Below are 57,671 nucleotides of genomic sequence, written 5' to 3' on the forward strand. Positions count from 1 at the left end.
CCCACACGGCGTGCGGCAACCAACCGCCCTTCTCACGATTGATCAACGTCCCCGGTCAGTACAACTAGCTGTTGCGGGTCATGACGTTGTGGTCTCTGGGATGGAACTTCACGCATGTGAATATCGCAAACGAAAATTATCCAGACCGGGTATCAGCTCTTCCGTGCACGACGGTCGGTCATCCCGGACACGGCTGGGAGACTCCGGGTATGAGTCGTCATGAAACCCTCACGTGCCTGGCCGAACACCTGGGGGCTGCCGCACGAACAGGTGACAGTTGGGGTGTCAGGCCGCGAGGCTCACGGCCGGGTTCATGATGGTCTCGTATTCGATAGGGGTCAATCGACCGAGGCGGGCCTGTCGGCGACGGCGGTGGTAGGTCCGCTCGATCCAGGTGATGATCGCGATTCGGAGCTCTTCTCGGGTCCGCCAGCTCTTGCGATCCAGGACGTTCTTCTGCAGCAGCGAGAAGAAGGACTCCATCGCGGCGTTGTCGCCGGCAGCGCCGACTTTCCCCATCGAGCCCACGAGGTGATGACGGTTCAGAGCGTGCACGAACTTCCGCGACTTGAACTGGGACCCTGTGTCCGAGTGGACGATGCAGCCAGCGGCGCCGCGACGTCGGGATATCGCGTTGTCCAGGGCGTTCACCGCGAGGTGGGCTTCATCCTGTCGCTGATCGAGTAGCCGACGATCCGGCCGGAGAACACGTCCTTGATGGCGCAGAGGTAGAGCTTGCCATCTTTTGTCCAGTGCTCGGTGATATCGGTCAGCCAGAGTTCGTTGGTGTCGTCAGCGGAGAAGTCACGCTTCACGAGGTCATCGTGGACCGGCGGCCCGGGGCGCTTTCCGTTCTTGCCGCGCTTCTTGCCGAACACGGACCACCACTGATTGTCCCGGCAGATCCGCCACGCGGTCCGCTCGCACATGAGCTGGCCAGCGGCCTCCGCTTCGCCGACCAGGAACCGATACCCGAACTCGGGATCATCGCGGTGGGCGTCGAACAACGCGTTCGCCCGGTAGGCCTCGACCAGCTCAGACTCCGTGACCTGTTGTTTCCGCCATCGGTAGTAGGGCTGGCGGGAGAGCTTCAGGACCCGCAGGGACACCGCGACGGGGATACCGTCGGCAGCGAGCTCGTTCACGAGCGGTGGGGGCACCTCCCGCTTGCGGGGGAAGAGGATTTTCCGGGCAGGTTCGCCTGCGAGAGATACGCAGCGGCGCGGCGCAAGACCTCGTCCTCCTGCTCCAGCAGCCGGATCCGCTTACGCGCATCACGCAGCTCGGAGGACTCCTCGCGCGACTTGCCGGGACGGTTGCCGTCGTCGATGTCGGCTTGGCGGATCCATTTATGCAGCGTCATCTCGTGGACGCCGAAGTCCTTCGCGATCTGCGCGATCGTGACGCCATCCTCACGGTTCCTCGCGACGCGCACGACATCGTCGCGGAACTCCTGAGGGCAGGGAGCAGGCATAGTGCACATCCGTCCAGGCCGCCCTACGGGCAAGCTAGATCAGATGTCACCTATCCGTACAGCAGCCCCCTTCTCGCACCAACAAGCGAGCAAGGATCACTAACGCTCAACGCGAGGCGATGCTCCGTGATCTACGCGCTGGCCATAGCGTCTCCGAGGTCGCTCGCACACATGGCGTGAGCAGGCCCGTGGTTTCTAAAATCAATACCGCACGTAAGGCCACTGGCGATCAGTAAGGTTTTCTCAGTTCGGGTCAAAACGATCGACAAGCCATTTGGCAACCTCTAAAGCGGTTTGAGACCACTGAAGAGCATTACGTGAGGTTACTTGGTCGCCGTCACCGTGCGCGATCTTTTTCCTCGAATTTACAAGCGCTCCTAAATCATCGGATCGTCTGCTATCATCTTCACTCAAGAATTGTTCGAGCTCGCTGCGCCAATCCAGGTCGAAGGTAGCCAAGTAGTCGACCAACTGCCTTGGCCTCACACCTTGACCGGATCGCAGGCCGGATGATACCCGTCGGTAAAGACGGGGGGATCCTACTCGTTGGCAATGTAGGTCGGTTGCGTCATCTCTTACCGCTTCTACTAGCCCTGCGGATCGGACAACCAAGTACCTTGTTAAAGCCCTCTCAACCGCATCGGGCATTTCGGCATTCAATGTTCGAACCATATCTTCCAGCTCTTGATGATTGTTTATGCGTTGGCGAATTGACGCTGGAGGCCACCCAGGAGTGCCGGATTTACCCATGGTCGATCAGATATTCCTTGGCCTTGGCAAGGCGCTGCTGAACAGCGTCATTGTCCGCCGTAGACTTCGTAGTGGAGGCGATAAATTCTTGATCAGACTGCAAGGCAGTAATCTTTCCTAAGAGGTCCGAAGGGACTAGTCCCTTAGACGCAGCTTCCATTACCGCGACCATGACTGCCTCAGCCTGAGCGGCGTTCACCTGCGCGCCGCCCTTGCGACGAAACGCACCGCTTCCTACCTGGGTTTCAATTTGCAGGGCGGCATCTATGAAGTAGTGGCCCGCCCTTAAAGTATCCACATTTTGCTTACGATGGGATTTCGCATATCCGTTAAGAAACTGCTTTAGCGGCCTTTTATATTTTGCGCTCTCCTCGTACAGCGCCAGAATCCGCATTACCAGCTCGTGATCTCGGATTCGCTTCGACTTTCTGCCGTACAGAGAGCGCCAATTATCATCTTCGTTTAAACGTTCAATTGCAGACATTAAATTACCCGCGTAAAGCGCTACTCTAATTTCATGGGGCGTGAGCTGGGTCCCCCCAGAGTTGAGCCGCTCAAAAATTTGATATATAGCATCATCGACCTCATCTGAACCATCGGCCGAAACAATTGTTGCCTGCATGTATGAATCATCGAGCTTGATTTTGAAACTCTCATCTAAACTATTGTATGTCAGTCCCTCAAATTGCTCACCCACATTGGAGAGGGAAAAAACACGACCCTCATGCACCCCGGCATAGAAGCGCCTTAGTGTTTCAAGCCGTTGCTGGCCATCGAGAATGAGTAGCCTATTATCTTCATGCTGCTTAATGAGGAAAATTCCAGGTATGGGGTATCCGAGCAGCAGAGATTCAATAAACTTGTCCATCTGGCCTTTAGACCATACAAACCCGCGCTGAAAGCCGGCAGTCTTGACGCGATCATCGTTTCCCCGAAACTGGGGAATCAACATGGAGCCTTTCTCAAGTCGCTTTACAAGACCATCAATGGGGTAATCCTGCGTGGCAAACGTCACGGATATTGGGGATTCGTTCTTTTGCTCGAGGTCTTCACGCTCTTCACGGGATAGCGACCTAGTGAGCAGCTCGTCTTCGTCGGAAGACTCAATTTGTTCTGTTGTCATGGCGTCATGCTATCTGAATCGGCCCGGGCTTGATGCCGCTGCTGTTTGAGTCCTGAAGGATGGACAGCATGCCCAAGAAGATCGATCCCCAGCTGCGCGCGAGGTGCGTGCGGCTCGTCAGGGAGCACGCCCAGGAGTACCCCACCCTCACTGCCGCAGTTACCGCGGTCGCCCGGCGGGAGGGCGTTTCGCGGGAGTCCGTTCGGCGCTGGCTGGCCCAGGCCGAGGTCGATGATGGGACCCGTCCCGGCGTCACCAGCGAGGAGTCTGCCGAGGTCAAACGGTTGAAGACCGAGAACAAGCGGCTGCGGGAGGACAATGAGATCCTGCGCCGGGCCTCGATTTTCTTCGCGGGGGAGCTCGACCCCCGAAACCGCTGATCTGCGCGTTCATCGACGAGATGCGCGCCGAGGGCTATGCAGTCGAATCGATCCTCCGCGTCCTGTCTCAGCAGGGTCTGAGCATCGCTGCACGCACCTACCGGTCCTTGAAGCACCCGGCCCGCGTCACCGATCGGACCGTCACAGACGCTCTGGTTGAGGACAAGATCCGTGAGCTGGCCTGGACGTTCAACGCCACCACCCAGCGGTGGCAGATGACCCCTGAAGGGCTCTACGGGCGGCGGAAGTGGGTCGCGTTGCTCCGCCGTCAGGAAGGCCTGGCCGGCACCTCCCGTGGGGCGGTGGACCGGGCGATGCGCACCCTCGGCCTCGAAGGTATCCGGCGGGCGAAGAAGCTGCGCACCACCATCCCGAACCCTGATGGGAAACGGGCGGGTGACCTGCTCAATCGCGACTTCACGGCCCCGGCTCCGAACCTGGTCTGGGTCACCGATTTCACTTGCGTCCGCACCTGGGCCGGGTTCGTGTACGTCGCGTTCGTCGTCGACGTGTTCGCTCAGCGGATCGTGGGCTGGCTCGCGTCCTCGAGCATGCGCACCGATCTCGTCATGACGCCACTGCGGATCGCGCTGTGGCAGTGGGAATGCGAAGGAAACCAGGTCTCACCAGGCTCTTTGGTGGCGCACAGCGATGCCGAATCGCAGTACACGTCGATCCGGTACACCGAGCACCTCGACCTCGCGGGCATCGCTCGCTCGATCGGGACCGTCGGCGATGCGTTCGATAACGCGCTCATGGAGACGGTCAATGGGCTGTTCAAGACCAAGTGCATCCGCACCACCGTCTTCCACCACGGCCCGTTCCGGACGCTCTCAGACGTCGAGTTCGCGACTGCCGGCTGGGTCGACTGGTACAACAACCGGCGCCTCCACGGCTCCCTGGGGATGCTGACCCCGGTAGAGTCCGAGACGCTCCACTACGAGCCCCTCACCCGAGAGCCCGCACCCACAAAGTAGCGGCAGAGAACCCGGGCCGATTCAGGTGAACGAGGTGTGGTTGGCCGACGTCGCTGAACACCGCACCCGGGAAGGCAAGGTGTAGTTGTGCGCCGTGAAAGACGTCTACTCGGGCAGGATCGCCGGGTACGCGATCGGCGACCGTATGAAAGCTCGATTGGCGGTCGCGGCCCTGGATTCTGCCCTCGCGCGGGGTCGAGGTGAGGGCCATGACGTGAGCGAGTGCATCGTGCATTCGGATCGAGGATTGCAGTTTCGGAGCCGAACGTTCGTGTCCGCGCTCAAGCGCCACGGGTTGCGCGGATCCATGGGGCGCGTGGCGGCCTGTGGTGACAACGCGGCGATGGAAAGCTTCTTCGCGCTGTTGCAGAAGAACGTCCTTGACCGCCAGTCGTGGGCGAACCGTGACACGCTCAGGGTCGAGATTGTGTCCTGGATCGAGCGGACGTATCACCTCCGCCGGCGTCAGGACCGACTCGGGCGATTGACTCCGATCGAGGTCGAAACCATCATGACCACAGCACTCGATGTGGCTGCCTAACACCTGTCACCTATCCGTGCAGCAGTCCCTGGTGCTGGTAGACGGGATTTTTCTGCATCGCCCTGATCTGCGCGATGAGTGGGATGGTTCCGTGTGGGTTGATGTTCCGTTCAGCGTCTCGGTGCCGAGAGGAAACGCGCGTTTTCCCGGCGAACACGACCCAGATCCGGAGGCCGAAGAACATTATCGCTACGTGAGTGGCCAGCGGGTCTATTTGGCGGAGGTTTCTCCCCGGGAGGTCGCGACGTGGGTTCTCGACAATGCGAGCCTTGACCGCCCCAGACTTTCCTGGGGAACCATGGGCTGACGTTGATGCCCTGCTGAAAATTGGAGTGCTGGAGAGGTTCTGGGTGCAATAATTCGCCCATGAACCTTGACGCTCAACTCGATCGGATCGTTGCGGCGCGCGACCGCAGCAACATGCAACCCACCATCGACGCGCTGGAGCCCCTCTACCGAGCGCATCCGGAGAACCCGCGTGTGCTGTACGAGATCGGGGGTGCCTACGACACGGACGGCCAGGAAGAAAAGGCGGCCAACTTCTACGAGCGGGCTCTCGCCCACGGACTCAGTGGTGACCTCTTACGCCGTTGCTACCTGCAGTACGGTTCGACCTTGCGAAACATCGGCCGCGTGGAGGAGTCACTGGCCGTGTTCAGAACGGCCCGGCAGACCTTCCCTGATTCGCCTTCGCTGGCGACCTTCCAAGCCGTGACGATGCATGCGGCAGGCCGCCCCAACGATGCCATCGCGACCCTTCTCCAAGTGATCGCCGAGCACGTCACCACGGCGGACATTGACAGGTACAAACCAGCGATTCTCGGGAACGCAGCCTATATACGCGATCTCCAGTAGAAGCTCACGCTTCGGCACTTGCGCACCTTTGGCTGGCAGTGACTGCGACCGTGATAGCACTGCACGCGACACAGTTCCTATGAGCGCCAACTGTCGCTGCAGAAGCTCGCGGTCCCCTGAGACAGTAGTAACCGAGGGATGCCAGAAGACGGAGCTCGTGATGAGCCCAACCTATCTACCTACCCCCCCGATGGGGGCGGTGGCTTGTCCACGCCCTCTCGTACCCCGCTATGGGAAGAACTCCAGAGCGCTTCAGGACGGCGCGGCACTAATATCGACGCATGGACTCGATGACGAATGTGCTCAGCGATTCGGTTATGCAGATGCGGTCGCTTCTGGGCGCCGTTGCAGACATATCATGGGCGGCACCCGCCGGCGACGTGGAGTGGTCCTGCCGTGACACGGCGGCGCACGTGGCAGACGATCTGTTCTCCTACGCGTCCCAGATGATCGCCGAACCCCAGGACAACTATCTGCCCATTGACGCCGTGATCGATCCGAACGCAACTAACCGCCAGATTCTTGACGCAATCGCCATGTGCGGCCGAATGCTTGAGCTGGCCGTCGAGAACGCCCGGCCCGAGGCCACGGGCTGGCACCCCTATGGAGTGTCGGACGGCTCCGGGTTCGCTGCAATGGGTGCCGTCGAGGTCCTTGTCCACACCTATGACATGGCCTGTGGCCTGCGTCTGGAATGGAAGCCACCCGCGACCTTGTGCACGCCACTACTGGATCGGCTCTTCCCCAACTCACCCACCGGTGATCCCACTGCCGTGCTTCTCTACAGCTGCGGTCGAGCACCCCTGGGCGAATGCCCTCGGTTAGACGCGTGGTCGTGGGACGCCACTGTCCCTATCACGCACTGACTTCTTGCGTTCGTTGAGTGCTGCGGCTTCTTTCAGTTGTCACCGGCCGTGGAACACGGGCGGGCGTGAGCCCACCGCGCCAGTCCCACCCGTCCCACGACATGCTGGCGCGAAGACAGTGTGGCTCGGGTGGTGCGCCGCGTACGCACAGCATCAAGAGGTTGGCTCAGGCGTCCGTTTTCACGGTGAGCTGCTCTGGGCGGTGCAGCGCGTCCACCACGTCCGCGTACCGCCGCCGCTTGTTCGTGGCCAGGACGGAGCCGCGGAGCGGGCTCAGCTCACCGGCCCGGCGCACGGCGTGGGCCAGCAGATCCGCGCCGGGAACGGCGTCGTCGACAATTCCTGCCGCGGCGGCCGCGGGGGCGTCGTAGCGCTGGGACAGGATCATCGCACGGTGGACCTCGCGCGGCGCGAGGCGTGCGGAGACCAGGGCGGTTAGCCCGGAGGTGAACGGGACCCCGATGGAGGTCTCCGGGAGGCACAGGAACCCGCGCTCCGACCGGGCGCAGCGCTCGTCGCACGCCAGGGCCAGCAGCAGCCCACCGCCGTAGCAGTGGCCGTTGGCCGCGCAGACGGTGGGGACCTCCAGGACCAGGAGACGGGCGAGGAGTCCCTGGAACGCCTTGCCGTATCCGGGCTCGACGAACAGATCCGGCACGAGACCGTTCGAGAAGAACTTGCCCTGCGCCGTGATCACCAGCGCGAGGTCCCCGGGCGTGGACTCCACCTGCGTGAGGGCGGCGTCGATGGCCTGCATCCGCTCGTACGTGAAGCGGTGGTCGCCCTTGGGCGAGTCACTGATGTCGAGGACGAAGACATTTTCCTGGCGGGTCAGCTGAGTCATCTCGTCAGCCTCGCACACGCCCGCGCATGGACGCGGCTGGGCAACCAGCGCCGGGGCCGCACCGGGAACAGCGGTGCGCACCATCCATCTAGACTCGCCCCACACCCACGACGAACGGAGCCCTCATGACCACCGCGAACCAGAGCACCCCGAAAACCGGCACGAGCGCGGAGGACGTCGCGGACGTCGTCGTGATCGGCGGCGGTCCCGTGGGGGAGAACGTGGCGCAGTACGCGCACGAGGGCGGGCTGTCCGCCGTGATCGTGGAGGAGTCGCTGCTGGGCGGGGACTGCTCGTACTACGCGTGCATGCCCAGCAAGGCCCTGCTGCGCCCCGTGGAGGTGGCGCGCACCGCCGCGCACCTGGACGGCGTGGACTCCCCGGCCGTCCGGGTGCGGGAGCTGCTCGCGCGCCGGGACGCGTGGGTCTCCCACTACGACGACGCCGGGCAGGTCCGCTGGGCGGAGGGCGCCGGTCTGCGCGTGGTGCGCGGGCACGGCGAGATCACGGGGCCCCGCACCGTCCGGGTCACCGGTCCGGACGGCGAGCGGACGCTGGCCGCCCGGCGAGCGGTGGTGGTCGCCACCGGCTCCGTCGAGGTGGTCCCGCCCGCACTGGAGGGTCTGCACGCGTGGAGCTCCAAGGACGCCACCGGGGTCGTGGAGGTCCCGCCGCGCCTGGCGATCGTGGGCGGCGGCGTGGTGGCCGTGGAGGCCGCCACCTGGCTGGCCGCGCTCGGCTCCTCCGTCACGCTGCTCGTGCGCGGCGACGCGCTGCTCGCGAAGAACGAACCGTTCGTGGGGGAGCTCGTCCGCGCGGGCCTGGAGGACGCCGGGGTGGACGTGCGGCTGAACACGACTGTGGAGACCGCCCACCGCGAGGATGCACGGGACACCGGTCTCGGCCGGATTCACGGCGGCACGGTCCGGCTGCGCACCACGGGCGGTCCGCTGGAGGTGGACGAGGTGCTCGTGGCCACCGGCCGCACACCGCGCCTCACCGACCTGGGGCTGGCGTCCGTGGGGGTCACCCCGGAGGACGCTCGCGCCGGGCGGCTGCCGCACTGGCTGAATCTGATCGGGGACGCCGCCGGCACCGCCCTGCTCACCCACATGGGCAAGTACGAGGCCCGCGTGCTCGGCTCCCGACTCGCCGGACGGCACGAGACCGCCCCGGACGGTCCCGTTCCCGTGCCGCAGGCCGTGTTCACCGATCCCCCGGTGGGAGCCGTGGGCATGACCGAGGCCGAGGCGCGGGAGGCGGGGCACGGCGTCGTCGTGGCGGAGGCCCCGATCACCGGTGCCGCCGGTGCCGCCCTGACGCGGGACGACGCCGCCGGGCACGCCAAACTCGTGGTGGACGAGAACTCGGGGTGTCTCCTGGGCGCCACGTTCGTGGGACCGGAGGCCACCGAACTGGTCCACGGGGCGACCATCGCGATCGTGGGGAGGGTGCCCGTGAAGTTGCTGCGCCACGCCGTGCCCAGCTACCCCACGGTCTCCGAGATCTGGCTGCGGCTGCTCGAGAGCCTCCCCGTGGCGCTGCGCTGAGCACCCTGCCTCACGGACCTGCCGGAGCGGGCGCGCGGCCGCGCCTGCACCGGAGTCACCGCAACGACGCCGCCACGCCGCCCGGGCGCGCCCACTAGCCTGGACGCATGACGACAACCGACCGGCGGCCCATCTCCGCCCACTCGAGACTTGCCGCCGCGGTGGTGATCGGGGTGGCCGCCGGGGCCGCCTCGGCACTGTTCCTGGACGGGCTGCTGGCGGTGCTGGTGGGGGCGTGCGCGGTGTCCCTGGCCTACGTGGTGATGGCGGTGTCCGTGCTGTGGCCCATGTCCGCCGAGCGCACCGGGGAGAACTCCGTGCGGGAGGACATCCAGCCCATCGTGCAGGAGGCGCTCGTGGTGGCGCTGTCCCTGGTGAACCTGCTGACCATCATGGTGATCCTGGTGCGCGGAGGCGCCGAGACCCGCACCACCGGAGCCGTGCTGGGGCTGCTGGGCATCCTGCTCACGTGGGCCATGCTGCACCTGATGTACGGGGCGCGCTACGCCCACGAGTACTACAAAAAGCCCACGGGCGGAATCGACTTCAACACCCAGGACGCGCCGCGCTACGTGGACTTCCTGTACTTCTCCTTCAACCTGGGCATGACGTTCCAGGTCTCGGACAACAACGTGGTGACCACGGGCCTGCGCGCTATCATCCTGCGCCACTGCCTGCTGTCCTACATCTTCAGCACGGTCATCCTGGCGGCCACCGTGAACCTCGTCATGGGTGTCCTGCCAGGATGACCGCGCCGGCTCCCTCTCCCCGCGTGTGCAGCCCCGTCTGCAGCCGTGGTGGGGGCGTCAGCCGCCCACCCGGATGGACTTGAGGATCGCGTCCACGGTGCCCGCGTCCTCCGTCTGGTTGATCTGGTTGACCAGCTCCACCCCTTCACGCTGGGGCAGGGGCCGGTGGCCCTCGTTCACGGGGGAGTAGTAGAACTCCGCCCACAGCTCGTTGCGCTTGCCGCCCCCGGGGATCGAGACGATGCCCCGTTTGTCCCCCTCCGTGAGGCCCCACAGCACGGAGTCGGCCTTGTCGCTGCGCGGCGGTGCGGGCACGTAGGTGGAGTACGTGGACACCTTCTCGCGCAGCTGCTTGGACAGCTCCGTCTCGTCACCGATCAAGGGATGGATGGGCCTGGTGAACCACTCGCCGCGCGGCGCGCGCGTGGCGGTGGAGGCCACGTTGCCCTTGACCTTGCCGTCTGGGTTGCTCAGCTCCAGATAGCCGCGGTTCTCCTGAGCCTTCCAGCTCTCGGGGTACTTGACCGTGAACAGGCCGTCCGGGTCCGTGTAGGTCTTGGTGAGCTCGTAGGTGGCTTCACTGCTGTCCGGGCTCGCGGTGGTGCCCGTCTGCGTCGCCCCGGGCTGGGCTGCTTCGGTCGAGGTCGCCTCGGACGAGGCCGCGCCGGACGGGTTCGACGACGCCGCGGCGTCCCCGCCGGAGCCGCTCGGGCTTGCTCCCTGCGCGTCCCCGGAGACACTGGGGGGGTCCCCGGCCGAGGGTGCTGCACCACCGCAGCCGGTCACCGCGAAGGCCCCGATCAGGGCACACCCGGCCACCCACGTCTTCACTGAAGTCCTGTTCGCCATAGCAAACAGGGTGACAAGAAGACCCGGGCGAGGCAACGCACAAACGGCGATGTAACCGTCTCGTGATTTTGCGTCTGCATGCAGCCCGGTCTCGACGCACGTCAAACCTGTGTTGACGTGCGGAAACGTTCACGCAAGACGGTTTTCCCTCTTCTGGGGACAGGCGGCTCCGAACGGCCGACAAACGGGGAATGTGGCGCGATTGTTACGCACCGGGCAGTCCTCCTCGTCCGCTGCCAGCGCCTCGGCGAGGCGGGCCCACCCCGGCCCGCGCGGGTCCATTCCCCCGGGGACGGAAACGCCCGGTCCGGCGGGTGCCGGGCCGGGCATGAGAGATCACGCGAGCGTTCAGCCGGTGGGGTTCTCGTCCGTGGGCGTCAGGTAGCGCTCGCCGTCCTCAGTTGTCTGGAGGTCGTAGTCGCGCGCCTGCGCCTCTACGCGCTCCTCGACCGGGACCGAGTGGCGCACAGGCTCCACCACGGGGATGTCCTCGGCGCGCTCGTAGCCCGCGGCGTCGCCTTTCGAAGCGGCCGGGTTGACGTCCTCCCGGTTCGCCGGGTTGGCCGATACGTTGGGGTTGTCCGCTCCGGCCGGCGGCTGGAACTTGCGGGTGCCAGCGAGCGCCTCGGAATCGACCTGGCGGGCGCCCTGGGCGTCCACGGTTCCCTCGGGCACCACGGGGAGGCCCGTCTCTTGCACGGCCTTGGGCGGCTTGCCTCCGGTCGTGCGGTCCGCGGGGCGCGCATCACGGGCGCTCGCGTCTCCGTGCACCGGGGTGAAGCGGGGTTGTTCGGGGTCCCCGTCCGCCGCGTCATCAGGCTGGGTGTCCCGCCCGGCGCGGGAGTCGTCCTGGCCAGCCACAGTGGTGGGCTGGTCCGGATCGTCGATCTGGCCGGCGGACTGGATGGGGTCCGGGGTCTCGGGCTGCTGGGTCATGATCGTGCCTCCTGCGTCTGCATCGTCGCTGTCGGACTTTCATCTTGGCACTGCGCACGGGAAACCGTAAGTACCCGTCCGGGAGTCTCAGGCCGCCGGACCGGGCTCCGGGGAGGTCTCCACAGGACGGTCCGTGTGCGAGTACTGGGACCAGCTGCCGGGGAAGAGCCGGCCCATCCCGAGACCCGCGTGCTCCGCCACGAGCAGGTTGTGGCACGCCGTCACGCCGGAGCCGCAGTAGGAGATCATCTGGTCCGCGTCCGTCACGCCCGCACGCTCGAAGGCATCGCGCAGCTCGGCGGTGGGGCGCAGCGTCCTGTCCTGGGTCAGGTGGCTGCGGCACGGGATGTTGACCGCGCCCGGGATGTGGCCCGAGCGGGGGTCCACGGGGTCCGGCGCGTTGCCCGCGTACCGGGTGGCGTCCCGGGCATCCACCACCGCGGCACCGTGCGCGGCCTCGTCGATGGTCGCCAGGGCCTCTCGCGGCCACGGAACCGGGGCGAAGTCTGCGGCGGGCAGCACGGCCCGCTTCTTCTCGAGCTCGACGGCGGTGTCCAGGCCGCCGTCGAGCAGCGCGGCGCGGTGGCCGGTGGTGCGCAGCAGCCACACGAGACGCGCGGCCATCACGCCGCCGACGTCGTCGTAGGCGACCACCACGGCGTCGTCCCCGATGCCCGCGCGGGACATGGCCGCCGCGAAGTCCTCCGGCGACGGCAAGGGGTGTCGCCCGCCCTCCGGCGAGGCCGGTGCGGCGAGGTCCGCGCCCACGTCCACGAACACCGCGCCCGGCAGGTGCCCCTGCAGGTACTCGGCCTCCGCGCTGCGCCCGTCCAGGTACATGCGCGCGTCCGCGAGCACCACCTCGTCACGGTGCTCGGCCAGCCACTCGGGGGTGACAAAGGGGTCCATGAGCGTCTCCTCGTTCGGGTTCGTCCGCCGCGTCCGGCGACGCCGCGTGGGCCGGTCCCAGGGTAGGTCGCGGGAGTGTCACGGACCAGGGTGGGCGGTCGTTGGGCCGTCCCTGGCCACGGCGGAGGTGCCGGGCCCCGGCACCGGGCTGCCCACGGCACATCGGCGGGGCGGTGGACGGCGGGATCCTGCGGCTCACGGGCGAGCAGCTCGTCGCAGCGGACGACTACGAGGTCGCGGACCATGCGTGCCGCCGCGTGCACCTCACGGACGGGGCGATGGCGTGGGCGTACCTGGCCGCTGATCCGCTCGTGGCCGTGGAGCGCAAGGCTGCGCTGCTGCACTGGGCGGCCGCCACGAACCGGGACCTCCTCGACCCGTGGAACGCGCTCGCCGGGCGCTCCGACCTGCTGGCGGACGGCGTGCATCCCACGGCAGAGGGGGACGAGGTGGTGTGGGAGTGGCTGAATCCCCACGAGGTCTGACGGCCCGGGCGCCGGGGAGGACAGGAGCGGCGCCGTCGCCCCGTCGGCTACTGCTGGGTACGGTGAGGGCATGGGAAAGAAACTGATGACTGCCCGCCGCAGGGCCCACCGCTCCGCCGTGTTCTCCGGCCTGGCCCTGACCGGGATGGGCGTGCTGCACTTCGTCCGGCCCGAGGGCTTCGACGCTCTGGTCCCCGAGCAGCTGCCCGGCACCCCCCGGCAGTGGACCCTCGGGTCCGGCTGCGCGGAACTCGCCACCGGCGCGCTGCTGCTCGTCCCCGCCACACGACGGATCGGTGGCGCGGCGGCAGCGGCCCTGTTCGTGGGCGTGTGGCCCGGCAACATCAAGATGGCGTGGGACTGGCGCCACGAGCCCGCCTCCAAGCAGGTGATCTCGCTGGGGCGGCTGCCGCTGCAGATCCCCATGATCGCCAGCGCGGTGAAGATCGTCCGCAACGCCTGACACGCGGCGCTCGCTGCCCTTCTCCGAGGGGACCTCTGTCCCTGGTCCTGCCGCGTGTCTGCGGACGCGGCCCGCCCTTTCGGCGCCGGTATGCCCCGTCTAGGGTGACTGGCATGCGTATCGCACTCGGACAGCTGCTCAGCACCTACGACCCGCCGCAGAACTTGGAACGCGTCGCGGACCTCACGCGGCGCGCGGGCGAGGACAGCGCGGATCTCCTGGTGCTGCCCGAGGCCACCATGTTCGCCTTCGGACGCGCTCTCAAGGACGTGGCCGAACCGCTGGACGGCCCCTGGGGCACCGCCGTCTCGGATCTCGCGCGCAAGCACGGCGTGGCGATCGTCGCGGGCATGTTCACCCCGGGCAACGGCGAGCGCGTCCGCAACACCACCGTGATCGCCCTGCCGGACGGCACGGTGCACGGCTACTCCAAGATCCACCTCTTCGACGCGTTCGGCTTCCTCGAGTCGGACACCGTGGACCCCGGCGAGGATCCGGTCACCTTCGTGGTGGGCGGCACCACTGTGGGCGTGGCCACCTGCTACGACATCCGCTTCCCCCGCCTCTTCACCCGTCTGGCGCACGACGGCGCCCTGGTCACCGTGGTCGGCGCGTCCTGGGGTGACGGCCCGGGCAAGGCCGAGCAGTGGGAGCTGCTGGCACGCGCCCGAGCCCTCGACACGACGTCGTACGTGGTGGCCGTGGGCCAGGCGAACCCGCTCGCAGTGGGGGAAGAGAACCCCGAGAACGCGCCGCGCGGCGTTGGGCACAGCCTGGTGGCGGCCCCTGACGGCACCGTGGTGGCGTCCCTCGGGGAGGCACCGGACTACACGGTGGTGGACCTGGACCTGGACCTCGTGGAGCGCACCCGCAAGTCCATCCCGGTGCTGAAGAACGCGCAGGAGCTGTGAGGAGCAGGATCCTCGCTCCAGTGCCGGCAGCCCAGCTGCAGGCACACCACCCCATGCGTGCCTAAGATCAGTCAACTCGGCACGGGCCAGGTGGGCGCACGGGCGGTCGGCGGGTCGATGTGGTGACCGGTGCCGGCCGTCGACGAACGGGGTGTGCGGACAGCGACTGCAGTGTCGATTCTCGTGCGGGCGGTATCAGCCGTCGTGATCGTGGTTCTCCTGGCGGTCGCTGGCCTCTGCGCGGTGGGTGAACGCGCCCTGACAAGCCCCGGGAGCCGGTCCTAGAGTGAAAGACGAACACGTCAGAAGCCCTCGGAAGCCCTCGGAGGTCATAACCATGGTTGCCACCGTCCCGAACGACCGTCCCGTCCGTTTCGCCGTCGTGGGCGTGGGACAGATCTCCCAGCAGGCGTTCATCCCGGGCCTGTCCCGGATTGACGACGCCGAGCTGGCGGCTCTCGTGACCTCGAGCGCCGAGAAGGCCGAGGAACTGGGAAAGGAGTACGGCGTGGCCGTCTACTCCTACGAGGACTACCCGGCGCTGCTGGATTCCGGCGACATCGATGCCGTCTACGTGTCCACCCCCGTCTTCCGGCACCGCGAGTTCGCGGAACCGGCGTTGCGCAAGGGAATCCACGCACTCGTCGAGAAGCCCCTTGAGACCTCCGAGGAGGACTGCCAGGCAATGATCGACGCCGCGCAGGAGAGCGGGGCGACCTTCATGGTGGCCTACCGCCTGCACCAGGAGCCCGGGACCGTGGAGATGATCGAGAAGGTCCGGGACCAGAAGGTCATCGGCGATCCCCGCTACTTCTCCTCCGTGTTCTCGCAGGACATCACCGTGGAGAACCACCGAGGGCACTCCGGCTTCTGGGGCGGGCCCATCCCGGACATGGGCACCTACCCGCAGAACATGGTCCGCAACCTGTTCCACGACGAGCCCGTGGAGGTCTACGCCAAGGGCGTACGCACCCCGGGTCGCGAGTTCAACTTTGACGACACCGTGGCCGTGACCCTCACCTTCCCGGGCGACCGGCTCGCGCAGTTCACCATCTCCTACGCCTCCGAGTCCGCGGAGCAGTTCACCGTGGCGGGCACTGAGGGCGAGATCACCGCGCAGCCGTGCTTCGGATTCGGTCCGGACACCGGCATCCAGTACACGCTCACCAAGGACGGCTCCTCCGAGTCCTTCGCCCACGACCCCGTGGAGCAGTTCGGTGGCCAGGCCCAGTACTTTGTGGACTGCGTCCGCAGCGGCGTCTCTCCAGAGGCCGACGGCGAGGAGGGCCTGCTGGACGTGCGCGTCAACGCGGCCGTCCTGAAGTCCCTCGAGACGGGCGCCCCGGTCACACTGGAGCCACGTCGGCGTGAGCGCGTTGTCACCTCCGAGCAGGTTCGCAGGGTCTCCCCGGCGGACGAGCCCGGGGACGACGAGCTCGTGGACCAGATTCCGCAGAACGGCTGAGCCTCCCGCCGCTGCGCGCACCCGGACAACTCCTCCTTGGCTCCTTCGATGAACGGACGGTACGACCGTGACCCATCGCTTCACCCACGAAACCCGCGTTCCCCAGCCCCGTGAGAAGGTCTTCGCGTGGCACGAGCGCCCCGGTGCGCTGACCCGCCTTACCCCGCCGTTCGGTGGAGGCCCCGACCAGGTGCGCCAGGCGCCCTCGGACGGGATCAAGCCCGGCTCGGAGGCGAGGCTGGGTGTCTCCGTGCCGGGGACGTTCGGCACGGTGCACCTGCCGTGGACCGCCGAGCACGGCGAGTGGGAGCCGCCCCACTTCTTCACCGACCGCATGGTCAACGGACCACTGGGGGAGTGGGAGCACCGGCACGTCTTCGAGGAGTCGCCGCGGGGAGGCACGGTCGTGCGGGACGAGGTGACCGTGCGCCCCCTGCCGCAGTGGGCGGGAAAGCTCAACGATCTCGGCGAGCGCGCCATGACCCCGCAGCTGGAGCGGATCTTCGCGTACCGGGACCGGCAGCTGCGGGAGGACCTCGCGTTCCACGACCAGCACGACGGTCCCCGCCTGACGATCGCGGTGGCCGGCTCCTCCGGGCTGGTGGGAACCCAGGTCTGTGCGCTGCTCGAGACCGGTGGGCACACCGTGCTGCGCATGAAGCGCGGGGCCACCACCGGTGAGGGCGTGATCGGCTGGGACCCGGCCCGGGGCTTGCTGAACCCCCGGGACCTGGAGGGGGTCGACGTCGTGATCCACCTGGGCGGGCAGAGCATCGTCTCGCGCTTCACCGAGCAGAAGAAGCGCGAGATCCTCGACTCGCGCGTGGACAGCACCGCACTGATCGTGCGAGCGATGGGCCAGCTCCCCGCGGAGAAGCGGCCGCGCGCGTTCGTGGTCTCCTCCGCCGTGGGTTACTACGGAACGGGCCGCGGAGACGAGGTGCTCACTGAGGACTCGAGTTCCGGCGAGGGCTTCCTCGCGGAGGTCTGCCGCGAGTGGGAGAGTGCCGCCCACGGTGCGGCGGCCCACGGCGTGCGGGTGGTCAACGTGCGCACGGGGCTGGTGCTCTCGCCATCGGGCGGTCTGCTCCGGGCCCAGTTGCCACTCATGGAGGCGGGCCTGTCCGGACCGCTGGGCGGTGGGAGGCAGTGGCAGAGCTGGATCGGGCTGGACGACATGGCCGGCGCCATCGCCCACCTCGCTCTCACCGAGGACGCGGAGGGGCCGTTCAACGTGGCCGCACCGAACCCGCAGCGGCAGAAGAACTTCGCCAAGACCGTGGCGGGAGTGCTGCACCGGCCCGCCGTGGTCCCCACCCCGCTGGCCGGGCCGAAGGCGCTCCTCGGGGCGCAGGCCACCGAGGAGCTAGTGGCGGCCAGCCACCGGGTGGACGTCTCCAAGCTGCTGGGAACCGGCTACCGCTTCCGCCACGAGGATCTGCGCAACTGCGCTGGGCACCTGCTGGGCCGCACCGGTTGAACCCGGGGCGGCCTGCGAGGGGCGGGGCTGGATTCGGTATCCTGTTCTCGTGACATCTCACCACAACCGGCCCGCGGCGTACCTCGGTGCGCTCGCCTCGGCCGACGACAAGGAGTCGGACAGTCCCGGGCAGCGCCGCTGCTCCCCTGATCCCCTCCCCACAGACCCCTCGTCCTCCCTCCTGCTGAGCAGGGCCTCGAGCGGGGTGAGCCAGTGCTGAGCGCCTGGCTCCTGCTGCTCGTCTTCATCCTCCTGGTCCTCGCCAACGGCCTCTTCGTGGCCGTCGAGTTCGCCTTCCTCACCGTGGATCGCCAAGCCGTCCAGCGGGCGGAGCAGGCCGGTGACAAGCGCGCCGTCGTGATCGAGGAGAGCCTCAAGAAGACCTCCACCAACCTCTCGGGCGCCCAGCTGGGCATCACGGTCACGAGCCTCATGTCGGGTTACATCACCGGGCCGAGCCTGGGAACCCTCTTCGCCGAGGGCCTCGGCTGGGCGGGCGTTCCCGACGCCGTGGCGGTCGGAGTTGCCACGGTCGCCGCGTTCATCGTGGCCACCTTCAGCCAGATGGTGTTCGGCGAGCTCGTTCCCAAGAACTGGGCCATCGCGGACCCCATGCGCGTGACCCACGCCGTGGTGCTCCCGCAGAAGTTCTTCATGACGGTCTTCGGCTGGCTCGTGTCCATGCTCAACAGCTCCGCGAACTTGGTGCTCAAGGCGCTGGGCTTCACCCCCACCGAGGAGGTGGCCAACGCCCGCACGGCGGAGGAGCTTGCCTCCGTGGTGAGCCGTTCCGGGCGCGAGGGTACCCTGGACGCCGGCACCGCCGAGCTCGTGGCCCGCTCCATCGAGTTCGGCGAGCGCACCGCGGCGGACGTCATGCGGCCCCGTCCCCGCGTCACCTTCCTGAACGCCGAGGACACTGTGAAGCACATGCTGCTCACGGCATCGGAGACCGGGCACTCCCGCTTCCCGGTCACGGGCGAGACCGTGGACGACATTGTGGGCGTGGTGCACTACACCCACGCGCTCGCGGTGCCGTTCGACGAGCGGGGGGTCGTGCGGGTCGCGGATGTGTGCGTCCCCGCGGACGTGGTCTCCGAGTCCATGACCCTTGACCCGCTGATGCGCCAGCTGCGCGTGAAGGGCCTGCAGATGGCCGTGGTGGTGGACGAGTACGGCGGCACCGCCGGGATCGTCACACTGGAGGACCTCATCGAGGAGATCGTGGGCGAGATCGACGACGAGCAGGACACCCGCGTGCAGCGCTTCCGCCGCACGCGCGACGGCGGCCTGGTGGTCTCCGGGCTTCTGCGCCCGGACGAGCTGGGCGACGTGCTGCGCGTCGACATGCCCGAGGGCGAGGAGTCGGACACGCTGGGCGGTCTCATGGCTGAGGAGCTGGACCGGCTGCCCCGGGTGGGAGACACCCTCACCGTGGAGGCCGTGGACCACTTCCACCGCGACGACGACGACCTCCCCACCGAGGCCGAGATACGCATGGACGTCATGCGCATGGACCAGCACCGCGTGGACCGCATCCTGGTGCACCGCGTGGGCGGGAATCCGGACGAGCGCGGCGGCTCCACGACGTCGACGGCGTGGCAGCCGCCCGGCAGGCCGGACCCGCTGGGCGGGGACAACCGGGAGCCCGAGACGGCGGAGGAGTTCCGCCTCTCGCAGGGTGAGAACAGGGGAGCCCCTGGCTTCCACCGTGACGAGGACGTGTCGGACGTGGATCCCGGGGAGGAGCAACGATGACCACCAGCACAGCCATCATCATCCTGATCCTGCTGCTCGCGGGGAACGCGTTCTTCGTGGCGAGCGAGTTCGCCGTGGTCTCGGCCCGCCGCGACCAGCTGGAACCGCTGGCTGCGCGGGGCTCCAGCTCCGCGAAGTATGCCCTGAAGGGCATTGAGAACGTCTCCACGTCCCTGGCCGCCACCCAGCTCGGCATCACCGCGTGCTCGCTGCTGATCGGCGCCGTGGGCGAGCCCGCGATCGCTCACCTGATCGAGGTCCCCATGGAGGCGGTGGGCGTCCCCGAGGCGCTGCTGCACCCGATCGCCCTGGTCATCGCGCTGCTGATCGTGACCTTCCTGCACATGATCCTGGGCGAGATGGTGCCCAAGAACATCGCCATCGCGGTCCCCAGCCGCGTGGCACAGGTGCTCGGCCCCGTGCTGCACGGCTTCGTGGTGGTCTTCCGCCCCACCATCTGGGTCATGAACGAGACGGCCAACCACCTGGTGCGCTGGCTGTTCAAGGTGGAGCCCAAGGACGAGGTGGCCTCCGCGTTCACCTCCGACGACGTGCGCGGGTTCGTGGCGGAGTCCGGGCGCGAGGGGTTGCTGGACAACGACGAGATCCGGCTGCTCACCGGCGCCCTGAACTTCGAGAACAAGACGGCGGCGGACGTGGCCCTGCCCCTGACCGGCATGCGTACCGTACCGTTCGACATCACCGTGGCGGGTGTCGAGGAGCTGTGCGCGGAGACGGGCTACTCGCGCTTCCCCGTGCGGGACGCGGACGAGCGGCTCATGGGCTACATCCACACCAAGGACGTGCTGGGCCTGCCGGAGACGGCGCGCGAGCAGTCGATCCCCCCGGCCATCGTGAGGCGCTTCGCCCGCGTGGCCCCCGAGGACAAGCTGCGCAAGGTCACCCGCACCATGCAGGCCAAGGGCGCGCACTTCGCGCTGCTGGGTGAAGTGGCACGGGACTCCCGCACTTCCGACGAGTCGGTGTTCATCGTGGCCCTCGAGGACGTCCTCGAGGAGCTCGTGGGCGAGGTCCGGGACGCCACCAGCAAGCCGGAGCCGGGCACCGCGGCCTGACGCGAACCGGCCGTCGCCCCGCTGAGCGGGGCGACGGCCGGTTCGCGAGGCGCCGAACTCACTGGGTGGGCTGCGCAGGCTAGGAGGGCTGCGCAGGGCGCTCCAGGGAGGCACCCTCCACGTCCACGTCCGGGACGATCCGCTCCGCCCACTTCGGGAACCACCAGGCCTTCGCGCCCATGAGGTGCATCAGCGCCGGGATGAGCGTCATGCGCACCACGAAGGCGTCGAAGAGCACGCCCGCGGAAAGCACGAAGCCGATCGAGGCGATCATCGGGTCCCCGCTGAACACGAATCCCATGAACACACCGGTCATGATGAGCGCGGCGGCCACGACCACCCGGGCGCTGTGGTTGAAGCCCACGACCACCGCGGTCTTCCCGTCCCGGCCGTGGCTGTACGCCTCGCGCATGGCCGAGACCAGGAACATCTGGTAGTCCATGGCCAGCCCGAAGAGGATCCCGACCGCCAGGATGGGCAGGAAGCTCAGGATGGGCCCGGGCTCCGTGATGTTGAACAGATCACCCAGCCAGCCCCACTGGAACACGGCCACGGTGGCGCCGAAGGCCGCGAGCAGGGAGAACAGGAAGCCGATGGTGGCCGACAGGGGCACCCAGATGGAGCGGAAGACCAGGATCAGCACGATCAGGGACAGCCCCACCACGATCGCCAGGTACACCGGCAGCACCTTGAAGAGGTTCTCTGAGATGTCGATGTTCATGGCCGTCTGACCCGTGACGCCGAAGCTCGCCTCCCCCTCGGGGGTGTCCAGGCGCAGGTCTCGCAGGCTGTTGACCAGATCGGTGGTGGACTCGGCGCTGGGGCCCTCGTCCGGGATGATCTGGTACAGCAGCATGGAGTGGTCCTTGCTGATCGCCGCGGGCACCACGGCGGAGACGTGGTCCTGCTCGCGCAGCTGCTCACCCAGGTCCACCTGCAGGTCCTCGGCCTGCTCCTCGGTGGTGCCTTCCGGGAGGTAGGCGGCGGCGACGACGGTGCCGTTGCGGCCCGCGCCGAACTTGTCCTCCACGATTTTGTACGTCTTGTACGCGCCGGAGTCCGCGCTCTGGCTGCTGCCGTCCGGAAGGCCCAGCCGCAGCTGGGTCATGGGGACGGCGATGATCCCGAGCACGGCCACAGTGGCCAGGATGGTCAGCACCGGCTTGGCGAGCACCACCTTGAGCCAACCGCGCGGGGTGGTGTCCCGCTCGGCGGTCAGGGCGTGGGCTCGGTCTGCGGTGTGCTGCTCGTCCTCGCCCACGATCTCGGCGGCGTCACGGCGCAGCTGCGCGCGGCGCTGGATGGCGTCCCAGCGGCGTCGCGGCATGACCCGGCGCCCGATCAGGGACAGCATGGCCGGGGTCAGCGTCACGGCGACCACCACGGCCATGACCACGGCGAACGCGGCCACGTTGCCCATCACAGACAGGAACGGGATGCCCACCACGTTCAGGGCCAGCAGCGCGATCACCACGGTGGTGCCGGCGAAGAGCACGGCGTTGCCGCTGGTGCCCGTGGCCAGCGCGATGGACTCGTGCATGCCCATGCCGCGGCGCAGGTTGTTGCGGTGGCGGTTGAGGATGAACAGGGAGTAGTCGATGCCCACCGCGAGGCCCAGCATGGAGCCCAGTGCGGGGGTGGTGGAGTTCATGTCCACCACGTCCGAGAGCGCGAACGCCCCCAGGTAGGCCGCGCCCACGCCCACGAGCGCCATGAGCACGGGAAGTCCGGCCGCCACGAACGTGCCGAGCATGATGAGCAGGATGATCAGGGCGATCACCATGCCGATGATCTCGGAGGTCACGCCCATCTCGGTCATGCCCTCGAGGTTCTGGTCGAACTGCACGTCCAGTCCGTGCAGGTCCGTGTCCTCGAACGCGGAGCGGACTTCCGCGAGGGTGTCCGAGGAGACCTCGTTGATCTCGTGCTCGAACGTGACACCCGTCAGCGCGGTGGTGCCGTCCTCGGAGATCGAGCCGTACTCGCTCGTGAGATCGAGCTTCTTCTCGTTGCGCTCGAGCTCCGGCTTCTGCTCGTCGATCTTCTTCTTCTGCTCGTCCAGCTGCGCCTGCTGCTGGTCGATCTGCTGCGTGGCCGAGGCCGGGGCGTTGGCCGGGATCTTGGAGCGGGCGGCGTCGATCTGCTGCTGTGCGCCCGCCAGCTGCTTCTCGCCCTGCTCGAGCTGGGAGCGGCCGTCCTCGAGCTGTTTTCGGGCGTCGTCCACCTGCTTCTGCTGCGAGAACGGGTCCGTGGTGGAGTCCACCCCGTCGATGCCGTCCACCTTCTTCAGCGCGGCGGCCACCGCCTTCTGCTGCTGCTCGGTAATCTTGCTGCCGTCCGTGGTGGAGACGATGGCCTGACCCACCCCGGCGTCCGCGTTGACGTCGAACGCGCCGGCGAGGTCGTCCTGGACCTGGGCAGCCTTGGTCCCGGGGATCGTGATGCTGTTGCTCAGCTCGCCCTTGAAAGCGAAGAAAGCGCCCCCCAGGGCTAGCAGGATGACGAGCCAGGCGGTGATGACCACCCAGGCCCTACGGGCGGCGAAGCCGCCGATTCTGTACAGGAATGTCGCCATAACTCACTTATTCGGTCTCGGGAGCGGGTCGGCGGGCCCTTGCGGCCCCGCCGGTGGAATGGGGTGCGTTGGACGCGTTACAGCTGCGGCAGCCCGGCATCCACCTGCTGGAAGGCCCACTCGATGTGGGGGACGAGCTCTTCCGCCGGTGGGATGCGGTCCTTGACCTCCAATGGGGTCAAGGTTTCGCGGGGCAGGTGGTGGAGTGCGGGGCGTGCCAGGCCCAGGCCCAGGCCCAGGGCCAGGTTGGTCAGGTAGAGCCGCAGGCGCATCTGCTGCTCCAGGGAGAGCTGCGGATGCTCCGCTTCCACCTCGGAACTCGCGAGGCTCCCCATGCTGGTGAGCGTGAGGACCACGTGGCGGGTCAGGATCTCGCCGGAGTCCGGTGCGAGAGCGGCGGCCAGATGGACGAAACCGGTGAGGCACTCCAGCCCGGCTGGCGTGGCGAGGCGGATGAGGACGCGGTCACGGACGGCCGTGGGAAGCTCCGCCACGGGGGTGTCCGCGGGGACGTCCAGGCCGGAGAACAGGGGGGTGAGGTACTCCTCGATGCGCGTGAGCGCGGTGTCCTCGATGCTGTCGAAGTGGTTGAACACGGTGCGCTCCGAGACGCCCGCGCGGCGCACGAGGTCCTTGGTGCGCAGCCCGGCGAGACCGTTCTCCAGCACCAGCTCCTCCGCCGCGGCGAGGATGTCCCGGCGCGTGGCGGTGCGGCGTGTGCCCCGTCCGTCCTGTGTTCTCCCGCTGTGCGTGCATGGCCCGATCACGGTCTGAGAGTAACCGTGTTGGTGCAGTTACTGCAAATTTCTCGTGGGCCGACGACGACGTGGTGCGGGCTCCCCGCCGGATAGTGTGCTGCGGTGATGGTTCTGCACCTCAGACTGGCCCAGTGGATCGAGAACCACCCTCACATCAGCAATGCCCTGCTGGTGCTCGTGGGCGGCTTTGTCACGATCTTCTTCACGGTGTCCGCGCTGTGGGACGGGGTGACCTGGTGGTGCATGCTCGTGTGCTGGCTGCCACTGTTCTTCCGCCGGGCCGCACCCACGGTGGTGGCGTACCTCCACGGGGCACTCGTGCTGCTGAGCCTGCTCGCGTTCAACGTGGCTCCCGTGGGTCTGTGCCTGTGGTCCGTGCCGTGCGTGGTCTACACCGCCGCCATCCGCTCGCCCCGGCGGGCCCGGCGCGGCGTCTACCTCGCGGCCCTGCTGGGCAGCGCGGTGCTGGGGTGGCGCAGCAACCACTGGTTCCTGTTCCTCCCCGAGAACTACTCCACGGCCGAGTGGGCGATCGTGGGCACGATGTTCGGTGTCAGCTCCGCGGCCTGCGTCACGGTGGCGTACCTCGCGGGAGACCTCGCCCGGGGCCGGCGGCAGCGGCGCGAGCAGCTCGAGGACCGTGCCCGCAGGCTCGAGATCGAGCGAGAGCAGGAGGTGCGGATGGCGGCCCAGGACGAGCGGGCAAGGATTGCCCGGGAGATGCACGACGTCGTCGCCCACTCCCTGTCCGTGGTGATCGCCCAGGCGGACGGCGCGCGGTACGCGGCGGCGTCGGACCCCGGCGTGGCCGTGGCGACCCTCGGCACCATCGCGGACACCGCACGCGGCTCGCTCACCGAGATGCGCAGACTGCTGGGCGTGCTGCGCACCGAGGACGCCACGGGGACCTCGCCGGTGCCGCAGCTGGAGCAGATCGAGCACCTGGTGGCGTCCGTGCGGGACGCCGGGCTGCCCGTGGAGCATCGCGTGAACGGGGAGCCGGCCCTGTCCGCCGGCGCGCAGCTCACGCTCTACCGGGTGGCCCAGGAGGCCCTGACCAACGTGCTGAAGCACGCGTGGCAGGCCTCCTCCGTGCGTATCGTGGTGGAGCACCGCCCGGACGGTTCCTGGGCCGAGATCACCAACGACGGCGCCGCGAGCACCAGCCGAACGCCCCGCGGGGGCTACGGGCTGCAGGGGTTGCGCGAACGTGTGGACCTCCATGGCGGCTCCCTCACCGCGGGCCCGCACCCCGATCGTCCGGACGTGTTCGTCGTCCGGGTTACCCTGCCCGGGGAGGAGAAATGACGACAGCGCCGCCCGTGAGGGTTCTCATCGTGGACGACCAGCCGCTCGTGCGCGGCGGCTTCCGCATGCTCGTGGACTCGCAACCGGACCTCACCGTGGTGGGGGACGTGGGCGACGGCGTGGCGGCCGTTGACGCCGTGCGCCCCGGGCTTGCCGTGGCTGGGGCTCCGGACGTGATCCTCATGGACGTGCGGATGCCACAGATGGACGGGATCGAGGCCACGCGCGAGATCCTCGCCCTCGCCCCGCAGGTGCGGATCATCGTGCTCACCACGTTCGACCTCGATGAGTATGCACTTGAAGGCATACAGGCTGGTGCGAGTGGTTTTCTGCTGAAGGATGCCCGCCCCGAGGAGCTCTTGGACGCCGTCCGCACGGTTGCGCGCGGGGACGCGGTGATCGCGCCGTCCACCACGCGGAGGCTGCTCTCCCACCTGGTCTCGGGGGCGGGCCGCTCGGTCGCCACCACGTGCGAGTCGGCCGACGGCCCGGGTGGTCGTTCCGGCAGCGCGGGTGCTGTGCCCCCCGGGGACGGTTCGGGTGGCACGGGTGGTTCAGGCGGTGCGGCCGGCGGTGCCGGGGCGTCCGGTGGCTCCGGGGTGCCGGGCGCGGACGTGATGGTGGGTCCGGGCGGCGTGGTGACGAGCGCCGGGAACGATCCGTGGCGGGACCCGCGGTTGCAGGGCCTCACCTCGCGCGAGCGCGAGGTCTTCGAGCTGATCGGCGCGGGGTGCTCCAACGCGGAGATCATGCAGCGGCTCTCCCTCTCCGAGCCCACGGTCAAGACGCACGTGTCCCACATCCTCTCCAAGCTGCAGGCCCGGGATCGGGTGCAGGCCGTGGTGATCGCCTACGAAACCGGTGTGGTGCTGCCGGGCTGAGTCCCGGGCGGGGCACGGCCACGACGGGTGTGGCGCCGCCCGGCTGGGTCCGGGCCTCATCCCCGGGTATGAGAGCCGCGGGCGCGCTGTGGCTCACGCCACGGCACGCAGGGCGCAAGCTCGTACCCCCGTTCGATGAACGGGCGGATCCGGCGCACCACAATGACGTCATGACTTCTCCTGAGCCCTCACTCGCCCGCTACGACAACCCGCCCTGGTCCGAGACCAGCCAGCCCGCCCAGACCACCCAGCCCGCCGCGAGCGCCCCGCGGCGCATCGCCGTGAGCGCCGCGCACGTCTCCCGCACCTACGGGACCGGGGGCACCGAGGTGGCGGCCCTGCGGGACGTGAGCCTGGAGATCCCCGCGGGCACGTTCGTGGCCGTGATGGGTCCCTCCGGCTCCGGCAAGTCCACGCTCGTGCACTGCCTGGCCGGCCTGGACTCCCCGGACCGCCACCCGGAGACGCGGATCGTGGTGGGCGGCCAGGACATCGCCGGGCTCTCCGACGACCAGCTGACCCGCTTCCGCCGCGACCACGTGGGCTTCGTGTTCCAGGCGTTCAACCTGGTCCCCACGCTCACCGCCCGGCAGAACATCGAGCTGCCCCTGGCACTGGCCGGCAAGAAGGTGGACACCCAGCGCCTCGACGCGCTGGCCACCACCCTGGGCATCACCGAGCGCCTGGACCACCGTCCGGACGAGATGTCCGGCGGTCAGCAGCAGCGTGTGGCGATCGCCCGTGCCCTGCTCTCCCAGCCGGACGTCGTGATTGCGGACGAGCCCACCGGCGCGCTGGACTCGGCCACGTCCCTGGAGGTGCTGGCCCTGCTGCGCCGGTGCGTGGACGACCTGGGCCAGACCGTCGTCGTCGTCACCCACGACGCCACCGTGGCCGAGGCCGCGGACCGCGTCCTGCGTGTGCGCGACGGTGAGATCTTCTCCGACGACGCCCAGGAGGCCAACTGATGCTGCGCGTGGTTCGATCACGGCTCACGCAGCAGTGGAGCCGCTACGTCCTCGTGGTGATCTGCGTGGCGGTGTGCGCGGCCTTCATGACCGCCGCACTGGGCCTCGCGAGCACCCTCTCCGCGAGCCTCGCCTCGAGTCTCGCGGCACCCTACAAGAACGCCGACGCCGTGGTGAGCACCCCGGACAGCGAGCAGGCGCCCGCCAGCGCGGACGCGCAGCAGCTGCAGACGATCGAGGCGCTGCCGGACGTGAAGAGCGCGTGGTCGCCCACCACCAAGATGGTGCATGCGAAGTCCTCCGGGACGGACACCGGCGCCACCCAGGTCAACGACCTCCCTGCTGACACCTCCCTGGTGCCGGCGGGCCTCAAGGACGGCTCCTTCCCGGACGCCGCGAACCAGATCTCGGTGTCCGAGGGCACCGCCAAGGCCATGAACGTGGGCGTGGGGGACACCGTCCAGCTGGAGCAGTACGGTTCGGAGGACGGCACCACCGCGGACTACAAGGTCAGCGGCATCACGGACCAGACCGCCTCCGGAGGCGTGCCGGACTGGTACGTCACGGCGGCCGGGCTCAAGACCGTTCCCGGTGAGGGCATGGACATGGGCGGTGGGATCCTGCTGCGCACGGACGACACCCCGGACGAGGACCAGCTGGCCCAGTTGGCCACCGAGATCAACCGGATCCTGGGCACCGGTCAGGGCGGTCAGCCCGCGCTGACGGTGCAGACTCCGGACCAGATGGCGCAGGACCTCCTGGACGACATGTCCCAGGGCACCGACGTGCTGGCCATCTTCCTGGCGCTGTTCGCCGGGCTGTCCGTGCTGGTGGCGCTGCTCGTGGTCACGAACACCCTCTCCGTGCTCACCGCCCAGCGTGCCCGCGAGCTCGCCCTGCTGCGGTGTGTGGGGGCCACCGGGTCCCAGCTGCGCCGCGCGGTGCTGCTGGAAGGCCTCGTGCTGGGCGTGGTCTCCTCCGCGCTGGGTGTCGGTGCGGTCACCGCCCTGGTCGTGCTTGCCCGCACCGTGGTCTCCACGGGGTCGCTGGAGCTCACGCTCACCCCGCGGGATGTCGTCGTGGGTCTCGTGACGGGCGTCCTGCTGACCGTCGTCGCGTCGCTGGGCCCGGCCCGGCGTGCCCGTGGCGCCTCCGCCCTGGACGGGCTGCGCGGTTCCCGGGCGGCGGACGGGCTGCCCGTGGTGCGCACGGTCTTCGGGGCGGTCGTCCTGATCGCCGGTGCCGCGGCGCTCGTCTTCGGTGCCACCCAGCACAGTGCCGGGTGGGGCATCGCCGGTGGTCTCGCGGCGTTCCTCGGCGTGGTGCTGACTTCCCGCGCCTACATCCCCTCACTGGTGCGCGGGGCCGGGAAGGCACTTCCCGGCGGGATCCCCTCCCGCCTGGCCGCCGCCAACGCTGCGCGCTACCCCACCCGCACGAGCACCACGGCCACGGCCCTGCTAATCGGCGTGCTGCTTGTCTCCACCGTTCTGACCGGTGAGCACGTGGCCCGCGTGAACCTGCTTGAGCAGCTTGATCAGGAACGGCCCGTGGACATCTCCGTACCGGCGCAGGTGGGTGAGCTCAGCCAGCAGCAGGTCCACGATCTCGGGGCCCTGCCCAACGTGCTGGGTGTGCAGACCGGCGGGAACCTGCCGGACGGCGCCAGCGCGAGCGTCGACGCTGCGCAGTACCTCAACGTGCAGCAGGCCACGGACCTGCGACGCTCTGTGGCGGACGTCCTGCATGTGAGCAGCACCCAGCTCAGCGGCGCCCTCATGGAAAAGGCCGGCTACGTGGCGGTCCTGGACACCATGCTCACCGTGGTGCTCGCTCTGCTTGCCGTGGCCGTGGTGGTCTCGGTGCTGGGCATAGCCTCCACCACATCCCTCTCCGTGCTGGAGCGGGCCCGGGAGAACTCGCTGCTGCGGGCGCTGGGGCTGTCCAAGCGCCAGCTCGGGGCCCTGATCCGGCTCGAGGCGCTCGTGATCTCGCTGGTGGCCGCAGTGGTCGGACTCGTGGCCGGGTGGCTGTTCGGTGTGCTGGGCGTGATGTCCCTCTTCACAGAGGGCATGACCGTGCGACCGGTGGTGCCCTGGGGAGGCTTCCTCCTGATCCTCGCCGGGGCCGTGGTGGTGGCGGTGCTCGCCTCCGCCCTGCCGGTGCTCAGGGCCACCAGGCTCAGCCCGGTGGAGGGCATGGCCCGGGCGGACTGAGAAATCTGCGGGCTGGCCGAGTGGCAAGGGGGCGGTCACTCTGTTCTTCAGCTCCCTCACTCCCAGGCTGGACGGTAGGCCCCGTCAAAAACAACACCACAGAACAAAATGAGGAAGAGCTGAGGGCAGGAAAAGAATGAGGGTGAGCGAAGCGAGCTCCATTGCCCGCCTTGTGAGTCACTCTCTAGGCGAGTGCCGGCTTCGGGTAGGTCTCATCGAACCAGTCGATGAACTGCTTGACCGTTCCTACCTTGGAGATTCGCTCGTGGATGGCTTTCTGATCGTGGCCTGGCAGGAAGTCACCTCGACCGACGGCCTTGCCGCATCCGCACTCGCACAGGCGCTCATCGAGGGGTGAAGTGATGTACCCGACCGGGTTGCGCTGGCCCTTGATGGGTGCATCTCTCCCTACGTACTGGTCGTAGACGGGATGTCCCGGAGCCAACGGGTGCCCCGTCAATGCCCGTCGTGTAGGAGTCGGAACGATCTCATCGATCTCCACGGCGAAAACCACTTTCCCGTCATGAGAAAAGAGCGCGTAGCTCTCCCGATCGGCGCGCCGGCCCAGCACCCAGCACGAGCGATTGACGTCGTACAGGGCCTGTGGGCTGGCCTGCGGGTCGTACCCGTTCCATGTGCGCTCCATCTCATCGACGGCGGGATCCAGCTCGCGCCGGGGACCAAGAGTGAAGTGAAGCATCGAACATCCTCCATCATAGGTAATACCCTTGTTTACCGGGGTATGCGGTTATCGTAACGCATAACCGCTCACCCCGGGGTCCGCGGTTATTGCCCTAGGGGCTCGGGGCTGCCCCTGCTCTGTCGAGACCCAAGGGCGTGATCGTCTTCCGCTGCGCTGCAGACGATGCGTGGTGGTGTCCTGGCCCTGGCTCTGTCCTCCTGCGTCGGTCAGGCCCAGAACCCCACCACGCCCCCCGTTTCAGCGCGCTGTTCTCCTCCTTCGTCGGGGCGCTGAAACGGAGATGTTGGATATGATTGTCCGTAACGGAAAACCTGGCGCACCGCTCGTTCCTCGCTGCCAGGTGTTCCCGTTCCGGTCAATCCCCTTGCTCCTGGGGAGGGCTGGTCTCGACCCCTTGGCGGGGTCTCGGAAGGGTGGTCCTGTTGGGCTTGTTCTCACGTCGTTCGAAGCAGCCGGGCACGGTTCCGTCGGGGTCCGGGAACCGGTGGGAGGAGCTGCTCGAGGAGCAGCCCCTCGCCTCACCGGACCCGGAACCGACTGCTGCGGAACCGGCGCCTCGGGTGCGGGGTGCTGGTGGGCGGCCGGTGGCGGTGGAGCCGCGCACCCGGCGGGTATCGATGTCGTTGACCGAGGCCGAGCACCGGGCATGGACAGAGGCCGCCGGCGGGCAACGGGTCTCGGTGTGGGCTCGGGAACGAGTCCAGGAACAGCTCGAGGCGAGCACCCCGGGGGCGGGTGAGGTGCAGGAGTTGGCGAGGATCCGGGCGGATCTGGCGCGGGTGGGGTCGAATCTGAACCAGTTGATGCGCGCGGTGAACCAGGGGCAGGTCGTCCCGACCCCGCAGCTGCACGAGGCCGTGGAGGCCCTGGCTCAGGAACTGGGCGCGTTACGGAGGGCGTTGCCGTGATCGCGAAGATCACCCGGGGGTCGAACCCGGGCAACATCGGCGCCTACCTGCATGGGCCGGGGCATGCCAATGAGCACTTCTACGAACGCAACGGGGGCCGGTATGCCGGTGGTGTGGTCGTGGGCGGGAACGTGTTCGTGACCGGGGATGCGGATGAGAAGGCGTGGGTGAAGGAGATGCGCGCGGCGATGCGCACCCGCCCGGAGATCACGAAACCGATCTGGCAGGCCTCCCTGCGCAACACTGTCGAGGATCGGCGGTTGACGGATGCAGAGTGGGCGCAAGCAGGCCAGAGCTTCGCGGAGTCAATGGGCTTCGCGGAACACCCGTGGGTGATGGTCCGCCACGCCGATGATCACGTGCATGTGGTGGTGTGCCGGGTCAGTGACGAGGGGACGGTGTGGCACGGTCGCAATGACCGGCGTGCGGTTCAGAGTGCGTGCACCCGCCTGGAGTTGGAGCACGGGTTGCAGACCGCGCCGCGGCGCCGCGCGGCGGGCCGCGGTAAGCGCTCGGTGGCCGCGGTGCGTCAGCAACAGGAGCAACAGGCGGAGGTGGTGGCGGCCCGCCGCGCGGAATGGAAGCAGATCCGCAAGTTCGTGAAGCTGGACAACCCGGCACCCCGGAAACAGTCCCCGAAGCCTCAGCAGCAACAGCGGGTAGCCCCGCCTCATCCGTTGGAGCAGGCGCAGCACCTTCGTCGCCCCGGCCCCGGCCGAGAGGACCGTGGACGGGGTCTGTAGCTGGTCTTAGAGGTCGCGTGGGTAGGGCGCGGCTTGTCGGGGATGTGACGCAGGCACGGGATGTCCGCTTCGATGTGGATTGCCTAGATCTACGTCGTCGCGAGGAGTCCCGTGCCTGCGGTGCCAGCATCGTTCATCGAGCCGTTGTGGGTCCAGTTCGAGGCCCTGATTCCTGCGCGGGTCGACACCCATCCGTTGGGGTGTCACCGGCGGCGGATACCGGACCGGGTGGTGTTCGACAAGCTCGTGGCCCGGCTCGTGCTGGGCGGCTCTTACCACAGGCACGCCGACGACCCTGCTTCCCGGCGAGATCCGCTCCTGAATCCGCCCCAGCGGTGAGTGTCGGGGGAGCGCAGAGGGCCACGGCCCTCAGCACTTACTCGGGCGTGGGCCAGCACCCGGTCCGGGCCCGGGCCTTTGGCGGTCAAGTCGTGGGACGGCTGGCGTCGAGCTTGGCCGTGGCCGCCTCGACGTACTCGGCCTCCACGAGGATCTCGTAGGAGGACGCCTCCAGGCCCTGGACGCTACTGAAGTCCCGGCGCCCGCCGGTGGCCGCGTGACCCAGCAACCCGAAGATCAGCCCCCACACCGCGCCCAGGAGCACCGCCCACAGGATTACCGACAGCCACCCCACGACCGTGAAAAGACCCAACAGCAAGCCAATGAGCAATCCCAGCCAGGCCCCGGAGGCGGCCCCGTACAGGGCGGCCTTGCCGTAGGTCATCCGCCCGGTGACCTGCTCAACCAGGCGCAGATCGGTGCCGACCAAGCGCACGTGCTCAACCGGGAACCCGGCGTCGGAGAGTCGATCGACAAGGCGCTGAGCCTGGTCATAGGAGGGCACTGTGCGCAGGACCTGGTAATGAGCCGAAGCAGTAGGTGGAAGAGGGGAGGGATGGGACATTTTCATCGTTTCCTGTTCGTGGTGACGATCCGACCCGGACGGTGGCCTGCACCCGGGGTTGCCGGGCACCTGAGTCGGGAGTGGACTCTCAGGGCCTTACAAAATGTCGCAGACCTTACCAGGATAAGCATATTTATCTCTGCAGTAAACGCCCGGCCCGTCTTCGGCGCCTCGTGCCACACATGCCTTCCCGCTCGGGTTGCGGCGGGCCATAATTCGCCTTTCACGTGCCCGGCTTGCCGTCTTCGGAGCTGGGCCTTGACACCCCTGCACCGGGTACCCCCGCATCAGTACCGCACCTGCCGCTGGGCAGTCGATGCATCACCTGTCCGAACGGAATCGACCGGCCCCACGCTGATCACTGCTCCCACACTGCCGAAGCACTTCAACCGATCCGTCACTGCAGCATCATCGAGAAGCCGTCCTCGACACCGGCAGGTCCCGGGCCCGCTGGCTGTGATGTCTTCGCGCTGGCGGCGTCGGCGGGGAGAGGATTTCGCAGTGAGCAGCACCGCTCTTTCCGGGATCGAGGCGACCACCGAATCCGGCCCGCGGTGCTGCACGAAACCTTGGGGGCTCCATCGAGCCAGTGGCAGTCCGGCCCGTGGTTGCCTCACAATGGAGCGATGACTGCTGAGCGTTGCCGATCCACCGCCGATCCTGCCGAACCCCTTTCCGATGCCGAGCTGCTCATCGGCCTGGTGGTCTCACCATCCCTGAGTGCGGTGCTCGGCCCCGAGGTCACCACCTCGGTGCGCGAGATTTTGGTGCAGCGGTATCCGGGAGTGCGCTGGCAACTGAAGATGGCCGAAGACCGGCTGGTCGATCCACCCACCGAGACCTTGGACCTGCTGGAGGCGGCCCGAAACCGCGTGCTGGAGGAGAACTGGGATTTGGCCGTGGTGCTCACCGAGATCCCCCTGAAGACCGGCCGACGTCCGGTGCTCACCCAGCTCAGCCCCGTGCACGGGGTGGGACTGGTCTCCGTCCCAGCCCTGGGAGCCGTGCACGTGCGGCAGAAGGTGCAAGAGACCACCGTGCACGTGGTCGGGCAGCTCCTGGGCTACGACGCCGAAGACCTCAACGCCCAGCGGGATCTTGCTCGAAGAGCCCACCAGCTGTCCACCGATCTCGACGAACGCCCGGATGACAACGTCGTGCAGTTCACGGCCCGAGTGCTGAGCAGCAACGTGCGGTTGCTGCTGGGCATGATCCGCGCCAACCAGCCTTGGGCCTTCGTGACCCGGCTCTCCCGGGCGCTGGTCGTGGCAGCGGCCACCGGCATGCTGACATTGGTGGCCTCGGACCTATGGGTACTGGCCATGGCCTACGGGCCGGTGCGCCTGGTCCTGCTGGCGGTGATGGCGATCGGGGCGGTGAGTGCCACCCTGATCCTGGGAGCCGACTTGTGGGAGCGCCCACGGCGGCGAGCCCAACGTGAGCAGGTGATCCTGTTCAATTTGGCCACCACCGCGACCGTGGCCATCGGGGTTGTGGTGTTCTACCTCGTCTTATTCATCCTGTCCTGGGTCGGCGCGCTGCTGCTCATCGACGAGCAGGTACTGGCCGGTGTCGCCGGTCACCCAGTGAACGCTTTGGACTACGCGAAGATCAGCTGGCTCACCGCCAGCCTGGCCACCGTGGGCGGAGCACTAGGAGCTGGACTGGAGGACGAAGATGTGGTGCGCGCCGCTGCCTACACCCGGTCCAGCACCTGACACAGCCCCAGCACAGAAGAAACTGAAACATCTACGCGTTGATGCCACGTCTATGCAGGTGTCATTGCCGGTCGCGATGACTTGGTGGGCTCAGCGCAGTGCGCTGCCTCGTACTCGGCGGGTGGGGCGTTGCCGAGGCGGGTGTGCGGGCGGGCGCTGTTGTACCTGTCGATCCAGGCCAGGGTGAAGCACTCGACGTCGTCGACGGATCGCGGCGGTCCGGGCTGAAACCGGGAATGATCCCGGACCGCTTCGTTTGACGAACGCAGGAGGTGTCTAAAAGTGCGCTGTCCGCCGTGGGAAGCGACGATCTTCTCGCGACTGGTTACCGGCGCCTGGTCATTGCCAACATGCGGCAAAGCCTTGTGGTATCCGTGTAGGGCGATGACCACCTGCGCCTGGCCGTGGAGGATGAGTAAGAGGTTCCGCCATTAGGTCATGGTCGTCGGGTCGGGCGGGTGGCCTAGCGGTGGGTGGTCCAGGCCTCGCGGAGGAGCCTGCGAGTGATGATGATGGCGTTGGCCAGGGGGATGAACGCCTCGATTACCCGGATACGTTTCTCGGTGCAGACGGCCAGCTTCTGGAACCCGCGGTTGTGCCAGGAGTTCGTCCGTTCCACCACCCACCTGGACGTGTTCTGGATCGGGGCGGGCACGCCCTTGGCCGCGATCCTGGCTTCACAGCCGAGCTCGGCGAGCAACCCCCGGGTGCCCTTCGAGTCGTAGTCGGCGTCCAGGTGCACGGTGATCCGCTCCGGCAGGTCGAAACCGAACCGGGACAGCGTCTCCAACGTCGGGCGCAGCAACGGGGAGTCGTGGCGGTTGGCCGGGGCCACCACGGTACCCAGCGGGATCCCGGCGCCCTCGACCAGCAGCGACCGTTTCGTGCCCTGCTTGCCGCGGTCCACCGGTGACCGCCCGGCGGCCTCGCCACCGCACGGGGCCTTGGTGATGCACCCGTCCACGGCCAAGTTCTCCAGCTGGAGCCCGACCATCTTCTCGTAGCCCTCCAGACAAAACTGTTCCAGCTCCTTTAAGGCTCCGGCCTCGATCCACTCATCACGCCGGCGGCGGATCGTGGTAGCCGAACACGTCGTGTCGGAGATCCTCTCGTAGGCGGCCCCGGGGACGAGGACCTGGACCAGCTTGTCGAACACCACCCGGTCCGGGATCCGTGGCCGGTGGCAACCCAATGGATGCTCGTCCGCCACAGCAGGGATCAGCATCTGGAACTGGTCCCAGATGGGTTCGATGATGCACGATGGAACGGCAGGCACGAGTGCTCCTCGTCAACACACTGATTCTCAACAAATCCGTGTTTACCAGGCCTCGTGCCTGTCTCATGCCACCGCTCCACCACACCTATCGGCGGAAGCTCTTAGGCCGAGAAGATGCGGGAAAAGAACCCGCGGCGCGGCTCTTGAGAGGTCACGGGTGTGGTGGGTCCCGGGGATGCTTCCGGCTCCTCGGCCGGCCTGGCACGAGCAGGCTCGGGAGCCGTAGGAGCCTGTGGTGTGTGGGAGCTCTGCCCGGTGAGCATCCGCAGCGCTATGCGTTCGGTTTCGTTGGCGATCTGGAGGGCATCGAGAGCTCGGCGGCGTTCTTCGGCTCGTGCTTCAGCAACTTCGGCGCGACGGCGCCATTCCTGGACCTCAGTTTCCAGCTCACGGACGCGCTCGAGCAGACGCCCCGTGTTTTCCGATCCCTCCGAGGGCTGAGGAGACGGCGTCGATGGTCCGGCCTGTGAGGCGGTATGGAAACCTTCGCCGTGGATAAGGCCCACGGCGATGAGTGCGGTCATGGGCACCTGCCACCCGGTGGAGGTGATGGTGGCCCCTGCTCCTTCCAGCTCGGTGCGTCGTCGGCGGAGGGTGCTCACACTGACACCTGCCACATCGGCGGCTTCCTTCATGGTGAACACCGCACTGGAACCCCCTGATACCCCTTTCTGGCTAGGGGTCACGTTGCTGGGGGTATCACTGTGGGTAGCCATGGGGCCCATCATGGCACCCCTTCATGGGAGAGCCTGGTACCCCGGCGTGGAACCCCTGGCACCGGGTTCACGGCCAGCTGTTTTTCCTGACCGGCCATAGAAGAGAACGAAAAGGCGCCCTCAGCTTGGGGCGCGTCCTGGCGGTAGTGAGGCCCTGGCAAATTGCCAGGGCCTCACTACCGGGTGAGCAAGATCAGGAGGCGATCATGCCATGCGGGTCGATGATGTACTTCTCCTGCGAGCCGTTGTCGAAGTCCGCGTAGGCCTGAGGAGCATCGTCAAGGCTGATGACCTTGGTCTGCAGCATGTCCGACAGGTACGGCATGCGGTCCCACAGGATCGCCTGCATCAACTCGTAGTTGTAATGCATGATCGGCGCCTGGCCAGCGGTGATCTTCGGGGACTTGATCCAGGCGTTGCCGAATTCAATCGGGTAGATGCCGTTCTGCTCGTCCTTGGACTCCGCCAGGGGGTCAGGCCCGTAGATGCCGATGATGCCGGTGGCGCCTCCCGCGCGGGTAACGTCGATCACCTGGTTGATCGCATAGGCCGGATCCTCTTTGTCCGCGTCCTTGCCGATGCCGTGAGCTTCGGTGCCGACGTAGTCCACGGCGCAGTCGACCATCGGCTCGCCAAGGATCTTTTCAATCTGGTCCTGCAGCGGGACATCCTCGTTGAGGTCAATAGTTTCGCAACCGTTGCGCTTCATCAGGGCCAAGCGATCCTTGTCATGGTCGCCGACGATGATGCAGGACGCCCCCAGCAGGCGCGCAGCTGCGGCGCCGCAACGGCCCACGGGGCCGGCCCCCGCGATGTAGACAGTGGACCCGGGCTTGGCGCCAGCCTCCATGAGGCCGTGGAAGGCAGTCGGGAGGATGTCAGAGAGAAGCGCCAGATCGCGGATCTTCTCCATGGCCTGGTCACGGTCCGGGAACTTCAGCAGCTGGAAGTCCGCATAGGGAACAAAGAGATACTCGGCCTGTCCTCCGTCCCAGCCGCCCAGGTTGAAGCCGTAGGCAGCGGAATCGGCGTCCGGGTTGCAGGTCTGGCAGACCTCGGTACGACCGTTGCGGCAGTTGCGGCAGCGGCCGCAAGCCACGTTGAAGGGAACCGAGACCAGGTCGCCTTCCTTCAGGAACTCGACGTCAGAGCCGATTTCCACGACTTCCCCGGTCATCTCATGCCCCATGACCATGCCTTCCGGGGCGGGGAAGGACCCGCGGTAGATGTGGAGGTCACTACCGCAGATGTTGGAAGCCACGATCTTCAGGACAACACCGTGGGGTGCCTTCTTGCCGTTGGGCATCTGGAGCTTCGGGAAGTCCAGATCCTCAACCTGCATGTTCTTCACGCCGCGCAAGACGACGGAACGGTTGCCTGCCATGTTCTTCACTCCTTCTTGAGTTCTCACACCGGGGCCCGGGGAGACTCGGTCCAGCCCCAGTCCTGAGGCTTGTCTAAGTGAACCACAAGTCTCTCACAGGCTAAATCGACCCCCAGGGGCCTCGTGGGGAAAGAGACGTCCTGGGCGAATCCGCGTCTAGATGGGGCACCCAGGCTCATAACGGATGGGTTGCGAGACGTCTCATGGCGTCCCGGGCCGGTGCCGGGGATCCGGGACGGGGGCTGTCTCGTAACGTTGTCTCCCAACCGGTTGCCCCGAGCGGGGTGCTGGTGGTCGGTTGCGAGACAAGCGGGAGGCGGAGACGGGACATGGGGAAGCTGATTGGGTATGCGCGGGTGTCTACGAGGAGCCAGGGCACAGACCGGCAGGTAACAGACCTGCTGGGCGCGGGGGTGCGTCGGGATGATCTCTACGTGGATCACGGGGTCTCGGGTGCCCGAACGTCCCGTCCGGGTTTTGAGCAGGCTGTGGGTGCTCTCCAGGAGGGCGACACTCTGGTGGTGACGACCTTGGATCGGTTGGGGCGTTCCACTCAGACCATGCTCGAGCTTGCTCAGAGTCTTCGGGGGCGCTGTGTGGGGTTGCGGGTGCTCAATCTCGGTGGGGGAGACGTGGACACCTCCACGCCGATGGGGTCGATGGTGTTCACCGTGATGGCCGCCCTGGCCGAGATGGAGCTAGAGATCAAACGGGAGCGAGTCACTGACTCAATCGCCAAGCGTCGTGCTGCAGGTGGAGATCTTGGAGGGCGCCGCCAACAGTTCACGGACTCCCAGATCCGCAGCGCGCAACGGCTGATCCAAGCGGGTCAACCTGCGGCTCAGGTCGCCCGTGACCTGGGGATGTCCCGGGCCACTCTTTATAGGCGAATAATAAACATGCCATGAAATTTTACAACCTAATAGGCACACCCGAATTGCTTATTTTTATGGTAGGGTAACCCAAATTCTGAAGGGTGAAAAATATTGCTTTTTTCTGAGAATACTCGTCAAGCCCTGGACCCATCATTATTTCCCTGATCGGAGTATCCTGCGGGGTGTCTTGGAATGGGATTGGCCTAAATAAAGAGAGCCCGTTTTTATTTACCGATGTCTCAATTCTAGGGCGATCTAATTCTCTTCCTCCCAGGAGGCTCGTCACAAGCCTCCATTCCCTTTCTTCATGAAAATGCTTGTTTTTTTGAAAAGCCCCAGACATCATCAAATACCCTGTTTTTTTAAAAAACTCAGGCAATATCTGTGCCAGTTTCTCCACGTCTTCATCAAGAGGTTCTTTCAAATTTTTATTAAATGAAGAAAACTCTTTCATTCCTTGGGGTAGGAGGGATCTCCAAGCGTCTACTACCACAGTAGCGTGGTGTTCAGCTAGCTCTAAGGCTTTTGATTCTGAATATTTTACAGGAGAAAGTAGACCCTCATGTTTTTCTTCCACCCAGTATCTAGCTAATTTTTTACTATCAAACCCAATTGCAAACCCCTTGCCGGACGTGTATGCACGCCAAATGCTCAGTAGATCATCACTACCGCAAAAACAAACTACGCCCATCTCTCTAACTCGACGGCAATGGGGGGAAAATATATATTTAAAAATTTGAAACTCATTTTTGGGAACTTTATTTTTTATTTTTCCCAACATCATTTCAGTTAGGTAAGTTCCCTCGGTTTTATCATTTAAGTAGTCAACGCCCGTTGCCCGCAAGGCGCCTTGTTCCAAAATTCCGAGCAGGCCCTCGGCGGAAGTGTAATGCCATAGAAGTCGGGGGGCAGCCTTCGCTATATGCTCCGCATATTCCTTCAAAGTGTTTTCTGAATTTTTACTTTTGGTATTTTCTGAGGAGGTTGGGATTTCCATCAACGTTCTTTAGCTCTGGGGGGGGGGGGGGGGGCAAGACGGACAGGGAGGTGGATGGGGCGACACGCCCTGGATATGCGGAAGGCCCCGCGCCAACGGGGCCTATCCTGAAGGTGTTCGAAACCGTGAGTCCATTCTAGCGCCTGCGCCAACGGGTGCCAATGGGGCGCCCAGCGATGGAAGACCTGGGTGGGGCCTGAGACGCGGTCCCGCATCAACATCACCAGCCGCCTCACACGCGGTGCTCCCCGGGTTAGAACCGGTTCTTTTTGCCGAGCGCACAGCCGGGGGCCGTCACCAGGGATCGCAAGACCTGGGCAGCGAAGGAGTGCCAAGCCCTACAGTGCCGCTCGTGGACAGCAGCCCTGCCACGAGGCGAGTACCGGAGCTGTGCGCACATGCCGCCACTGTCCACGAGTAATGCCGTGGGCCTTCTTCAACCACCCATGAGGTGGTCAACCGATGCGACCGATCGACCGACCGGGCTGATCCGCACGTGTTCAAGATGGCTTAGACGCTCCCCACCCCACCCTTCCTCACGGAGGTGCGCACCGGGAGTATCTAAGGCATCACCCTGCCCGGTCCTCCGGCCCGTCACGTGGCCGGGGGACCGGTGAACCAGGGGCGTGGTCGCGTGCGGGCGTCAAGGCCCCTTCCTCGTGTGCGGGGGAGTGGTGGTGCGGCGGCGTCGTCCTCAGCGCGACTACCGGTGCGTCGGGCGGGACGTGCCCTAGGGGGCAAGGCGCTCCAGCGACTCCAGGAGGCGCTCCAGGATCTGCCGCTTCTCCGCGCTGCTCTCCGGCAGCAGGCCCATGGACGCCTGCTGGTAGAGGCCGTCGCCCATGGCCTGGACGGCGGTGGCGACCACGGGATCCCCCACGTCCTCCAGCACCGCGTGGTACCAGTGCCGCTCCACGCGCGCGCACGTCTCCCGGGCGCCGGGCTCGCGGGCCTGGACCAGGCGGAACGCGACGCCCAGGCTGCGGTCCAGCGGGCTGTCCTCGTAGACCGACGTGGCGAGGAACTCGCGGGCGGCACCCCTGGGGGAGGCAGTGAGCCGGGAGAGGTCCTCCGCGGCCAGCTCCTCGCAGCGGGCCAGCGCGGCGTCCACGAGCGCCTGGCGGTGTGGGAAGTGGTAGAGCAGCCCGCCCTTGGAGACGCCGGCCTGGGCGGCCACGGCGTCGAGGGTCGCGGCGCGCTCGCCCTCGGTGAGAACGAGGTGCTCGAACGCGGCGAGCAGCTTCTGGCGGGCTTCGGGTTTGCGGGGCATGGCGGTGGCGGACCTCACGGTGTGATGGGAATGCTTGCGGGCCGTGCGAGGTTAACTGTACCGTCTGGACGGTAAAGACTGGTGAGGTGCCCCGTCCGCGGGGTCGGTACAAGGGTGTACGGCTCCCGCCGTCCCGTGCCGCAACCCGAATCCCAGGAGGTCCCGAGGTGTCCGTGATGGTCGAGGAACAGCGCAAGGCAGGTGCCCGCGAGTGGGGCGCACTGGCTGTTCTGATGCTCCCCGTGCTGCTGGTGTCCGTGAACAACACGGCCCTGAGCTTCGCGCTGCCCGCGATCTCCCAGGGGCTGCGACCCACCGGGGCCCAGCTGCTGTGGATCGTGGACGTCTACCCCCTGATCCTTGCGGCGCTGCTGATCCCCATGGGCAGCCTGGGGGACCGGATCGGGCGGCGGAAGATGCTCATCATCGGCTCCTCCGGCTTCGGAGCCGTCTCGCTGCTCGCCACCTTCGCCCCGAGCGCCGAGTTCCTGCTGGCCGCACGCGTGGGCACCGCGATCTTCGGGTCCATGCTGCTGCCCACCACGCTGTCCCTGCTGCGCACGGTCTTCCGTGACGACCGCCAGCGCAGCCTGGCCATCGCCATCTGGACCGCCGGGTTCAGCGCGGGTGCCGGGCTCGGGCCCATTGCGGGCGGGTTCCTGCTCAACCACTTCTGGTGGGGCTCCGTGTTCCTGCTGGCCGTCCCGGCGCTGGTGGCGTTCCTGATTGCCGCGCCCCTGCTGCTGCCCGAGTCCAGGGACCCGAACCCGGGACCGGTGGATCCGGCGTCCATCGTGCTGGCCGTCGCCACCATGGCCCCCGTGGTCTACGGCATCAAGTCCCTCGCCATCGGCGGCTCGCCTCTGCACGGCGTCCTGTTCATCGCGGTGGGTGCACTGTGCGGGCTGCTCTTCGCGCGCCGCCAGGTGGTCAAGAACTACCCGATGCTGGACCTGCGCTTCTTCCGCAGCGCCCGCTTCTCCGGGGGCCTGTCCGTGAACATGGTTTCCAACGTGGCGCTGTTCGGCTTCCTGTTCTTCTTCACCCAGTACCTGCAGCTGGTCAACGGCATGGACCCCATGACCTCCGGGCTGCTCATGATCCCGGGCCTGCTGCTGTCCATCCTCACCGGCCTGGGCGCCGAGCGGATCGCGCGCGTGGTGGGGGTGCGCTCAGCGGTGGTGCTGGGCCTGCTGCTCGTGGCCGCGGGCTTCTTCGTGGTCGCCTTCACGGACCAGATGCAGTCCTCCGCGCCGATCCTCGTGGCGTTCACTGTCATGAGCGCCGGCACCGGTCTGGCGACGACGCTGTCCACGGACCTCGTGGTCTCATCCGTCCCCGAGTCCAAGGCGGGTGCGGCGTCGGCCGTGTCCGAGACCGGGTACGAGGTGGGGGCCGTCCTCGGCACCGCCGTGCTGGGCGGCCTGACCACCGCGTTCTACCAGGCGCACCTGGACCTGCCCGCCGCCGTGGGTGCAGACAGCGCGCAGGCCGCGCACGAGACGCTGGGCGGAGCCCTGGACGTGGCCGCCGAGTCCCCGCTGGGATCCGCGGTCGCCGACGCCGCCGTGGCCGCCTTCTCCGCGGGCATGCAGTGGACCTCGGTGTTCGGGGGGATTCTGGTCGCAGGGGTGGCGCTGGCCCTGTTCCGGGTCCTCCGGGCGGACCGCAGGGTGCGCCGGGCCGTCTGATCCCGGGGGCGCCCCGGGTGTGGAGGTACGCTGACCTCGCTCGTGTATCGCGGGGTAGCCAGCCCTCGACGCGAGCGGCGCACCGCACGAGCCGGCCGACCGGAGGGGATCCCGCATGCACCTGCAGCCCAAGGACCAGGAGAAGCTTCTGGTGGTGGTCGCCGCGGACCTCGCGCGCAGGCGTCAGGCGCGGGGGCTGAAGCTCAACTACCCGGAAGCCATCGCGATCATCACCTACGAGCTGCTCGAGGGCGCCCGCGACGGCCGCACCGTGGCGGACCTGATGAGCTGGGGCAGCACCATTCTCACCCGTGACGACGTCATGGAGGGCATCCCGGAGATGATCCCGGACGTCCAGGTGGAGGCCACGTTCCCGGACGGCACCAAGCTCGTGACCGTCCACGAGCCCATCCGGTGAGACCCGCCGTGCACTGCGCCGCACCGATCGCACCACCCACCGCAACCCCCGCGAGGAGCACCCGTGACACCCGGTGAGTACGTCCTGGCCGAGACCCCCGTGGTCTGCAACGAGGGCCGCGAGGCCATCACACTGGAAGTCCTCAACCGCGGGGACCGCCCCGTGCAGGTGGGTTCGCACTTCCACTTCGCCGAGGCCAACCGGGCCCTGGATTTCGACCGGAACCGGGCCGTGGGCCGCCGCCTGGACATCCCCGCTGGCACCGCGGTGCGCCTCGAGCCGGGGGACTCCACCACGGTGCGGCTGATCCCGCTCGGCGGGGACCGCATCGTCTACGGGTTCCGGGACCTGATGGACGGCCCACTGGACGCCCACGAGCCGGCGTCCCTCGACGACGACACAGCCCCCGTCACCCCCGCCCGGCACCGTTCCGCGGCGGGGGACGCACCGCAGCCGCTGCGCGAACGCAAGGGCTTCTCCAACGAGACCCGCTGAGCCGGGCCGCCGCGCGGCGTCGTGCCCGGACGGGCGCCCGCCGGACAGACAGCACCGCAGCGGGACCACCGCCGCGGAACCGCAGGGACCTGCGAGCGCTGTGACCACCAGCACCCCGAGACCACCCGCCCACCCCGAACGAGAAGGCCGACCATGAGCTTTGAGATGAGCAGGGAGCAGTACGCGAGCCTGTACGGGCCCACTACCGGGGACGCCGTGCGCCTGGCGGACACCGAACTCTTCGCACGGATCGAGAGGGACCTCACGACCCCCGGGGAGGAGGCCGTGTTCGGTGGCGGCAAGGTGGTCCGGGACGGGATGGGCCAGAACGGGCAGCTCGTGCGGGACGTCGGGATCCCGGACCTGGTGATCACGAACGTGGTGGTGATCGACTGGACGGGGATCTACAAGGCGGACGTGGCCGTGCGCGACGGTCACGTCCTGAAGATCGGCAAAGCCGGCAACCCCCACGTGATGAGCGGTGTGGACATCGTGATCGGCGTGGCCACGGACGTGATCGCCGGTGAGGGCAAGATCCTCACGGCGGGCGGGATCGACTCCCACATCCACTTCATCAGCCCGGACCAGATCGAGACGGCGCTGGTCTCGGGGATCACCACGATGATCGGAGGCGGCACGGGACCGAGCGAGTCCTCCAAGGCCACCACGATCACCCCGGGCGAGTGGAACATCCACAACATGCTGCGCTCGTTCGAGGAGTTCCCCATGAACTTCGGGATCCTGGGCAAGGGCCACGGCTCGTCCATCTCGCCCATGGCGGAGCAGATCCGGGCCGGGGCGATCGGGCTGAAGGTCCACGAGGACTGGGGCGCCACGCCGTCGTCCATCAACACGTCCCTGCAGGTGGCGGACGAGTACGACGTCCAGGTGGCCATCCACACGGACACCCTCAACGAGGCGGGTTTCGTGGAGGACACCCGCGCGGCCATCGCGGGGCGCGTGATCCACACGTTCCACACGGAGGGCGCGGGCGGTGGGCACGCGCCGGACATCATCGAGCTCGCGCAGGACCCGAACATCCTGCCGGCGTCCACGAACCCCACGCTGCCGTACACGCGCAACACCATCGAGGAGCACCTGGACATGCTCATGGTGTGCCACCACCTCAACCCGGACATCCCCGAGGACGTGGCGTTCGCGGACTCGCGCATCCGCAAGGAGACCATCGCGGCGGAGGACGTGCTGCAGGACATGGGGATCTTCTCGATGACCTCCTCGGACTCACAGGCCATGGGTCGTGTGGGGGAGGTGGTGCTGCGCTCGTGGCAGGTCGCGGACTCCATGAAGCGTCAGCGCGGGCCCCTGCCGCAGGACGAGGGCACGGGCGCGGACAACCACCGGATCAAGCGGTTCATCTCCAAGTACACGATCAACCCGGCGATCGCCCACGGCATCTCGCACGTGGTGGGCTCCGTGGAGGAGGGCAAGTTCGCGGACCTGGTGCTGTGGGAGCCCAAGTTCTTCGGGGTGAAGCCGGACCTGGTCATCAAGGGAGGGCAGATGGTGCACGGCGTGATGGGCGATCCGAACGCGTCCATCCCCACCCCGCAGCCCCGCTGGTACCGCAAGGCGTTCGGGGCGTACGGCAAGGCCGCCGCGCGCTCGTCCATCACGTTCATGTCCCAGGCATCCATCCGGGCGGGCGTGCCACGCTCGCTCGGGCTGGAGAAGGTGGTGCGCGAGTGCCGCGACATCCGCACCCTGACCAAGGCGGACATGAAGTTCAACGGCGAGACCCCGCAGCTGCGCGTGGACCCGGAGACCTACGAGGTGCGCGTGGAGGGCACTCCCGTGAGCTGCGAGCCCCGGGACGAGCTGCCCATGGCGCAGCGCTACTTCCTGTTCTGACGCCACACCGGCTCCGGTCACGACGACGACGACGCCGCACGGCCCGGTCCGCACGCCCGCCCCGTTCGCGGTCGTTCCGACCGCGGCCGGCGGCTTCGGCCACGCAGCCCCGCACCACGACATTCGACAGCGAAGGGAGAGCACCCGTGATCGTCACCGAGATCCTGGGCAACATCCATGAGGAGAGCGGCCGCGAGCTGGTGGCCGGCAGACACGTCGAGAAGGTGGTGCTGCCCAGCACCGAGCTGGTGAAGCGCATCCAGCGGCTGAGCACCGACCACGACCGCGAGATCGGTCTCCGCCTGCCCGCCGGCGCACCGGATCTGAAGGACGGGGACGTCGTCGCCGTCGAGGATGCGACGGAGGTTGCGGAGGTCGGCGCCGGGGAGGGCCACGGGTACGCGGCCGTGGACGGGCGAGGCCACGACGCCGCGGACGGCACCGACGTCGCGGACACCGCCGGGCACCACAGCCACGCGGGGTCCGGGCGGGGCAACGCCATCGTGGTCCAGGTGCTGCCCACGGACGTGCTGGTGATCGGGGCGCGGTCCATCACGGAGATGGCGTTCGTGGCGCACAGCCTGGGCAACCGGCACCTGCAGGCGCAGTTCTTCGACGAGGACAGCGAGTACGGGGCGCAGGTGATGGTGGTGCAGTACGACCACACCGTCCAGGACTTCCTGGAGCACCACGGTGTCCCGTACTCCCGCCAGGAACGGGTCATGCCGGTGCCCTTCCGCCACGCCGAGCACACGCACTGAGACCGTGGTGGAGCCGAGTCTGAGCGGTGTCCTGGGGCTGATGCAGCTCACGGACTCCGCGCTGCCCACCGGGGCGTTCAGCCACTCGCTGGGCTTTGAGACGTACATGCACGCGGAGCAGCTGGAGGACCGGGAGTCGTTCTCCGCGTGGCTGGAGATGTTCGTGGACCAGCAGCTCACGCACACGGACGCGCTCGCCGTCCGGCTGGTCTACGCGGCCGAGGACTTCGAGCGGGTCGAGGATCTGGACGACCTCGTGACCGTCCAGGCCCTGCCCCGGCAGATCCGCGAGGGCGGGATAACCATGGGCGGGCGGCTGCTGAGCATCGGGGCCCGCAGCTACCCTGGCGAGTGGGTTCAGCGCTACGAGCAGGGGGTTGTGGAGGAGCGGCTGCACGGTCACCAGGCCACGGTGTGGGGCGTGCTCGCCCGGGAGCTCGGCGTTCCCGAGGACACGGCCGTGGCCTCGCACGTGTACGCCACGGTGATCTCCCTGACGCAGAACGCGGTGCGCGGCATCCCTCTGGGGCAGAACACCGGCCAGGCGGTGATCCGTGACGCGCAGCACTGGGTGGGGCGCGCCGTCGCCGTCTCCCGGGACCTCGTGGCGCAGGGCATCGCCGAGGAGGTGCTCGGCGCTGTGGCCCCCGGGCTGGAGATCGCGCAGATGAACCACGAGCGGCAGCGGGCCAGGCTCTTCATGAGCTGAGGCCGACGACGACGACGCGCGGCCGGGAGGGGCGCCCCGGGCCAGTTCACCCGGGACCGGCAGCAACGCACGAACCGCACGGCCGCATGAACCGGCGGAACGCACGACACGTCATGGGAACCAGAAGCACGACGAGCAGCAGGAGGAACAGCATGGACCCCGTCATCATCGGTGTGGGAGGCCCCGTGGGAGCGGGCAAGACGCAGCTCGTGGAGCGCATCACGCGAGCCATGAGCCAGGAGATCTCCATGGCCGCGATCACCAACGACATCTACACGATCGAGGACGCCAAGATCCTCGCGCGCAACTCGGTGCTTCCGGAGGACCGGATCATCGGCCTGGAGACCGGTGGCTGTCCGCACACAGCGATCCGCGAGGACACTTCCATGAACGAGGCCGCGATCGAGCAGCTGAAGAAGCGATTCCCTGACCTGCAGGTGATCTTCGTGGAGTCCGGCGGGGACAACCTCTCCGCGACGTTCAGCCCGGAGCTCGTGGACTTCTCGATCTACGTGATCGACGTGGCGCAGGGGGAGAAGATCCCGCGCAAGGCCGGGCAGGGGATGATCAAGTCTGACCTGTTCATCATCAACAAGACGGACCTTGCCCCCCACGTGGGTGCGGACCTGGGCGTGATGGAGGAGGACTCCAAGGTCTTCCGCAAGGACAAGCCGTTCGCGTTCACCAACCTCAAGACGGACGAGGGGCTCGAGCGCGTCCAGGAGTGGCTCCGCAACGACGTCCTGATGCTCGATCTTGCCTGAGCCTTCCGAGGCTCCGGGCACGACGACGCCGCTCGGGCAGCGTGCCCCGTCCGCGCCGGTGCACGGGGCTGGGAGCGCGGGAGCGCGGTCGTCCCGGATACGGAGCCTGGCCGAGACCGAGTGGACGGGGCAGCTGCGGCTGGGCGTCGCCGAGCGGGACGGCCGGTCCTACGCGGCCCGGCAGTTCCACGAGGGCGCTCTGCGGGTGCTGCGTCCGCACTACCTGGACCACTCCGGGCAGGTGACCTACACGGTGATCAATCCCGGGGGCGCGTACTTCGGGGCGGACGCCTACCTGCTGGACGTCGTCGTGGAGCGGGGCGCGTCCCTGGCGCTGACCACCCAGTCCGCGACCAAGGTCTACCGCACTCCGCAGGGCCCCGCCACGCAGGAGATGACCGTGCGGCTGGGCCCCGGCAGCGTGCTGGATTACGTGCCGGACCAGCTGATCGTCTACCGCGGCGGGTCCTACATCCAGCGCACGCGTGTGGACATGGATCCCACGGCATCCCTGGTGCTGGCGGAGATCGTCACGCCCGGGTGGTCACCGTCCGGGGAGTCCTTCGCGTACGACGAGCTGCGGATGCGCACCGAGGTGCGGGTGCTGCCGCCGGATCCCGCCGCCCGCCCGCGGCGCCTGGTCGTCGACCAGCTGCGGATCCGCCCGGACGCGCACGGGGACCTGACCGGCGTGGGGTTCATGGAGGGCCGCAGCCACACGGGGCAGCTGCTGCTCGCGGACGCGCGCCTGGACGATGACCTCTACGAGCGCCTCACCGAGCTCGTGGATGCGTCCGACACCCACTCCGGGATCACGCGCGCGGGCGCCGGGGAGCCGTACGGTGTGCGGTGCGTGTGCGTTCGCTCGCTCGCGGACTCCACGGAGGCCGTCGCGGCGCTGCACAGAGCCGTGGTGGACGAGCTCCACGAGCGCTGGCGCGGGCAGGCACCGCTGCGGCTGCGCAAGTACTGACCAGCACCACCCACCGAGGAGAACAGTGTCCACCACGTCCCACCCCACGTTCTACCGTCGCTATGTCACGGACCGGCACACCCTGCCGCTGCGCGCGCGGGTGGGGTTCACGCTCGCCGCGGTGGCCGCCCTGCACCTGCTCGCGTTCGGGCTGCTGGCGACGGCACTCGCTCCCGGTGCGCAGCCGCTGGCCCTGGGCGTGGTGCTCACCGCGTACGCAGCGGGCATGAAGCACAGCTACGACTGGGACCACATCTCCGCGATCGACAACACCACCCGCAAATTCGTCTCCGAGGGCATGAACCCGGCGAGCGTGGGCTTCGCGTTCAGTCTGGGGCACTCCCTGGTCGTGACACTCGCCGGGACCATGGTGGTGGCGGGGGCGCAGTTCGTGAGCGGGGCGTTCGAGGACGGCAGCTCCGCCAACCACGTGCTCGGGCTGATCGGCGCGGGTGTCTCCGGGGTGTACCTGCTGGTGCTGGGGCTCTACAACGCGAGCATCTCGGTGGGGTTGGCCCGGGGCCGGTCCACCGCGCACCAGCGCTCTGCCGTGGGCGCGCGGGGCGACGGCGCAGCGGATGACGGCGGCTGGGGGCTCGTCTCCCGCCTGCTGCGCAAGCCGCTGCAGCGGGTGCGCCGCCCGCGGGACATCTTCGTGCTGGGCTTCCTCTTCGGCCTCGGGTTCGACACCGCCACCACGATCGGCCTGCTGCTGCTCACCGTCTCCGCGTCCCTGGCCGGAGTGCCGGCACTCGCGCTGCTGGGTCTGCCCGTGGCCTTCACCGCCGCGATGACCCTGTGCGACACCCTCAACGGGCTGGGCATGATGAAGCTCTACTCCAACGCCCTCACGCAGGCGGGCACCCGGCGCCGCTTCAACGCCACCGTCACCGTGATCTCCGCGGTCTCCGCGCTGTTCGTCGCCACGATCACCCTGGGCGGCTTCTTTCACGACCTCCTGGGGTTGGAGGACCCGGCGACGACGGCGCTCGCGGAGATCGACCTCGGCCAGGCCGGGCTCGCGCTCATCGCCGTCTTCGCGCTCGTGTGGCTGCGCTTCTGGTGGGTGGGGCGCCGGGAGCCCGGGACGGCGTCGTCGACGTAGTTCCGGCGTCTCCCGCCCGCCGCGTCAGGCGCGGGACACCGCCGCGTGCAGCCCCAGGTACGCGCACGCGGAGGGCACGGGCACCCTTCCAGCGCTACGGGGCGGCGTCGTCCGGCTGCTCCGGGCGCGGCCCGCGCGCCGGGAATCTTTCCCCCGGGGGCCGGTGTTGGAACCGGTGAAGGGGTCGCGCGACGACCCCCGAAGAGAATCCGCGACAGAAGGAGACCTCATGGCTTACCGCACAGAGAACCCCGCCACCGGCGTCGTCGAGCAGGAGTTCACCTCTCTCACGGACGCGGATGTCGCCCGCGCCGTCGAGCGCGCGGACGCCGCATTCACCTCGTGGCGCAAGACCCCCGCGGAACAGCGCGCGGCGGCACTGGCCGCTGTGGCGGACGCGTTCCAGGAGCGCGGGGACGAGCTGGCCCGCGTGATCAGCACCGAGATGGGCAAGCCGTTCGCGCAGGCCCAGGGCGAGGTGGCACTGTCCTCCTCGATCTACCGCTGGTACGCGGACCACGGGCCCGCGCTGCTGCAGGAGGAGACCCTGGACGTGGGCGACAGCGCGAAGTCCGTGGTCGTCACCGATCCCGTGGGTGTGCTCATGGGTGTCATGCCCTGGAACTTCCCGCAGTACCAGGTGGCCCGTTTCGCGGCCCCGAACCTCATGCTGGGCAACACCATCCTGCTCAAGCACGCGTCCATCTGTGCCCGCACGGCGGAGCTCATCGAGGAGATCCTGCACGCCGCGGGCATCCCCGAGGACGCCTACATCAACCTGTTCGTGAGCACGGACCAGATCACGGACGTCGTGGCGGACCCGCGCGTTCGCGGCGTCTCCCTCACGGGCAGCGAGGGTGCTGGCAAGGCCGTGGCGACCACCGCCGCGCAGAACCTCAAGAAGAGCGTGCTCGAGCTGGGCGGCTCGGACCCGCTGGTCGTGCTCGACGACGTGGACGTCTCGAAGACCGCGAAGACCGTGGCCACCGCCCGCATGAGCAACGCGGGCCAGGCCTGCAACTCGCCCAAGCGGATCTTCGTGCCCGCGGGCATGTTCGACGAGTTCGTGAAGGTGGTCGTGGAGACCGTCGAGGCCATGACGGTGGGCAACCCCCTCGAGGACGGGACCGACGTCGGCCCGCTGTCCTCGGTCCAGGGTCGCGACGACGCCGTGGCCCAGGTGGAGCGCGCCGTGGAACAGGGCGCCACTCTGCACACCGGTGGCAAGGCCCTTGACAAGGACGGCGCCTGGATGTCCCCGGCCGTCCTCACCGGCGTGACCCGCGAGATGGACGCCTTCAAGGAGGAGATCTTCGGCCCCGTGGCCGTCGTCTACTCCTACGACTCCGTGGACGAGGCCGTGGAGCTCGCCAACGACTCGTCCTTCGGGCTCTCCGGTTCCGTGTGGAGCTCCGACGTCGCGAAGGCCGAGGAGATCGCCCGCCAGCTCGAGGTGGGCATGACCTACGTCAACGAGCACGGCACCACCAAGGCCGGGCTGCCCTTCGGCGGCGTGCGCCGCTCCGGCTACGGCCGCGAGCTGGGCCGCTGGGGCTTCGGCGAGTTCGCGAACACCAAGCTGGTGCGCGTGGCGGGCTGACCCCCGACTCTCAGTGAACGGTCCTGCGGCCGGCCCCGGTGTGTCCGGGGCCGGCCGTTGCTATGCGGCGTTGTCGCCCCTTACGCTCCCGGCGTCCTGCGGTCCCGCGGCGCCCTCTCATCTCCGGCACCCCTCCCGCCCGCGGCGCCGCGACCGTACAGTGGGGTGCAGGACGCACGACGTAGAACACACGGCGCCGGGACCCGGCGCGGAACGGAGGACCATGAGCGCCCAGGACCTGATGGCCGATGCCGCGAGGCGCCCGGTGGACGCCGCGGAGGCGGCTCTGGAGGGGATCTCCTCGACCGTGCTGAACACGATGCCGGAGAAGACCCACAACTCGATCGCGTGGCTCGTGTGGCACGCGGCTCGGCAGCAGGACGTGCAGGTCGCGCAGCTGTGCGGCTCGGAGCAGGTCTGGACGGCGGAGGGCTGGAACAACTCCTTCGACCTGGACCGTTCCAGCGCGGACTCCGGCTTCGGAGACACCCCCGAGGACGTGGCGAAGGTGCGGGTCTCGGACCCCGGGCTGCTGCTCGGCTACCTGCGGGCCGTGTGCTGCGGGACGGCCACGTACGTGCGTGGCCTCTCCCAGGAGGATCTGGACGAGGTGATCGACGAGTCGTGGGATCCGCCCGTGACCCGGGGAATGCGCATTGTCTCCACCGTGATCGACGCCGCCGAGCATGTGGGCCAGGCGGCCTACGTCCGCGGGCTCGTGGACGAGGACTGGTCCGGTAAGTACTGACACGAGATGTCATCTGTAGATGCAACTACATATAGACCTGGACCTCGCCTAGACTGGCGCCACTGACCACCGGCCCGCGGGCTCACAGCGCCGGGGTTCCTCCCGGGAGACTCGATCACACTTATGGCTCGTTCACGCGCACGTTCCTCTGCGGTCAAGAAGCCCTCGATGGCGCTGACCGCCTTCACCTCTTTCTCACTGCTCGTGGCCGTGAGCGTTGCCGTGAGCAACGGCACCGTCACAGCTCCCTGGCAGCCGGCCATGGCGCACGACGCGCAGGGGCCGCAGCAGGTGGGAACCTCCGGTGAGCCCGGGGGCGCGGGGGACGACGCCGCCGCGCAGCCGGTTCGCGCGTCCCTGTTCGCCTCCGTGGCGGACCAGGCCGCGATCGACGAGTCCAAGGTTGTCCCGGCGTCGTTCTCGGTGGCGGGCAGCGCCGCCCCGAACGCGGAGGGCGGGGCGGCATCCTCTCCGGCGTCTTCCACCGGCTCCACGGGCGGGGTCAACGGAGTCTCGTCTCTGGCGCCCTCCACCCACGCTCCCGCAACGTTCGAGGGAAAGCTCCCCGTCAACACGCTGATCGCCCCGGCCCAGCCGGTGACCGTTCTGAAGGGCGGCGAGTTCGGGTGGCGCACCGCCCCGGACACCGGGCAGTACGAGCTCCACAACGGCACGGACATCTCCGCGCCCGAGGGCACTCCCGTCGTCGCCGCGCTGGACGGCACCGTCACCGCCGTCTTCTGGGACGTGTGGGGCGGCAACCGTGTGGAGGTCTCCCACGCGAACGGCATGAAGACCACCTACAACCACCTGAGCAAGGTCATGGTGCGCGTGGGCGACTCCCTGAAAGCATCCGAGCAACTGGGTGAGGTGGGTCAGACCGGCCTGCGTGTGACCGGTCCGCACCTGCACTTCGAGACGTGGGTGGACGGCAAGGTGGTGGACGCCCAGTCCTTCGACTGGGAGACCGGCAAGGGCATCATCAAGGCGTCCCGTGCGCCGTACTCCACGCAGGACGAGAACTCCGTCCAGCCCAAGACCGATCCGAACGCCAAGCCCGGCACGGACCTCGGCCCCCTCCCGGACACCGCGGGCCTGCCGGTCGCGGACAAGGAACGCGTCACCGCGCTGCGGAACAAGAAGCCCGCCGACCAGAAGACCACTGGCACGGGCAAGGGGCAGGGCCAGGGCGGGAAGAACTCCACCTCCCCGTCCACGTCCGGCGGACAGCAGGGCAAGCAGACCACGGACAAGGGGAAGATCAACGCGTCCGGTGGGCAGACGGGCACACAGCCCATAAACAAGGGGAAGACCACTGCGCCCGGCGGCGGTTCCGGGGCGACGACGCCCACGACGGGGACCGGGGACTCCGACGGGAACAAGCACCGGGAGACGTCGAAGCCGACTGCCGCGGCCACCTCGACCCCGGCTCCGACCAAGACCGTCAAACCTGCGGTCACCCCGGCACCCACCACCACACCCGCGCCGTCGCAGACGCCTGCGCCCACCAAGACCCCGGTGCCCACCAAAACGCCCGATCCGAAGCCCACGACGGATCCCGTGCCCACCCCGGGCGTCACCGGGCAGCCGACGGGCGAGGTCAACCCGCTGACCGCGAACGTCACCGAGCTGACCACGCTGCAGCAGCTGCAGCAGCGCACCCAGTGGGTGCTCACGTCGCAGATGGTGCTGACCCCGGCGGAGCAGTTCGGGCCCCAGACGGTGCTGAACTCGAACCTGACGGCGGTCGATGCGCGGCTGATCGAACTCGGCCTCGACAAGCAGAGCCCGGACTTCGCGGCTCAGCTGCACAAGACCCAGCTCTCGGTCGCGGCGGCCTCCAAGACGCCCACGAACCCGAAGCTCACCGCAGCGGCCACGACCGACCTGAAGGTGCTTCAGCAGCTGCTCGCCGCGGTGAAGCCGTACCAGGCGGGTGCAGCCCCCGGCGCTGGCGTGCCCGCGGTGCCCGGGAAGTAGCCCCCGCACGAATCTGCCAGAGCAGCGGGCCCCGCGCAGCGAGTTGTCGCCGTGCGGGGCCCGCTGTCGTGAGAACGAGGGGTCGCGGGAGCGAGGGTCAGGCGGCGCGCACGCGCACCCCGGTGACGGGGCGGGTCAGCATGTGGGTCCAGGAGAAGGTGAGGTCGTCCTGGTCGCTGGGCAGCTGCACCTCCGGGCGGCACAGTGCCACCACGGCCGCGGAGAGCGAGGTGACCGCGATCTTCTCCCCGGGGCAGCGGTGGCCCGTGCGGACGTCCGCCCCGCCCTGGGGGATGAACGTGGTGATCGCCTCGGCGTCCTCGACGCCCAGGAAGCGCTCGGGGTCGAACGTCGCGGCGCGGTCCCACGAGGCCGGATCGGTGTTGGTGCCCAGGATGTCCAGGAGCACCCGCTGGCCCTTGTGCACCGGGCAGCCCTGGATCTCGGTGTCCTGGGTGGCCTCCGCGGGAAGCATGGGCACGAACGGGTAGATGCGGCGGACCTCCTGCGCGAAGGCGACGGCCTCCGGGACGTCCACCAGGGCGCCGTCGCGCTCCTCGGACGCCCTGCGGATGCGCTCGACCCACTCGGGGTGCTCCGCCAGCGCGGTGGCCGCGAACGCCGCGAAGCGCGCCACCGCCACGTTGGGCCGGGTCAGGTTCTGCAGCTCGATGCCCGCGGTCTTCGCGTCCACGAGCGCACCGTTCTCGTCCACGAGCCGGGCCATGTGGGCCAGCACCGAGTCCTCGGGCGCGGCGACCTTCCCGGCGCGCACGTCCCGGATCAGCGCCGCGAACCGGCGGTCCAGGGCGATCCGGTCCAGGCGGGAGACCAGGTGCACGGCGGGGCGGCCGAAGGTGTCCAGCAGGCGGCTCATGCGGTGCGCCCAGCGGTCCATCTCCCGCGTGCTCCAGGGGATCCCCGCCCAGCGGAAGGAGGCGCGGCCGAAGGCGGTGGCGGTGCTGTCGTAGACGTTGTCGCCCTTCCGCCACCGGGTCACCAGGGCCTCGAGCTCCTCGGCGACGAACGGCTTGTAGGCGGCCACCCGCTCGTCCTCGTAGGCCATGTCCGCGAGCTGGTTCTTGCGCACGGAGTGGGCCTCGCCGTCGAGGCCGTGGACGGCACCCGCGCCGAAGAGGGGCCCCTTCACGACGCCGGGCATCGCGCCGTCGCGCCGCACGCGGGACGTGTCGTAGAAGAGCTGGACACCCTCTTCCCCGCGGACCAGTACGGTCTGCTTGCCCAGCAGCGGCATGCGGACGGGGCAGCCCGAGTCCGAGGAGAGACCCGCGCGGCGTCGGACGCGGGAGGCGAAGAGGTAGCCGGAGCGCAGCAGCGAGAGGCCCTGCTCGGAACGTGTCTGGGCGAACTGTGAAGTCATCCCACCAGTATGGGAGGTCTGGCTGACCGTCCCGTTCACGCCCGGGGGCGCACCCGCAGGGCACCGGCGAAGAGGAACGCGAAGACTCCCATGACCGGGAAGACGAACAGGGCGGTGCGCAGTCCGGCGGCGTCCGCGAGCATCCCCACGAGCGGGGGCGAGACCATGAAGACGATGCGCATGCACCAGCTGACCAGAGTGAGCCCCGTACCCGGTTTCAGGCCGGGCGCGCGGTCCGCGGCGGCGTAGGCGTTCGGGACCATGGTGGCGCAGCCGAAGCCCGCCAGCGCGAAGCCCACCAGGGCCACCCACGGTGCCGGCGCCAGGGCGACGGCGCCGAGGCCCACGAAGATCAGCACGCCGCCCAGCCGTGTCACGAGCACCGCGCCGAGCGCGTCGATGAGCCGGTCGCCCAGGATGCGCCCCACGAACTGCGCGCCCACCAGGCTCACGTAGCCCAGGCCCACCATGCTCACGGGGGCGCCGAGCACGTCCCTGAGGTAGACGGCGGACCAGTTGGAGCCGACGTCCTCCACGAGCACCCCGGACATGGCGACGACGGCGATGGGCAGCAGGGCGAGCAGCGCCCAGCCCGTGCCGCGGGGCAGTTTGGGGAGACCTGCGGTGTCCACGGAGACGTGCTCGGCCTGGATGGCGGCGTGCTCCTCGGGGTCGTCCGGGACGGCCCAGCGCATGGCCACCGCGGCCGTGGCGGCAAAGATCGCACCGCTGATCATGAAGTGCCACACCAGGGGCAGGCCCGTGGCCGCCGCGGCGGTGCCCATGAGCCCGCCGATACCCGCTCCCACGCTCCACAGTGCGTGCATGGAGTTGATGATCGAGTTCCCCGCGAGCCGCTGGACGCGAAGGCCCTGGGCATTCTGGGCGGTGTCCACCACGGCGTCGAGCATGCCGGCGATCAGCAGCCCCACCCAGAACACGGCCACGAGCGGGACCGATCCCGCGACGAACACGGCGGTGGCCAGCAGCACGGTGCCCACCACGGCCACGCGGGCCGTTCCAAAGCGCCGCAGGATCGGAGCGGGCAGCGGACCTGCCACCACGCCGCCGATGGGGAACGCGATCAGGGCGAAGCCGTACATCGCGTTGGACAGTTCGAACGTGTCCTTGATCTCGGGCAGCCGGGGCAGCAGGTTGGAGAAGATCGCGCCGTTCGTGAGGAACAGCAGGGACACGGCGATCCGTGCCCTGCTGATGCGGGCGCGGTCCATGGAGGCGGCAGGCTGGGGAGCTCTCACCGGACCAGGCTACGGGCAGGCAGTGGTGTGACGCACACTGCTGGTCGCAGTACGGGGCCCACGATTCACCTGATAATTTTTGCAAAAATCATGAGAGAAGGACCCGGGGACACCACGGCTGAGACTGCCCCCACGCGCAAGAAATCCATCGCATGGCTCGTGCCGGCAACCCTGGGCGCCGGCGCCCAGGCCCTGAGCATCCGGTCACCGGATCGATCGGTGCGTACACCGCATCCACCACCAACAGCGCCGGGGCGGGTCTTCGCCTACCCATTTGACGACACGAGGTCCGCGACTCTGGTGGACGGCAGCATCAGCACCACCGCCTCCTCCAACGTGACGTCCGGGAACACGGCTACGGCGTGCATGCACGACACCGCGGGCTACCTGGAGTTCGCCGGGAACACGAGCAGCCCCTCGACCGGGAGCCCTACGTGGGGCCTCCGGCAAGCGGCACCACGTGGTCGCCACCGAGATTCCACCGCTGACCTCAGATCCCCCCACGTGGACCGTGTGCTCGTGGGCAGCGCTCCTGCCACCGGAACGCGGGAGATGTATTACCCCGCCCTCCGACGGATCGGGTGCACCCGCATGGACACCTGGCCGGACGCACCGGCCGGGAGTTCTAGTTCTCGCGAGCCGGTGAGTCGGAGTCGGACTCTGTGGTGTCCTGCTCCGGCTGGTCGTCGCGGTCCTGCCGGGTGCCGGAGGAGCGCCAGCCGTCGTGCCAGGCGTGCATCCACCCGGAGTCCTTCACGCCCATGGGCGTGCCCTGGAGGTAGAGGCAGGGCGTGCCGTTCGGGGCCGTCTTGCACACGGTGTCCGCGTCGTGACCGTGCCCGGTCGCGCTCTCGGCCCCGGGTGCCGTCGACGCCCCGGAAGCAGCCGACGACGTCGCCCGCGGACTCTCCGGCGCAACGGGACTCGACACCGTGCTGGGGCTCGCGGACGAACCGCCGCTCGGCGCCACCCGGGGTGTGGTCGAGGAGGACGGCTCTGCCGTCGCGAACAGGGACGGGGTGCTGACCTCGGAGGGCAGGGGGCTGTCGTCGTACGTCCCGTAGTACTCCAGGGACGAATCGTCCGTGGGGTCCGCCGGGTCCGACCCCGCCGGATCCGTGGTCACCGGGTGGCGCGGGTCGGTGAAGTCCTTCTGGCTGCCCTGCGGGTACCAGTAGTCCGCGGTGGGCATGGTCACGCCGTAGGAGCCGGAGCCCGCCGTGACCGAGGCACGCTTCGGGGAGGTGCCCTGGGTGTCAACGAGCACCATGCCGGTG

General features: G+C 68.0%; 53 protein-coding genes and 3 pseudogenes (1 of these 56 running past the window's edge). 36 read left to right on the forward strand and 20 right to left on the reverse strand.

What is annotated here, in order from left to right; genetic code table 11:
• Positions 1-285: 285 nt before the first annotated feature.
• The 3 genes and pseudogenes from FS770_RS10400 to FS770_RS10415 form a co-directional block, all read right to left on the reverse strand.
• A pseudogene (locus FS770_RS10400) lies at positions 286-1,474 on the reverse strand (IS3 family transposase).
• Positions 1,475-1,717: 243 nt separating this feature from the next.
• The gene (locus tag FS770_RS10410) at positions 1,718-1,933 is read right to left on the reverse strand and encodes a hypothetical protein (RefSeq protein ID WP_145011631.1); all 216 of its coding nucleotides are present in this window, start codon (positions 1,931-1,933) and stop codon (positions 1,718-1,720) included.
• Between the two features lie 283 nt (positions 1,934-2,216).
• Positions 2,217-3,347, reverse strand: coding sequence for a DUF262 domain-containing protein (locus tag FS770_RS10415; protein ID WP_121031270.1), 1,131 nt, complete (start codon positions 3,345-3,347; stop codon positions 2,217-2,219).
• A 68-nt stretch (positions 3,348-3,415) separates the two neighbouring features.
• On the opposite strand from FS770_RS10415, the gene FS770_RS10420 reads away from it, so the two are divergent.
• The 5 genes and pseudogenes from FS770_RS10420 (at position 3,416) to FS770_RS10440 (ending at position 6,966) form a co-directional block, all read left to right on the forward strand.
• Positions 3,416-4,704, forward strand: a protein-coding gene (locus FS770_RS10420) for an IS3 family transposase (protein ID WP_145011634.1) whose coding sequence is annotated in 2 segments (ribosomal slippage) — positions 3,416-3,689 and positions 3,689-4,704 — 1,290 coding nt in all. Because the reading frame shifts where the segments join, the coding sequence is not laid out codon by codon here.
• Between the two features lie 28 nt (positions 4,705-4,732).
• Positions 4,733-5,245: pseudogene (locus FS770_RS10425) on the forward strand (IS3 family transposase); the annotation flags it as partial.
• A 16-nt stretch (positions 5,246-5,261) separates the two neighbouring features.
• Positions 5,262-5,552: a nucleoside/nucleotide kinase family protein gene (locus FS770_RS10430; RefSeq protein WP_145011640.1), complete on the forward strand. Its 291-nt coding sequence runs from the start codon at positions 5,262-5,264 to the stop codon at positions 5,550-5,552.
• 59 nt (positions 5,553-5,611) lie between these two features.
• Positions 5,612-6,100 carry a tetratricopeptide repeat protein gene (locus FS770_RS10435; RefSeq protein WP_145011643.1) on the forward strand — a complete coding sequence of 163 codons (489 nt, stop codon included), beginning with the start codon at positions 5,612-5,614 and terminating at the stop codon, positions 6,098-6,100.
• A 281-nt stretch (positions 6,101-6,381) separates the two neighbouring features.
• Complete coding sequence (locus FS770_RS10440; protein WP_121031278.1) at positions 6,382-6,966, forward strand: maleylpyruvate isomerase N-terminal domain-containing protein; 585 nt, start codon at positions 6,382-6,384, stop codon at positions 6,964-6,966.
• A gap of 166 nt (positions 6,967-7,132) precedes the next feature.
• On the opposite strand, the gene FS770_RS10445 is transcribed toward FS770_RS10440, so the two are convergent.
• Positions 7,133-7,810 carry an enoyl-CoA hydratase/isomerase family protein gene (locus tag FS770_RS10445; RefSeq protein WP_145011646.1) on the reverse strand — a complete coding sequence of 226 codons (678 nt, stop codon included), beginning with the start codon at positions 7,808-7,810 and terminating at the stop codon, positions 7,133-7,135.
• A 125-nt stretch (positions 7,811-7,935) separates the two neighbouring features.
• On the opposite strand from FS770_RS10445, the gene FS770_RS10450 reads away from it, so the two are divergent.
• Both FS770_RS10450 and FS770_RS10455 read left to right on the forward strand, forming a co-directional pair.
• A complete protein-coding gene (locus FS770_RS10450) occupies positions 7,936-9,360 on the forward strand; it encodes a dihydrolipoyl dehydrogenase family protein (RefSeq protein WP_145011649.1) in 1,425 nt (474 codons plus the stop codon).
• 107 nt (positions 9,361-9,467) lie between these two features.
• On the forward strand, positions 9,468-10,109 hold the full coding sequence (locus tag FS770_RS10455) for a DUF1345 domain-containing protein (protein ID WP_145011652.1): 642 nt from the start codon (positions 9,468-9,470) through the stop codon (positions 10,107-10,109).
• A 57-nt stretch (positions 10,110-10,166) separates the two neighbouring features.
• On the opposite strand, the gene FS770_RS10460 is transcribed toward FS770_RS10455, so the two are convergent.
• From FS770_RS10460 to FS770_RS10470, 3 genes are all read right to left on the reverse strand, one after another.
• On the reverse strand, positions 10,167-10,958 hold the full coding sequence (locus FS770_RS10460; protein ID WP_186366757.1) for a hypothetical protein: 792 nt from the start codon (positions 10,956-10,958) through the stop codon (positions 10,167-10,169).
• Between the two features lie 348 nt (positions 10,959-11,306).
• Entirely contained in the window at positions 11,307-11,894 is a 588-nt protein-coding gene (locus tag FS770_RS10465; RefSeq protein ID WP_144942973.1) for a hypothetical protein, read from the reverse strand.
• Between the two features lie 87 nt (positions 11,895-11,981).
• The gene (locus tag FS770_RS10470) at positions 11,982-12,803 is read right to left on the reverse strand and encodes a sulfurtransferase (RefSeq protein WP_145011655.1); all 822 of its coding nucleotides are present in this window, start codon (positions 12,801-12,803) and stop codon (positions 11,982-11,984) included.
• Between the two features lie 173 nt (positions 12,804-12,976).
• Between FS770_RS10470 and FS770_RS10475 the strand changes: the two genes are divergently transcribed.
• The 8 genes from FS770_RS10475 to FS770_RS10505 all read left to right on the forward strand — a co-directional run bounded on the left by FS770_RS10475 (position 12,977) and on the right by FS770_RS10505 (position 20,441).
• Positions 12,977-13,288: a hypothetical protein gene (locus tag FS770_RS10475; protein ID WP_094393337.1), complete on the forward strand. Its 312-nt coding sequence runs from the start codon at positions 12,977-12,979 to the stop codon at positions 13,286-13,288.
• A 70-nt stretch (positions 13,289-13,358) separates the two neighbouring features.
• Complete coding sequence (locus FS770_RS10480; protein WP_145011658.1) at positions 13,359-13,751, forward strand: DoxX family protein; 393 nt, start codon at positions 13,359-13,361, stop codon at positions 13,749-13,751.
• 113 nt (positions 13,752-13,864) lie between these two features.
• The gene (locus FS770_RS10485; protein ID WP_145011661.1) at positions 13,865-14,662 is read left to right on the forward strand and encodes a carbon-nitrogen hydrolase family protein; all 798 of its coding nucleotides are present in this window, start codon (positions 13,865-13,867) and stop codon (positions 14,660-14,662) included.
• 337 nt (positions 14,663-14,999) lie between these two features.
• Positions 15,000-16,127 carry a Gfo/Idh/MocA family protein gene (locus tag FS770_RS10490; RefSeq protein ID WP_145011664.1) on the forward strand — a complete coding sequence of 376 codons (1,128 nt, stop codon included), beginning with the start codon at positions 15,000-15,002 and terminating at the stop codon, positions 16,125-16,127.
• Between the two features lie 67 nt (positions 16,128-16,194).
• Positions 16,195-17,607, forward strand: coding sequence for a TIGR01777 family oxidoreductase (locus tag FS770_RS10495; protein WP_145011668.1), 1,413 nt, complete (start codon positions 16,195-16,197; stop codon positions 17,605-17,607).
• A 49-nt stretch (positions 17,608-17,656) separates the two neighbouring features.
• Complete coding sequence (locus tag FS770_RS13785) at positions 17,657-17,827, forward strand: hypothetical protein (RefSeq protein WP_179229831.1); 171 nt, start codon at positions 17,657-17,659, stop codon at positions 17,825-17,827.
• The gene (locus tag FS770_RS10500) at positions 17,821-19,365 is read left to right on the forward strand and encodes a hemolysin family protein (protein WP_055085958.1); all 1,545 of its coding nucleotides are present in this window, start codon (positions 17,821-17,823) and stop codon (positions 19,363-19,365) included. Before FS770_RS13785 ends, FS770_RS10500 begins: the two co-directional genes overlap by 7 nt.
• Positions 19,362-20,441 carry a hemolysin family protein gene (locus tag FS770_RS10505; RefSeq protein ID WP_055085960.1) on the forward strand — a complete coding sequence of 360 codons (1,080 nt, stop codon included), beginning with the start codon at positions 19,362-19,364 and terminating at the stop codon, positions 20,439-20,441. The genes FS770_RS10500 and FS770_RS10505 overlap by 4 nt, the downstream gene beginning before the upstream one ends.
• A gap of 79 nt (positions 20,442-20,520) precedes the next feature.
• On the opposite strand, the gene FS770_RS10510 is transcribed toward FS770_RS10505, so the two are convergent.
• Together FS770_RS10510 and FS770_RS10515 are read right to left on the reverse strand one after the other, a co-directional pair.
• Positions 20,521-23,016 (reverse strand): MMPL family transporter, encoded by a 2,496-nt coding sequence (locus FS770_RS10510; RefSeq protein ID WP_145011671.1) that lies wholly within the window; start codon positions 23,014-23,016, stop codon positions 20,521-20,523.
• Between the two features lie 77 nt (positions 23,017-23,093).
• On the reverse strand, positions 23,094-23,783 hold the full coding sequence (locus tag FS770_RS10515; RefSeq protein ID WP_094393343.1) for a TetR/AcrR family transcriptional regulator: 690 nt from the start codon (positions 23,781-23,783) through the stop codon (positions 23,094-23,096).
• Positions 23,784-23,879: 96 nt separating this feature from the next.
• Here FS770_RS10515 and FS770_RS10520 point away from each other — a divergent pair, with 96 nt between their 5' ends.
• From FS770_RS10520 to FS770_RS10535, 4 genes are all read left to right on the forward strand, one after another.
• Positions 23,880-25,082 carry a sensor histidine kinase gene (locus tag FS770_RS10520; protein WP_145011800.1) on the forward strand — a complete coding sequence of 401 codons (1,203 nt, stop codon included), beginning with the start codon at positions 23,880-23,882 and terminating at the stop codon, positions 25,080-25,082.
• Positions 25,079-25,963 carry a response regulator transcription factor gene (locus tag FS770_RS10525; RefSeq protein ID WP_145011673.1) on the forward strand — a complete coding sequence of 295 codons (885 nt, stop codon included), beginning with the start codon at positions 25,079-25,081 and terminating at the stop codon, positions 25,961-25,963. The genes FS770_RS10520 and FS770_RS10525 overlap by 4 nt, the downstream gene beginning before the upstream one ends.
• 170 nt (positions 25,964-26,133) lie before the next feature.
• Entirely contained in the window at positions 26,134-26,931 is a 798-nt protein-coding gene (locus FS770_RS10530) for an ABC transporter ATP-binding protein (RefSeq protein ID WP_238694030.1), read from the forward strand.
• Positions 26,931-29,147, forward strand: coding sequence for an FtsX-like permease family protein (locus tag FS770_RS10535; RefSeq protein ID WP_145011676.1), 2,217 nt, complete (start codon positions 26,931-26,933; stop codon positions 29,145-29,147). Before FS770_RS10530 ends, FS770_RS10535 begins: the two co-directional genes overlap by 1 nt.
• Positions 29,148-29,331: 184 nt before the next feature.
• Here FS770_RS10535 and FS770_RS10540 read toward each other — a convergent pair whose 3' ends face one another.
• A complete protein-coding gene (locus FS770_RS10540; protein ID WP_055085972.1) occupies positions 29,332-29,847 on the reverse strand; it encodes a hypothetical protein in 516 nt (171 codons plus the stop codon).
• 587 nt (positions 29,848-30,434) lie between these two features.
• Between FS770_RS10540 and mobC the strand changes: the two genes are divergently transcribed.
• The 3 genes and pseudogenes from mobC to FS770_RS10555 all read left to right on the forward strand — a co-directional run.
• Positions 30,435-30,758, forward strand: a complete 324-nt coding sequence (gene mobC, locus FS770_RS10545; protein WP_145011679.1) for a plasmid mobilization relaxosome protein MobC — start codon at positions 30,435-30,437, stop codon at positions 30,756-30,758.
• Positions 30,755-31,501: a relaxase/mobilization nuclease domain-containing protein gene (locus FS770_RS10550; RefSeq protein ID WP_145011682.1), complete on the forward strand. Its 747-nt coding sequence runs from the start codon at positions 30,755-30,757 to the stop codon at positions 31,499-31,501. Before mobC ends, FS770_RS10550 begins: the two co-directional genes overlap by 4 nt.
• 111 nt (positions 31,502-31,612) lie before the next feature.
• A pseudogene (locus FS770_RS10555) lies at positions 31,613-31,804 on the forward strand (IS5/IS1182 family transposase); the annotation flags it as partial.
• Between the two features lie 121 nt (positions 31,805-31,925).
• Here FS770_RS10555 and FS770_RS10560 read toward each other — a convergent pair.
• Entirely contained in the window at positions 31,926-32,405 is a 480-nt protein-coding gene (locus FS770_RS10560; protein WP_094393349.1) for a YflT domain-containing protein, read from the reverse strand.
• A gap of 626 nt (positions 32,406-33,031) precedes the next feature.
• On the opposite strand from FS770_RS10560, the gene FS770_RS10565 reads away from it, so the two are divergent.
• Positions 33,032-34,123, forward strand: coding sequence for a hypothetical protein (locus FS770_RS10565; RefSeq protein WP_094393350.1), 1,092 nt, complete (start codon positions 33,032-33,034; stop codon positions 34,121-34,123).
• A 50-nt stretch (positions 34,124-34,173) separates the two neighbouring features.
• Here the strand turns inward: FS770_RS10565 and FS770_RS14330 are convergent, their stop codons facing one another.
• The 4 genes from FS770_RS14330 to FS770_RS10585 form a co-directional block, all read right to left on the reverse strand.
• A complete protein-coding gene (locus tag FS770_RS14330; protein ID WP_161971385.1) occupies positions 34,174-34,515 on the reverse strand; it encodes an integrase core domain-containing protein in 342 nt (113 codons plus the stop codon).
• A 71-nt stretch (positions 34,516-34,586) separates the two neighbouring features.
• Positions 34,587-35,399, reverse strand: coding sequence for an IS5 family transposase (locus FS770_RS10575; RefSeq protein WP_145011688.1), 813 nt, complete (start codon positions 35,397-35,399; stop codon positions 34,587-34,589).
• A 101-nt stretch (positions 35,400-35,500) separates the two neighbouring features.
• On the reverse strand, positions 35,501-36,043 hold the full coding sequence (locus tag FS770_RS10580; RefSeq protein WP_145011691.1) for a hypothetical protein: 543 nt from the start codon (positions 36,041-36,043) through the stop codon (positions 35,501-35,503).
• A gap of 265 nt (positions 36,044-36,308) precedes the next feature.
• Positions 36,309-37,499 (reverse strand): alcohol dehydrogenase catalytic domain-containing protein, encoded by a 1,191-nt coding sequence (locus tag FS770_RS10585; RefSeq protein ID WP_144942958.1) that lies wholly within the window; start codon positions 37,497-37,499, stop codon positions 36,309-36,311.
• A 329-nt stretch (positions 37,500-37,828) separates the two neighbouring features.
• On the opposite strand from FS770_RS10585, the gene FS770_RS10590 reads away from it, so the two are divergent.
• On the forward strand, positions 37,829-38,407 hold the full coding sequence (locus FS770_RS10590) for a recombinase family protein (protein ID WP_145011693.1): 579 nt from the start codon (positions 37,829-37,831) through the stop codon (positions 38,405-38,407).
• A 4-nt stretch (positions 38,408-38,411) separates the two neighbouring features.
• On the opposite strand, the gene FS770_RS10595 is transcribed toward FS770_RS10590, so the two are convergent.
• Complete coding sequence (locus FS770_RS10595; RefSeq protein ID WP_145011696.1) at positions 38,412-39,371, reverse strand: DUF2971 domain-containing protein; 960 nt, start codon at positions 39,369-39,371, stop codon at positions 38,412-38,414.
• 730 nt (positions 39,372-40,101) lie between these two features.
• Positions 40,102-40,659, reverse strand: a complete 558-nt coding sequence (locus FS770_RS10600; protein WP_232300268.1) for a TetR/AcrR family transcriptional regulator — start codon at positions 40,657-40,659, stop codon at positions 40,102-40,104.
• Positions 40,660-40,817: 158 nt separating this feature from the next.
• Here FS770_RS10600 and FS770_RS10605 point away from each other — a divergent pair, with 158 nt between their 5' ends.
• From FS770_RS10605 to FS770_RS10660, 12 genes are all read left to right on the forward strand, one after another.
• Complete coding sequence (locus FS770_RS10605) at positions 40,818-42,332, forward strand: MFS transporter (protein WP_244944878.1); 1,515 nt, start codon at positions 40,818-40,820, stop codon at positions 42,330-42,332.
• Between the two features lie 115 nt (positions 42,333-42,447).
• The gene (locus FS770_RS10610) at positions 42,448-42,750 is read left to right on the forward strand and encodes an urease subunit gamma (RefSeq protein WP_094393355.1); all 303 of its coding nucleotides are present in this window, start codon (positions 42,448-42,450) and stop codon (positions 42,748-42,750) included.
• A 63-nt stretch (positions 42,751-42,813) separates the two neighbouring features.
• On the forward strand, positions 42,814-43,245 hold the full coding sequence (locus FS770_RS10615; RefSeq protein WP_055084040.1) for an urease subunit beta: 432 nt from the start codon (positions 42,814-42,816) through the stop codon (positions 43,243-43,245).
• Between the two features lie 153 nt (positions 43,246-43,398).
• Positions 43,399-45,114: an urease subunit alpha gene (ureC, locus tag FS770_RS10620; RefSeq protein ID WP_145011703.1), complete on the forward strand. Its 1,716-nt coding sequence runs from the start codon at positions 43,399-43,401 to the stop codon at positions 45,112-45,114.
• Positions 45,115-45,260: 146 nt separating this feature from the next.
• Entirely contained in the window at positions 45,261-45,875 is a 615-nt protein-coding gene (ureE, locus tag FS770_RS10625; protein WP_145011707.1) for an urease accessory protein UreE, read from the forward strand.
• A gap of 4 nt (positions 45,876-45,879) precedes the next feature.
• Complete coding sequence (locus FS770_RS10630) at positions 45,880-46,584, forward strand: urease accessory protein UreF (protein ID WP_145011711.1); 705 nt, start codon at positions 45,880-45,882, stop codon at positions 46,582-46,584.
• A gap of 152 nt (positions 46,585-46,736) precedes the next feature.
• Positions 46,737-47,348: an urease accessory protein UreG gene (gene ureG / locus FS770_RS10635; protein WP_145011713.1), complete on the forward strand. Its 612-nt coding sequence runs from the start codon at positions 46,737-46,739 to the stop codon at positions 47,346-47,348.
• 97 nt (positions 47,349-47,445) lie between these two features.
• Entirely contained in the window at positions 47,446-48,321 is an 876-nt protein-coding gene (locus FS770_RS10640) for an urease accessory protein UreD (protein ID WP_425323836.1), read from the forward strand.
• Between the two features lie 25 nt (positions 48,322-48,346).
• Positions 48,347-49,426: a HoxN/HupN/NixA family nickel/cobalt transporter gene (locus tag FS770_RS10645; protein ID WP_145011716.1), complete on the forward strand. Its 1,080-nt coding sequence runs from the start codon at positions 48,347-48,349 to the stop codon at positions 49,424-49,426.
• A gap of 229 nt (positions 49,427-49,655) precedes the next feature.
• Positions 49,656-51,026, forward strand: a complete 1,371-nt coding sequence (locus FS770_RS10650; RefSeq protein ID WP_055084029.1) for an NAD-dependent succinate-semialdehyde dehydrogenase — start codon at positions 49,656-49,658, stop codon at positions 51,024-51,026.
• Positions 51,027-51,249: 223 nt separating this feature from the next.
• The gene (locus FS770_RS10655; protein WP_144943202.1) at positions 51,250-51,774 is read left to right on the forward strand and encodes a mycothiol transferase; all 525 of its coding nucleotides are present in this window, start codon (positions 51,250-51,252) and stop codon (positions 51,772-51,774) included.
• Positions 51,775-51,942: 168 nt separating this feature from the next.
• Entirely contained in the window at positions 51,943-53,754 is a 1,812-nt protein-coding gene (locus FS770_RS10660) for a M23 family metallopeptidase (RefSeq protein WP_244944879.1), read from the forward strand.
• A 97-nt stretch (positions 53,755-53,851) separates the two neighbouring features.
• On the opposite strand, the gene FS770_RS10665 is transcribed toward FS770_RS10660, so the two are convergent.
• From FS770_RS10665 to FS770_RS10675, 3 genes are all read right to left on the reverse strand, one after another.
• Positions 53,852-55,135, reverse strand: coding sequence for a cytochrome P450 (locus FS770_RS10665; protein WP_145011722.1), 1,284 nt, complete (start codon positions 55,133-55,135; stop codon positions 53,852-53,854).
• A gap of 35 nt (positions 55,136-55,170) precedes the next feature.
• The gene (locus tag FS770_RS10670; RefSeq protein WP_244944880.1) at positions 55,171-56,394 is read right to left on the reverse strand and encodes an MFS transporter; all 1,224 of its coding nucleotides are present in this window, start codon (positions 56,392-56,394) and stop codon (positions 55,171-55,173) included.
• A gap of 625 nt (positions 56,395-57,019) precedes the next feature.
• Positions 57,020-57,671: the end of a DUF4097 family beta strand repeat-containing protein gene (locus FS770_RS10675; RefSeq protein ID WP_145011725.1), read on the reverse strand. It continues 662 nt past the right edge of the window; 652 of the gene's 1,314 nt are visible here — the last part of the coding sequence; its start codon lies off the right edge, out of view; the stop codon is at positions 57,020-57,022.

It is taken from the genome of Kocuria salsicia (genome assembly GCF_007681555.1).
GTDB lineage: Bacteria > Actinomycetota > Actinomycetes > Actinomycetales > Micrococcaceae > Kocuria > Kocuria salsicia.

Coding starts and splice junctions, on each gene's coding strand:
- FS770_RS10665 (WP_145011722.1), bottom strand. CDS start 55,135: ATGACTTCACAGTTCGCCCAGACACGTTCCGAGCAGGGCCTCTCGCTG.
- FS770_RS10535 (WP_145011676.1), top strand. CDS start 26,931: ATGCTGCGCGTGGTTCGATCACGGCTCACGCAGCAGTGGAGCCGCTAC.
- FS770_RS10650 (WP_055084029.1), top strand. CDS start 49,656: ATGGCTTACCGCACAGAGAACCCCGCCACCGGCGTCGTCGAGCAGGAG.
- ureC (WP_145011703.1), top strand. CDS start 43,399: ATGAGCTTTGAGATGAGCAGGGAGCAGTACGCGAGCCTGTACGGGCCC.
- FS770_RS10530 (WP_238694030.1), top strand. CDS start 26,134: ATGACTTCTCCTGAGCCCTCACTCGCCCGCTACGACAACCCGCCCTGG.
- FS770_RS10460 (WP_186366757.1), bottom strand. CDS start 10,958: ATGGCGAACAGGACTTCAGTGAAGACGTGGGTGGCCGGGTGTGCCCTG.
- FS770_RS10485 (WP_145011661.1), top strand. CDS start 13,865: ATGCGTATCGCACTCGGACAGCTGCTCAGCACCTACGACCCGCCGCAG.
- FS770_RS10470 (WP_145011655.1), bottom strand. CDS start 12,803: ATGGACCCCTTTGTCACCCCCGAGTGGCTGGCCGAGCACCGTGACGAG.
- FS770_RS10450 (WP_145011649.1), top strand. CDS start 7,936: ATGACCACCGCGAACCAGAGCACCCCGAAAACCGGCACGAGCGCGGAG.
- FS770_RS10540 (WP_055085972.1), bottom strand. CDS start 29,847: ATGCTTCACTTCACTCTTGGTCCCCGGCGCGAGCTGGATCCCGCCGTC.
- FS770_RS10480 (WP_145011658.1), top strand. CDS start 13,359: ATGGGAAAGAAACTGATGACTGCCCGCCGCAGGGCCCACCGCTCCGCC.
- FS770_RS10455 (WP_145011652.1), top strand. CDS start 9,468: ATGACGACAACCGACCGGCGGCCCATCTCCGCCCACTCGAGACTTGCC.
- FS770_RS10520 (WP_145011800.1), top strand. CDS start 23,880: ATGGTTCTGCACCTCAGACTGGCCCAGTGGATCGAGAACCACCCTCAC.
- FS770_RS10595 (WP_145011696.1), bottom strand. CDS start 39,371: ATGGAAATCCCAACCTCCTCAGAAAATACCAAAAGTAAAAATTCAGAA.
- FS770_RS10525 (WP_145011673.1), top strand. CDS start 25,079: ATGACGACAGCGCCGCCCGTGAGGGTTCTCATCGTGGACGACCAGCCG.
- FS770_RS10490 (WP_145011664.1), top strand. CDS start 15,000: ATGGTTGCCACCGTCCCGAACGACCGTCCCGTCCGTTTCGCCGTCGTG.
- FS770_RS10565 (WP_094393350.1), top strand. CDS start 33,032: ATGACTGCTGAGCGTTGCCGATCCACCGCCGATCCTGCCGAACCCCTT.
- ureG (WP_145011713.1), top strand. CDS start 46,737: ATGGACCCCGTCATCATCGGTGTGGGAGGCCCCGTGGGAGCGGGCAAG.
- FS770_RS10465 (WP_144942973.1), bottom strand. CDS start 11,894: ATGACCCAGCAGCCCGAGACCCCGGACCCCATCCAGTCCGCCGGCCAG.
- FS770_RS10435 (WP_145011643.1), top strand. CDS start 5,612: ATGAACCTTGACGCTCAACTCGATCGGATCGTTGCGGCGCGCGACCGC.
- FS770_RS10510 (WP_145011671.1), bottom strand. CDS start 23,016: ATGGCGACATTCCTGTACAGAATCGGCGGCTTCGCCGCCCGTAGGGCC.
- FS770_RS10590 (WP_145011693.1), top strand. CDS start 37,829: ATGGGGAAGCTGATTGGGTATGCGCGGGTGTCTACGAGGAGCCAGGGC.
- FS770_RS10585 (WP_144942958.1), bottom strand. CDS start 37,499: ATGGCAGGCAACCGTTCCGTCGTCTTGCGCGGCGTGAAGAACATGCAG.
- FS770_RS10445 (WP_145011646.1), bottom strand. CDS start 7,810: ATGACTCAGCTGACCCGCCAGGAAAATGTCTTCGTCCTCGACATCAGT.
- FS770_RS10505 (WP_055085960.1), top strand. CDS start 19,362: ATGACCACCAGCACAGCCATCATCATCCTGATCCTGCTGCTCGCGGGG.
- FS770_RS10655 (WP_144943202.1), top strand. CDS start 51,250: ATGAGCGCCCAGGACCTGATGGCCGATGCCGCGAGGCGCCCGGTGGAC.
- FS770_RS10605 (WP_244944878.1), top strand. CDS start 40,818: ATGGTCGAGGAACAGCGCAAGGCAGGTGCCCGCGAGTGGGGCGCACTG.
- FS770_RS10440 (WP_121031278.1), top strand. CDS start 6,382: ATGGACTCGATGACGAATGTGCTCAGCGATTCGGTTATGCAGATGCGG.
- FS770_RS10610 (WP_094393355.1), top strand. CDS start 42,448: ATGCACCTGCAGCCCAAGGACCAGGAGAAGCTTCTGGTGGTGGTCGCC.
- FS770_RS10415 (WP_121031270.1), bottom strand. CDS start 3,347: ATGACAACAGAACAAATTGAGTCTTCCGACGAAGACGAGCTGCTCACT.
- FS770_RS10660 (WP_244944879.1), top strand. CDS start 51,943: ATGGCGCTGACCGCCTTCACCTCTTTCTCACTGCTCGTGGCCGTGAGC.
- FS770_RS10560 (WP_094393349.1), bottom strand. CDS start 32,405: ATGTCCCATCCCTCCCCTCTTCCACCTACTGCTTCGGCTCATTACCAG.